General features: G+C 43.0%; 47 protein-coding genes, 2 tRNA genes, 3 rRNA genes and 1 pseudogene. 45 read left to right on the top strand and 8 right to left on the bottom strand.

The features are described 5' to 3' along the window. Nucleotides 1-1,664 precede the first annotated feature (1,664 nt). Complete coding sequence (locus tag AO382_RS10740; protein ID WP_196759119.1) at nt 1,665-1,832, top strand: hypothetical protein; 168 nt, start codon at nt 1,665-1,667, stop codon at nt 1,830-1,832. Between the two features lie 98 nt (nt 1,833-1,930). Further along, nucleotides 1,931-2,400 (top strand): annotated as a pseudogene (locus AO382_RS11505) (transposase). A 60-nt stretch (nt 2,401-2,460) separates the two neighbouring features. On the opposite strand, the gene rnr reads toward AO382_RS11505, so the two are convergent. Beyond that, entirely contained in the window at nt 2,461-4,761 is a 2,301-nt protein-coding gene (gene rnr / locus AO382_RS09695; RefSeq protein ID WP_064620672.1) for a ribonuclease R, read from the bottom strand. Between the two features lie 101 nt (nt 4,762-4,862). On the opposite strand from rnr, the gene rimI reads away from it, so the two are divergent. Beyond that, nucleotides 4,863-5,363, top strand: coding sequence for a ribosomal protein S18-alanine N-acetyltransferase (rimI, locus tag AO382_RS09690; RefSeq protein WP_227513678.1), 501 nt, complete (start codon nt 4,863-4,865; stop codon nt 5,361-5,363). 89 nt (nt 5,364-5,452) lie between these two features. On the opposite strand, the gene infC is transcribed toward rimI, so the two are convergent. Together infC and thrS are read right to left on the bottom strand one after the other, a co-directional pair. Continuing rightward, nucleotides 5,453-5,950 carry a translation initiation factor IF-3 gene (infC, locus tag AO382_RS09685; RefSeq protein WP_181878889.1) on the bottom strand — a complete coding sequence of 166 codons (498 nt, stop codon included), beginning with the start codon at nt 5,948-5,950 and terminating at the stop codon, nt 5,453-5,455. Between the two features lie 629 nt (nt 5,951-6,579). After that, a complete protein-coding gene (thrS, locus tag AO382_RS09680; protein ID WP_064620666.1) occupies nt 6,580-8,514 on the bottom strand; it encodes a threonine--tRNA ligase in 1,935 nt (644 codons plus the stop codon). Nucleotides 8,515-9,105: 591 nt separating this feature from the next. Here thrS and AO382_RS09675 point away from each other — a divergent pair. The 10 genes from AO382_RS09675 (at nt 9,106) to AO382_RS09630 (ending at nt 22,098) form a co-directional block, all read left to right on the top strand. Next, nucleotides 9,106-9,774, top strand: a complete 669-nt coding sequence (locus tag AO382_RS09675) for a hypothetical protein (protein ID WP_064620663.1) — start codon at nt 9,106-9,108, stop codon at nt 9,772-9,774. 250 nt (nt 9,775-10,024) lie between these two features. Then, a complete protein-coding gene (locus AO382_RS09670) occupies nt 10,025-11,440 on the top strand; it encodes an Eco57I restriction-modification methylase domain-containing protein (RefSeq protein WP_258865242.1) in 1,416 nt (471 codons plus the stop codon). Between the two features lie 41 nt (nt 11,441-11,481). Beyond that, entirely contained in the window at nt 11,482-13,971 is a 2,490-nt protein-coding gene (locus tag AO382_RS09665) for a DEAD/DEAH box helicase (RefSeq protein WP_064620657.1), read from the top strand. Between the two features lie 134 nt (nt 13,972-14,105). Then, nucleotides 14,106-15,122: a threonine aldolase family protein gene (locus AO382_RS09660; protein WP_064620654.1), complete on the top strand. Its 1,017-nt coding sequence runs from the start codon at nt 14,106-14,108 to the stop codon at nt 15,120-15,122. 646 nt (nt 15,123-15,768) lie between these two features. Next, nucleotides 15,769-17,297: ribosomal RNA gene (locus AO382_RS09655) — 16S ribosomal RNA — on the top strand. Between the two features lie 61 nt (nt 17,298-17,358). Then, nucleotides 17,359-17,435, top strand: a tRNA-Ile gene (locus tag AO382_RS09650). A gap of 4 nt (nt 17,436-17,439) precedes the next feature. Then, nucleotides 17,440-17,515: transfer RNA gene (locus tag AO382_RS09645), tRNA-Ala, on the top strand. A 245-nt stretch (nt 17,516-17,760) separates the two neighbouring features. Beyond that, nucleotides 17,761-20,618: ribosomal RNA gene (locus tag AO382_RS09640) — 23S ribosomal RNA — on the top strand. A gap of 112 nt (nt 20,619-20,730) precedes the next feature. Continuing rightward, nucleotides 20,731-20,844 (top strand): 5S ribosomal RNA (rrf, locus tag AO382_RS09635). Together the 16S, 23S and 5S rRNA genes with 2 tRNA genes alongside form the textbook arrangement of a ribosomal RNA operon. 186 nt (nt 20,845-21,030) lie before the next feature. Continuing rightward, the gene (locus AO382_RS09630) at nt 21,031-22,098 is read left to right on the top strand and encodes a hypothetical protein (RefSeq protein ID WP_064620651.1); all 1,068 of its coding nucleotides are present in this window, start codon (nt 21,031-21,033) and stop codon (nt 22,096-22,098) included. A gap of 75 nt (nt 22,099-22,173) precedes the next feature. On the opposite strand, the gene AO382_RS09625 is transcribed toward AO382_RS09630, so the two are convergent. Next, the gene (locus tag AO382_RS09625; protein WP_064620648.1) at nt 22,174-22,440 is read right to left on the bottom strand and encodes a DUF1289 domain-containing protein; all 267 of its coding nucleotides are present in this window, start codon (nt 22,438-22,440) and stop codon (nt 22,174-22,176) included. 149 nt (nt 22,441-22,589) lie between these two features. Between AO382_RS09625 and AO382_RS09620 the strand changes: the two genes are divergently transcribed. Beyond that, on the top strand, nt 22,590-23,198 hold the full coding sequence (locus AO382_RS09620; RefSeq protein WP_064620645.1) for a YqiA/YcfP family alpha/beta fold hydrolase: 609 nt from the start codon (nt 22,590-22,592) through the stop codon (nt 23,196-23,198). 197 nt (nt 23,199-23,395) lie between these two features. Then, nucleotides 23,396-25,285, top strand: a complete 1,890-nt coding sequence (parE, locus tag AO382_RS09615; protein WP_064620642.1) for a DNA topoisomerase IV subunit B — start codon at nt 23,396-23,398, stop codon at nt 25,283-25,285. A gap of 29 nt (nt 25,286-25,314) precedes the next feature. Here the strand turns inward: parE and AO382_RS09610 are convergent, their stop codons facing one another. Genes AO382_RS09610 through hisB form a run of 3 tightly spaced genes read right to left on the bottom strand, consistent with a single transcriptional unit; the run spans nt 25,315 to nt 26,926 of the window. Then, a complete protein-coding gene (locus AO382_RS09610; RefSeq protein ID WP_064620639.1) occupies nt 25,315-25,680 on the bottom strand; it encodes a hypothetical protein in 366 nt (121 codons plus the stop codon). A gap of 19 nt (nt 25,681-25,699) precedes the next feature. Next, nucleotides 25,700-26,326, bottom strand: a complete 627-nt coding sequence (gene hisH / locus AO382_RS09605) for an imidazole glycerol phosphate synthase subunit HisH (protein ID WP_064620636.1) — start codon at nt 26,324-26,326, stop codon at nt 25,700-25,702. Nucleotides 26,327-26,335: 9 nt separating this feature from the next. Continuing rightward, the gene (gene hisB, locus AO382_RS09600; RefSeq protein WP_049235602.1) at nt 26,336-26,926 is read right to left on the bottom strand and encodes an imidazoleglycerol-phosphate dehydratase HisB; all 591 of its coding nucleotides are present in this window, start codon (nt 26,924-26,926) and stop codon (nt 26,336-26,338) included. 230 nt (nt 26,927-27,156) lie between these two features. Here hisB and def point away from each other — a divergent pair, with 230 nt between their 5' ends. From def to AO382_RS09545, 11 genes are all read left to right on the top strand, one after another. Further along, the gene (def, locus tag AO382_RS09595; RefSeq protein ID WP_064610833.1) at nt 27,157-27,678 is read left to right on the top strand and encodes a peptide deformylase; all 522 of its coding nucleotides are present in this window, start codon (nt 27,157-27,159) and stop codon (nt 27,676-27,678) included. 89 nt (nt 27,679-27,767) lie between these two features. Beyond that, complete coding sequence (gene recN / locus AO382_RS09590; protein ID WP_064620633.1) at nt 27,768-29,501, top strand: DNA repair protein RecN; 1,734 nt, start codon at nt 27,768-27,770, stop codon at nt 29,499-29,501. After that, nucleotides 29,498-30,055 (top strand): YqgE/AlgH family protein, encoded by a 558-nt coding sequence (locus AO382_RS09585; protein WP_064620631.1) that lies wholly within the window; start codon nt 29,498-29,500, stop codon nt 30,053-30,055. Before recN ends, AO382_RS09585 begins: the two co-directional genes overlap by 4 nt. Beyond that, nucleotides 30,055-30,531 carry a Holliday junction resolvase RuvX gene (ruvX, locus tag AO382_RS09580; RefSeq protein ID WP_064607780.1) on the top strand — a complete coding sequence of 159 codons (477 nt, stop codon included), beginning with the start codon at nt 30,055-30,057 and terminating at the stop codon, nt 30,529-30,531. Before AO382_RS09585 ends, ruvX begins: the two co-directional genes overlap by 1 nt. A 17-nt stretch (nt 30,532-30,548) precedes the next feature. Then, nucleotides 30,549-31,004 carry a hypothetical protein gene (locus AO382_RS09575; protein WP_064620628.1) on the top strand — a complete coding sequence of 152 codons (456 nt, stop codon included), beginning with the start codon at nt 30,549-30,551 and terminating at the stop codon, nt 31,002-31,004. A 117-nt stretch (nt 31,005-31,121) separates the two neighbouring features. Then, the gene (gene tusA / locus AO382_RS09570) at nt 31,122-31,361 is read left to right on the top strand and encodes a sulfurtransferase TusA (RefSeq protein WP_064607776.1); all 240 of its coding nucleotides are present in this window, start codon (nt 31,122-31,124) and stop codon (nt 31,359-31,361) included. Between the two features lie 18 nt (nt 31,362-31,379). Beyond that, nucleotides 31,380-32,303 carry a site-specific tyrosine recombinase XerD gene (xerD, locus tag AO382_RS09565; protein WP_064620625.1) on the top strand — a complete coding sequence of 308 codons (924 nt, stop codon included), beginning with the start codon at nt 31,380-31,382 and terminating at the stop codon, nt 32,301-32,303. A 167-nt stretch (nt 32,304-32,470) separates the two neighbouring features. After that, the gene (fabF, locus tag AO382_RS09560; protein WP_064620622.1) at nt 32,471-33,799 is read left to right on the top strand and encodes a beta-ketoacyl-ACP synthase II; all 1,329 of its coding nucleotides are present in this window, start codon (nt 32,471-32,473) and stop codon (nt 33,797-33,799) included. Nucleotides 33,800-33,949: 150 nt separating this feature from the next. Continuing rightward, a complete protein-coding gene (locus tag AO382_RS09555) occupies nt 33,950-35,182 on the top strand; it encodes a CynX/NimT family MFS transporter (RefSeq protein WP_064620619.1) in 1,233 nt (410 codons plus the stop codon). Between the two features lie 56 nt (nt 35,183-35,238). Continuing rightward, the gene (locus tag AO382_RS09550) at nt 35,239-35,688 is read left to right on the top strand and encodes an NfeD family protein (RefSeq protein WP_064620616.1); all 450 of its coding nucleotides are present in this window, start codon (nt 35,239-35,241) and stop codon (nt 35,686-35,688) included. Nucleotides 35,689-35,758: 70 nt separating this feature from the next. Further along, nucleotides 35,759-36,616 (top strand): SPFH domain-containing protein, encoded by an 858-nt coding sequence (locus AO382_RS09545; protein ID WP_064603062.1) that lies wholly within the window; start codon nt 35,759-35,761, stop codon nt 36,614-36,616. Nucleotides 36,617-36,684: 68 nt separating this feature from the next. Here AO382_RS09545 and AO382_RS09540 read toward each other — a convergent pair whose 3' ends face one another. After that, nucleotides 36,685-38,103 (bottom strand): phosphomannomutase/phosphoglucomutase, encoded by a 1,419-nt coding sequence (locus AO382_RS09540; protein ID WP_064620613.1) that lies wholly within the window; start codon nt 38,101-38,103, stop codon nt 36,685-36,687. Between the two features lie 256 nt (nt 38,104-38,359). Between AO382_RS09540 and AO382_RS09535 the strand changes: the two genes are divergently transcribed. The 19 genes from AO382_RS09535 to AO382_RS09450 all read left to right on the top strand — a co-directional run bounded on the left by AO382_RS09535 (nt 38,360) and on the right by AO382_RS09450 (nt 57,633). Beyond that, nucleotides 38,360-40,360 carry a site-specific DNA-methyltransferase gene (locus tag AO382_RS09535; RefSeq protein ID WP_064620609.1) on the top strand — a complete coding sequence of 667 codons (2,001 nt, stop codon included), beginning with the start codon at nt 38,360-38,362 and terminating at the stop codon, nt 40,358-40,360. A gap of 1 nt (nt 40,361) precedes the next feature. Beyond that, nucleotides 40,362-43,271: a type III restriction-modification system endonuclease gene (locus tag AO382_RS09530; protein WP_064620606.1), complete on the top strand. Its 2,910-nt coding sequence runs from the start codon at nt 40,362-40,364 to the stop codon at nt 43,269-43,271. A 192-nt stretch (nt 43,272-43,463) separates the two neighbouring features. Further along, nucleotides 43,464-44,393 carry a cysteine synthase A gene (gene cysK, locus AO382_RS09525; protein ID WP_064620603.1) on the top strand — a complete coding sequence of 310 codons (930 nt, stop codon included), beginning with the start codon at nt 43,464-43,466 and terminating at the stop codon, nt 44,391-44,393. Between the two features lie 70 nt (nt 44,394-44,463). Continuing rightward, entirely contained in the window at nt 44,464-45,303 is an 840-nt protein-coding gene (gene mazG / locus AO382_RS09520; protein WP_064620596.1) for a nucleoside triphosphate pyrophosphohydrolase, read from the top strand. Next, nucleotides 45,293-45,631 (top strand): ComEA family DNA-binding protein, encoded by a 339-nt coding sequence (locus AO382_RS09515; RefSeq protein ID WP_064602727.1) that lies wholly within the window; start codon nt 45,293-45,295, stop codon nt 45,629-45,631. Before mazG ends, AO382_RS09515 begins: the two co-directional genes overlap by 11 nt. Nucleotides 45,632-45,833: 202 nt before the next feature. Then, nucleotides 45,834-47,645 carry a polynucleotide adenylyltransferase PcnB gene (pcnB, locus tag AO382_RS09510; protein ID WP_064620593.1) on the top strand — a complete coding sequence of 604 codons (1,812 nt, stop codon included), beginning with the start codon at nt 45,834-45,836 and terminating at the stop codon, nt 47,643-47,645. Beyond that, nucleotides 47,642-48,136, top strand: a complete 495-nt coding sequence (gene folK, locus AO382_RS09505; protein ID WP_064620590.1) for a 2-amino-4-hydroxy-6-hydroxymethyldihydropteridine diphosphokinase — start codon at nt 47,642-47,644, stop codon at nt 48,134-48,136. Before pcnB ends, folK begins: the two co-directional genes overlap by 4 nt. 74 nt (nt 48,137-48,210) lie before the next feature. Further along, the gene (locus AO382_RS11340) at nt 48,211-48,345 is read left to right on the top strand and encodes a hypothetical protein (RefSeq protein ID WP_258865262.1); all 135 of its coding nucleotides are present in this window, start codon (nt 48,211-48,213) and stop codon (nt 48,343-48,345) included. Between the two features lie 6 nt (nt 48,346-48,351). Continuing rightward, on the top strand, nt 48,352-49,182 hold the full coding sequence (panB, locus tag AO382_RS09500; protein ID WP_064620587.1) for a 3-methyl-2-oxobutanoate hydroxymethyltransferase: 831 nt from the start codon (nt 48,352-48,354) through the stop codon (nt 49,180-49,182). Nucleotides 49,183-49,277: 95 nt separating this feature from the next. Continuing rightward, nucleotides 49,278-50,138: a pantoate--beta-alanine ligase gene (gene panC, locus AO382_RS09495; protein ID WP_064620584.1), complete on the top strand. Its 861-nt coding sequence runs from the start codon at nt 49,278-49,280 to the stop codon at nt 50,136-50,138. Between the two features lie 28 nt (nt 50,139-50,166). Continuing rightward, nucleotides 50,167-51,072, top strand: a complete 906-nt coding sequence (gene rapZ / locus AO382_RS09490; protein ID WP_064620581.1) for an RNase adapter RapZ — start codon at nt 50,167-50,169, stop codon at nt 51,070-51,072. 16 nt (nt 51,073-51,088) lie between these two features. After that, nucleotides 51,089-51,592, top strand: a complete 504-nt coding sequence (gene yjgA / locus AO382_RS09485) for a ribosome biogenesis factor YjgA (RefSeq protein WP_049235623.1) — start codon at nt 51,089-51,091, stop codon at nt 51,590-51,592. Nucleotides 51,593-51,846: 254 nt separating this feature from the next. Further along, nucleotides 51,847-52,737, top strand: a complete 891-nt coding sequence (locus AO382_RS09480; protein WP_064620578.1) for a JmjC domain-containing protein — start codon at nt 51,847-51,849, stop codon at nt 52,735-52,737. 27 nt (nt 52,738-52,764) lie between these two features. Continuing rightward, nucleotides 52,765-53,052 carry a hypothetical protein gene (locus AO382_RS09475; RefSeq protein WP_064611606.1) on the top strand — a complete coding sequence of 96 codons (288 nt, stop codon included), beginning with the start codon at nt 52,765-52,767 and terminating at the stop codon, nt 53,050-53,052. Between the two features lie 144 nt (nt 53,053-53,196). Beyond that, nucleotides 53,197-53,460, top strand: coding sequence for a hypothetical protein (locus AO382_RS09470; protein WP_181878879.1), 264 nt, complete (start codon nt 53,197-53,199; stop codon nt 53,458-53,460). Between the two features lie 27 nt (nt 53,461-53,487). Next, nucleotides 53,488-53,802: a hypothetical protein gene (locus tag AO382_RS09465; protein ID WP_064620573.1), complete on the top strand. Its 315-nt coding sequence runs from the start codon at nt 53,488-53,490 to the stop codon at nt 53,800-53,802. A 314-nt stretch (nt 53,803-54,116) separates the two neighbouring features. After that, on the top strand, nt 54,117-54,419 hold the full coding sequence (locus tag AO382_RS09460; RefSeq protein ID WP_064620571.1) for a hypothetical protein: 303 nt from the start codon (nt 54,117-54,119) through the stop codon (nt 54,417-54,419). A 1,239-nt stretch (nt 54,420-55,658) separates the two neighbouring features. Continuing rightward, entirely contained in the window at nt 55,659-55,964 is a 306-nt protein-coding gene (locus tag AO382_RS09455; RefSeq protein ID WP_064620568.1) for a hypothetical protein, read from the top strand. A gap of 583 nt (nt 55,965-56,547) precedes the next feature. Beyond that, nucleotides 56,548-57,633 carry an RNA-guided endonuclease InsQ/TnpB family protein gene (locus tag AO382_RS09450; protein WP_064620565.1) on the top strand — a complete coding sequence of 362 codons (1,086 nt, stop codon included), beginning with the start codon at nt 56,548-56,550 and terminating at the stop codon, nt 57,631-57,633. Nucleotides 57,634-57,671 lie beyond the last annotated feature (38 nt).

The raw sequence follows: 57,671 nt of genomic DNA, 5'->3' as shown, positions 1-57,671 counted from the left end.
CTGCCAATCTTTTTGACCTGAACAACACTCACGCCTTTAATCTGCCAAAGCAAATGGATTTGACCACGACCGTTGGGCTTAACATATTGCATAATGAATATTCAAAAAATCGCTTCCCAGATGAGCTTGGGCTATTTTATACCAATGATTTATTATGTGGCGGCGGTTATGATGCCTGTGGTGGTCGTTTTCAGGGGACAAGCAGCACACTGCCAAAAAAATCGGTGATTGTACAGCCCTCAGGCAAACAGCGTTTTCATTCTATTTATTTGGACACATCATTACAAAAAGACAAATATCAGTTAGATTATAGCGTTAATGCCAGTCAGTATCGTTTTAGTGGTGAGCATGCCAGTTATTATAGCAGCGAAAAAGAGTTTAAAGATAAGTTTGGTGAAGATTCGCAAATTTATAAACAGCACTGCTCACCAAGTTGTGATGTGTATGAGCCTTTGGTAACCACTTCTGGTAAAAAACACGCCGTCAACCATTCTGTTACTTTAAGTGCCAAATATGACACAGGTTTTATGCCTTTTGTCAGCTTTGCACGCACGCACAGAATGCCCAACATTCAAGAAATGTTCTTTTCTCAAATTGGTGATGTTGGTGTCAATACCGCATTAAAACCAGAACAAGCCAATACATATCAGTTGGGTTTTAATGTTTTTAAGCGCAATCTATTGACAGACAACGATACTTTGGGGCTAAAAGTATTGGGTTATGAAAGCCGTATCAACAATTACATTCATAATGTTTATGGCAAATGGTATGACACAAAAAATCCACCCAGTTGGGTGACCAGTGGTGCATTAAAAGGCAATACCATACAACATCGCAACTGGCAAATGCCTGTGCATAAACAGGGCTTAGAGCTTGAAATAAACTATGATGCTGGGCGTTATTTTACCAATTTGTCTTATGCCAGACAAAAGACCGACCAGCCAACCAATTATAGTGATGCCAGCGAGTCCCCACTAAATAGCTCAAAAGAAGACCAATTAACCCAAGGCTATGGGCTAAGCAAAGTGTCAATGTTGCCCAAAGATTATGGTCGTTTTGAGTTTGGTGTGCGTGCATTTGACAACAAACTCACCATGGGCAGTGCGGTGCGTTATTATGGACAAAGCCCACGAGCGACCATTGAACCCAGATACATTGATGGCACGCATGGCGGTAATAAATCGCACTCAGATGATAAAGGCGCCCATGTCATCAAACAAATTGAGATGCTAAAAAGACAACCTTTGGTGCATGATTTTTATGTTGCTTATGAGCCGATAAAAGATTTGGTGATGCGTCTTGATGTGCAAAATGCGTTTGATAAACTGTATATTGACCCCTTAGATGCCAACAATGATGCCGCCACTCAGCGTTATTATCATTCATATTATAATGATGCAGACGAAAGCGCACCTTGTGAGGCGGGGCAGTTGTGTAAGCCTGATGCAAAATACGGCGGTACTACTCGCTCGGTATTGACCAATTTTGCCAAAGGGCGTTCTTTATTATTTTCAATGACTTATAAGTGGTAGTTGTTTGATTGATGAGTAAGCTTAAACAATTGGTGTTAATTGCTTTTGTGTGATACCTTATGAACTCAATTTGTATGGCTGACATGCAAATTGAGTTCATTTTTTATTGTTATGGCAAAAGTTAGGTATTGTATGAAATTTATCGTCAAATTATTTCCTGAAATTATCATGAAAAGCGACTCAGTTCGCAGGCGTTTTGTCAAAATCTTATCTCATAATATCAAGGCGGTATTATGTCATGTTGATGAGCAAGTTTTAGTGATTCGGCATTGGGATTTTATCGAGGTTAGGGCATGTTGAACATTGAGAAAGAAAATTTTGCCAAAAAAATAGCGAGATAGTACACTTTAAGCTCTGAACCAAAAAGAGAACTACTCGCTATGACTAAGCCCAGACTCATGCTAAATGATAAGCAATGGAAAAGACTTAAACCCATTCTACTTGAAATTGGATTGTATGACAAACCCAACTTACGAAAGACTGTAGAAGGTGTATTGTATCGAATGCGAGTAGGCTTACCATGGCGAGACCCACCCAAATATTTTTAGAAACACAAAATGGCAAAAGACTTGGTAGATAAAGTTGATTTAAGCAATGTTGTCATGCTAAGTGCTGATAAAGGCTATGATTCACAGGATTTTCGTGCGTATGTTGAAAAAAAACGTATGCAAACATTCCATGAAAATCAAATAGTAAGCAATCCAATGACCATATGGACTGGTATTTATATAAGTTTCGGCATTTAGTCGAAAACGCTTTTTGCAAAATTAAAGATTATCGAGCGATTGCCACACGCTTTGATAAGCTAAAAAGAAACTTTGAAAATAATGTGGCTCTAGCCTTTGCTTATCAATGGCTTAAGATATGAATGTTCAACAGACTCTAGCGCAAATGCTCAGCACACAAGCTTTGAATAATTCTTATAAAGTTACTTTGACTTTTGGCGAGACTTTTTGGGCTTGCTATTTTTGTCTGATTTGTCATTGGTAGGCTTAGGGGGCACCGTTTGATTGTCGCCATTTTTATCAATGCGATTTAGGTGCTCAACCAAGCGAAAATCAATTTGTAGCAAATCCATATTAACGCCTGCAACCTGAATGATCAGCCCATCACCCAGCCCAAATCTTGAGCCTCGTTCACCGATAAGCTTTTGTTCGCGCTCATCATAAGCAAAGTACTCATTGCCCAGCTGCGAGATGTGGATTAAGCCTTCGATAAACAAGTCATTTAGCGTGACAAATAAGCCAAAATTAGTTACCGTCGTCACCGTTGCGCCAAATTCATCGCCGATGTGGCGCTGCATGTAGTGGCATTTTAGCCAAGTTTCGACATCGCGAGATGCTTCTTCGGCACGGCGTTCGGTCATGCTGGTTTGTTCGCCAGCGTCGTCTAAGGTTTTATAAATCGTCGCTTCAGGTTTTTGATTTGTGACTTTGTCTTTGATGGCGCGGTGCAGCATCAAGTCTGGATAACGGCGGATTGGACTGGTGAAATGGCTGTATTCATCATACGCTAAGCCAAAATGCCCAATATTATCAGGACTATAATTTGCTTGCATCATCGAGCGCAGTAGCATACTGTGGATACTGATGGCATCAGGACGATCGGCGGTTGCTTTGATGATGCGCTGATAGTCTTCGTGCGTTGGTGCTTCACTAGGGAAGCTTAGCCCAAAGCTTTTAACATATTCATGTAGCCGTGCTGATTTTTCATCATTAGGCTTATCATGATTGCGATACAAAACGGGTAATTCATGCTTGAGTGCCAGATTAGCGGCGCAAGTATTGGCAAGTAGCATCATCTCCTCGATGAGCTTATGTGCATCGCCTCGGGTGCGTGCCACGATGTCGATGATGTCGCCATCTTTGCCAAATTTAATATAAGTCTCCGCCGTCTCAAATGCCATCGCCCCGCGATCTTCACGGCGCGCATCAAGCACGCCATAAAGCTGGTGCAGCGTGTCAATGGATTTGAGCACCGCACCATTGCGCACCAGCTCATCTGGCAGGGTTTCATTGGTTGGGTCATTAAAATACGCATTAACTTGATTATAAGTCAATCGAGCTTGTGAGTGCATGGCGGCAGGATAGAATTCATAGCCAGTCACCTTGCCTGCGCGTGACAGCTTAATATCCGCTACCATGCATAAGCGGTCTACCTTGGGATTGAGTGAACAAAGCCCATTTGATAGCGCTTCGGGCAGCATCGGAATCACGCAGTGCGGAAAATATACCGAAGTACCGCGCTCATAGGCATCTTGATCCAATGGCGACCCAGGAGTGACATAGTGGCTGACATCAGCAATGGCGACAATGACACGATAGTTACCGCCGGCGCGTTTTTCGGCATAGACAGCGTCATCAAAATCGCGAGAGTCTTCACCATCAATGGTTACCAATGGCAGATGGCGCAGATCCACGCGATGATCAAAGTCTTTTTGGGTGGGTTCATCAAAACTTGCGGCTTGCTTTAAGGCGGCAGGGCTAAACTCATGTGGAATGGCATAATTATACAGCGTCGTCTCAATGATCAGTTCGCGGTCATTCAGACTGGTCAAAAGTTCGGTAATTTTACCTGTGGCAAACTCCTGATAGGTAGGCAGATCAATCAAAGATACTTTGACATCATCGCCAACGCCTGCATTCATCTCTTCGACATTCTCGGTGGTGACGGTGATGGGCTGATGCGCGTTAGCACCTGATAATTGCACAAAATAACCTTCATCATCCGAGCTTAATTTACCGATAAACTCAAGCTGACTACGCTCAAGCACTTGAGTAATGCGAGCCTCAGCCTTTCCGCGGTATTCCGTTGCGACCGCTTCAACAGTATCGCCATCAAACACAAGGCGCATCTGCTTTTCATGTAAGAATAAATCTGGCATATCATCAAGCACCACGAAGCCGAAACCTTTGGGATTGCAAGACACTTTGCCTGTTAATAGGGTTGGCAGCGGCGCGACGCTAAAATGAATGCCATCGATACGCTCAAGCTGCCCATCGCGCAGCATGGCTTTGAGACGATTGGTGAGAGCAAAAAATCGATCTTCGTCATCCAAAAATCCAAAGTGCATGGCAAGCGACTCTTGGGTGGCAGGATTGCCTTGATTGGTGATATCCGCTACCGTCTGCAAGATCAGCAGGCGAGAGGGGATGGGGTTTTGATACTTTGATGCTTCGATTTCAGCTTTGGGGTCATTCCATTTGGTTTTTTTTGTTTTGCTGGTCATAGTTACTTACCTGATTTGCTTTTGTATAAAGTTGGTTTATTGTATCATAAAGCCTGAATTTATGTGTGCTGTCTGTGAATTGGAGAATAGGCGTGAGTCTTATGGTCAAAAAAAAATCAGCAATCTGCGACAGGGATTTTGAGCTTATTTGTCAAAAAATCGCAGAGCTTGAGCGATCTGTCATGCCAGATGATCCATGGAGTGCGACGGCGATCCAAGAAGTGTTGAGCCAATTTGGCGCAGGGTTATTGATAAACATAGAAGGTGAGCCTAATGCAGATCTTGGCTCGGCGGTCATTAAAGGATATTGTATCTATCAAATCATCTTTGAAGACAGTGAGCTGCATCGCATTGGCACGCACCCCAATTTTCGTCGGCAGGGCATCGCCAGGCAGCTGCTTGATGAGCTGATTTATCAAGTCAGACAGGCTCATTGTCAGCAGCTATTATTAGAAGTGCGCGCTGATAACACCGCTGCCATTAAGCTCTATCATCAAGTAGGCCTTGAGCCATTTGGGGTGCGCAAAAACTATTATACCAGCGGTGAGACTATCTGTGATGCCCTTATCATGCGTCTGGTGCTCAATAATGCAAAAGACTAAAGCCTGCATGGCTGATTACAGATAATAACGATCGGAATACATCAGCATCCCGATCGTTTGAGCATCAATTTTTCTATGTGATACTAAGCTTACTTTTTCTTGCCTGGACCAAGCAGCATACCCATTTGTCGACCCTCGACTTTGGGAGCTTGCTCAACGCTGGCAATCTCAGCAGTGTCAGTGATAATGCGCTCAAGTTGCGCTTTTCCGATTTCTTGGTGTGCCATTTCGCGACCACGGAAGCGAATACTGACTTTTACCTTGTCTTTATCTTCCAAAAACTCAACAATCTTGCGCAATTTGACCTGATAATCTGCTTCTTCAGTACCAGGGCGCAGTTTGATTTCACGAACTTGAGTTTGTTTTTGGTTCTTTTTGGCTTCTTTGGCTTTTTGTTTTTGTTCGTACAAATAGCGCTTATAGTCCATAATTTTACAGACAGGGGGCTTGGCATCGGCAACAATTTCTACCAGATCCAAATTTTCATCGGCAGCAGCTTTTAGGGCTGTTTGGATATCTACCACGCCCATTTGCTCGCCGTCTTCTTTGACCAAGCGAACTTCTTTTGCGCGGATTTCTTCATTAATATTTAAACGGTTTGACGGTTTAATGGTCTTGCTCCAATTTAATTAATTTTATGTTGATAACTTATTGTAAGCTTTAAATTGCCAGATTTTTGACATTTAAGTGCTTATTATTAAATATTTGATAAATTGCTGTCAAATATTTTTATTTATTCTTATTGAATTGATGCAATAAAGAATATTACCTGGTTCAATATGGATAAATATATTTGATTATAAGATATTGAGCAATCATTAGCAACTTAAATAGTTATAATAAACCCATCCAAGATATCTATTATTATAATGTCTAAAGGCTCTCACCCATGGCTTGCCATTTTTATCAATTCTCCAATCATTAATGTATATTGGCGTACCATTCGGTAGTGAACCTAAAACTTTACCATAGGGCACAGAACGATATTTAAGAGGCGTGCCCGTTGGGTCTGCAACCAAACAGGTTTCTGCATAAGCTGGCATACTGAAAGCCAGAGCGACAATAGTCGCAAAAGCAATTTTTTTTCACATGCATATCCTTAAAATTTTGAAGAATATTTCGCATCAAGCTAATATCAAATCAAATGTTTAATGACGGGATATGAGATTGAACAGTTAAGCTTTGTTGGTCTTCACTGTTCAATCTTGGTTAAGGTTCATTTGTCATTAAGTTTTGCCACATAGCGACCTTTTTGTGCGATGGCATCGTTGATTAAAGTGATGAACTCATCAACAGGCATAGAGCCAAGATTGTTGCCTTCGCGAGTGCGCACATTGACAGTGCCATTTTCCACTTCTTTATCACCCATTACCAGCATAAACGGAATGCGTTCAAGGGTGCGCTCACGAATTTTAAAGCCAATTTTCTCGTTGCGCAGATCACTGATGGCGCGCAGGCCAGCGTCTTTAAGCTTGGCGACTACCGCTTGACAGGCGTCAGCTTGTTTGTCGGTGATATTCATGACAACCGCTTGGGTAGGGGCAAGCCAAGGCGGGAAAAAGCCAGCATAGTTTTCGATCAAGATGCCAATAAAACGCTCAAAACTGCCCAAAATCGCACGATGAAGCATCACAGGGCGCTCTCGGTCGCCTTGCTCATTGATAAATTCAGCGCCCAATCGCTCCGGCAAGTTAAAGTCTAGCTGCAATGTGCCACATTGCCACTGACGACCTAGGCTATCTTTTAGGGTGAATTCAATTTTAGGACCGTAAAATGCGCCTTCGCCTTCTTGTAGCTCCCAAGATAATCCAGCATTATCCAAAGCATCTGCCAGATCTTTTTCTGCCAAATCCCACAAGGCATCATCACCCACACGCTTTTCAGGGCGTGTTGATAATTTCATCAAAATATGATCAAAACCAAAGTCTTGATACACTTTTAAAGTCAGCGCGATAAAATCTTGTGCTTCTTGTTTGATTTGTTCGTTAGTGCAAAAAATATGAGCATCATCTTGAGTGAGTTGGCGCACGCGCATGATGCCATGTAGCGAGCCTGATGGCTCATTACGATGACAAGAACCAAATTCTGCCAAGCGAATAGGCAGATCACGATAAGATTTCAGACCTTGATTAAATACTTGCACATGACACGGGCAGTTCATCGGCTTGATGGCGTAATCACGGCTTTCAGAGCTGGTTGTGAACATGTTTTCGGCATAATTTTCCCAATGCCCTGATTTTTCCCACAAGCTTCTATCAACAATTTGCGGCGTTTTGATTTCTAGATAGCCATTGTCTTGTTGGACTTTGCGCATATATTGTTCAAGAACTTGCCAAATTGTCCACCCATTTGGATGCCAAAACACCATGCCAGGCGCTTGTTCTTGCATATGAAATAGATTGAGCGCCTTACCGATTTTGCGGTGATCGCGTTTTTCAGCTTCTTCGATGCGCGCAATGTAGGCTTTTAGATCTTTTTTGTCTGCCCAAGCGGTGCCGTAGATGCGCTGAAGCTGCTCATTTTTAGCATCACCGCGCCAATAAGCGCCGCTCATCTTGGTCAGCTGAAACGCCTTTAAAAAACGCGTGTTAGGCACATGCGGACCACGGCACATATCGATGTATTCTTGATGATAATAAAGCCCCATTGCTTTTGCGTCAGGCATATCCTCAATCAAGCGCAGTTTATAGTCCTCACCGCGTGACTCAAACACCTTGATGACCTCATCTCGCGGCGTCATTTTTTTGATGACATCATAATCTTGGTCGATGAGTTTTTTCATGCGCGCTTCGATGGCTTGCATATCCTCAGGTGTGAATGGGCGTGGGCTATATATGTCATAATAAAAGCCATCTTCAATGACAGGTCCGATAACCATCTTAACCTCAGGATACAGCTGTTTGACAGCATGACCCAAAAGATGTGCACATGAATGGCGAATGATTTCAATACCTTCAGGATCTTTGGCGGTGATGATTTGGACGGTTGCATCGGTAGTGATGGGGTCGCTGGCATCGATCAATTGACCATTAACGCGACCTGCGATGGTCGCTTTGGCAAGTCCAGGACCGATGTCTTGAGCGATTTGCATGACTGTTGTTTCGCCCTCGAATTGGCGAACGTTACCATCTGGTAATGTGATTGCAACCATAAAAAACTCCTAAAATTGGCGTTGGTAGTGATGTTTGCTACTTTCAAACATATATCCGCTACCGTAAAAAATAATCTTGTAATTGTATCAAACCCCCTTAAAATAATCAAAAAGTTATTGATATAAATATACAGGGCAACAACAACTTATTGTAGTTTGCAAGCTCTGGTTTATTATTTATTTTACTATCCATTTATCCATTTGATTATTCAAGTAGTTGATTGTTTAACCAATCGGTTTATGTGTTACAACACTGTTTTACCATCAAGTAATATTAGTTAATTTGCAACATTAATCAAAAAAACTTGCTAAATTTCTCTTTTGGTGCTAAATTTTTTAAAATTATTTCATATTAAATATTTGATAGATATGCATTAAAAATGTTTACAATTTTTAAATCTGTCCTTATAATTTTTAGCGTCAAGCGTCAAGCGTCAAGCGTCAAGCGTCAAGCGTCAAGCGTCAAGCGTGGCGTTGGCTAATTTCGTCTCAATTTTCTCATAAAAACCTATCCATTTTAAGTCTGCCCAGTCTCTTGGGCGGGCTTTTTGTTGTCCAAAAATTCTTAAGCTTCCTAGCAGGCGGTACACAATGACCGATACCGCCAACACTCAATCTCAAACCAAATCCAAAAAGCGTGTCGCCGATCATGGCGAGGTCTTTATTACCCATGAACGAGAAGTCCGTGCCATGCTTGATTTGGTCAAAATCCAAACCGAGCAAATCACCAGCACTTTTTTAGAGCCTGCCTGTGGCACAGGTAATTTTTTGGCAGAAATTTTAAGGCGAAAACTTACGACCGCCCTAAGACTCTCCCAAATCAACAAAAGCCAAAAATCCCCCAAATATGCCCAAATTCATTATGAAAAACACGCCATTTGTGCCATATCATCAATTTATGGCATTGAGCTTTTGGCGGATAATTGTGATGAGTGCCGTCGCCGATTGCTGGATTTATTCCTAGACCATTACCAAAGCCATTTTAAACAAACAGACCCTGCTGTTATTGACACGGCAAAGTTTTTATTATCAAAAAATATCGTGGGTGGCAATGCGTTAACACTCACAGATTTCAATCATCGCCCCATCATATTTAGCGAATGGAAGCTCATCAGCGAAACGCTTATCCAAAGGCGTGATTATGTCTATGAAAACTTAGTAGAAAAAACCAACAACCAATTGACCGATAATCAAGGATTTATTCCCAAACACATTCAAGATTATCCGCCCATTCATTATCTAAAATTAAGCGAGCAATAACATGGACAGTGTCAACTTTCAAATAGACAGCAACATCACAAAAGACCTAGATGCCATTCAACAAGGTCAATTATCGCTATTTGAATTGGGCTATAACCCCGATGTATTGGACTGTTTATCCAGTCTGTCTAATGATGAGGTTTTCACATCGCCAAAACTTGCCAATCAAATGCTGGATTTATTGCCGTCTGAGATTTGGTCAAATCCAAAGGCGACATTCTTAGACCCTGTGTGTAAATCAGGGGTATTTTTGCGTGAAATTGTCAAACGCTTGGATAAAGGATTGACCAATCACATCGCTGACAAACAAACTCGCATTAACCACATTTTAAAAAATCAAGTTTTTGGCATTGCCATTACTGGGTTAACCGCCCTGTTATCAAGGCGTAGCGTGTATTGTGCCAAAGAAGCCAATTCACAGCTGTCTATCTGTACAGGCTTTGATGATGATATGGGGAATATCATTTTTGGGCAGGTAGAGCATGACTTTCAAGATGGCAAATGCACACAGTGCGGTGCAAGCGAAGCGGTATTCGGTAAGCGTAATGGACTAGAAAACCACGCCTATGCGTTTATCCATACCAATAAATCCAATCAATACAAAGAGTTAGAAACAATGAAATTTGATGTGATTATTGGCAATCCGCCGTATCAGTTAAATGACGGTGGTGGTATTGGTAGTAGTGCAATTCCCTTATATCATAAATTTATTGAACAAGCCAAAAAACTCAATCCCCAATTTTTAATTATGATTACCCCAAGCCGTTGGTTTACTGGTGGCAAAGGGCTTGATGCGTTTAGGGACAGCATGTTAAATGACAGACGCATCAAAGAAATTCATGACTTCCCTAATTCAAAAGACTGCTTTCCAAATCAAGAAATCAAAGGCGGTGTGAATTATTTTTTATGGGAAAAAAGACATGATGGTGATTGTGAGGTTTTTACTTATGATGACGGTCATTGTGTTTCTCAATTAAAAAGACCATTAAAAGAAAAAGGGATTGATGTTTTTATTCGTTACAATCAAGCCATTTCAATTTTAAGAAAAGTAAAAGATTTCTCTGAAAATTCATTTAGTGAATTAGTTAGTTCAAGAAACCCATTTCGTCTGGCAAGTCGCTTCACAGGTCATCATGAACCATATAAAAATAGAACCGATAATGTTAAATTGTATAGTTTAAATAATATTTCATATATCAAACTTGAAGACATTACACATAATAAGCAACTTATTTTAAGAAATAAAATTTTAGTACCAAAAGCATTTGGAACTGGTGAGAGCCAAACGGACTTAATTAAACCAATTTTTGCAGGGTTAAATAGTGCTTGTACTGAAACATATTTAGTTATTGGAACTTTTAAAAATGAAGAAATTTGTAGTAATGTCATTAGTTATATCAACACTAAATTTTTTCATTTTATGATTACATTGGTTAAAAACACTCAGAATACCACAAAATCAACTTATGCGTTAGTTCCAATGCAAGATTTTAGCCGCCCATGGACAGATGAACAACTTTATGCCAAATATAGCTTATCCAAAGATGAGATTAGCTTTATTGAAAGCATGATACGCCCAATGGATAGTGATGATGTGAAGCCTAAAAAGTCTCGTGGTAAAAAGACCGCACAATCACAGTTGGATTTGGGAGATGGTGATGAGTAACTGCCCAATGTCAATCATCATTAACCCATAGGAGTAAACAAATGACCAACCCAACCTTTAACCCAATCCACACCCCAAAGATTTATGTTTATTCAGACAGCCGTTTTCCTAATCAATTAAAAATCGGCTACACCACCCAAGAGACTGTGGGTGAGCGAATGAAACAGCATTATCCAACCGTGACACCAAGCCAGAGCTGGCAAGTGGAATTTGAGACATCGGCGATAAAAAATGACGGCAGTTATTTTAAAGATTTTGCCGTGCATAAAATGCTAGAACAAATGGGCATAAAACGCATCGCAGGCGAATGGTTTGAATGCGACCTTGATACGGTCAAAAATGCCATTTTAAACATCAAACAAGCCAAAACTTTTGAACGCCAAAAAACAAAAGATTTTGCCATGCGTCCAGAGCAATTAGACGCTGTTAATAAAACCGCTCGTTATTTTAATACGATTAAACAAGATAAAAACAATCATCGCACACCGCATTTTTTATGGAATGCCAAAATGCGATTTGGTAAAACTTTTGCCACTTATCAGCTCGCCAAAAAAATGAATTGGCAAAGAGTGCTGATTTTAACCTTTAAACCTGCGGTAAAAAATGCTTGGCAAGAAGATTTGACCACGCACAGTGATTTTGATGGTTGGCAATTTATTAGCCGTGATGGTGAATTAACATTAGAAAATTATGATAAAAATAGACCAATGGTGTATTTTGCCTCTTTTCAAGATGTTTTGGGCAGAGATAAATTTGGCAATATCAAAGCTAAAAACCAAGACATTCACGCAATGAATTGGGATTGTGTGGTATTTGATGAATATCATTTTGGGGCGTGGCGTGATAGTGCCAAATCGCTTTTTGCCAAAGATGATGACTTGATAGAAACGCAAAATGACTATCAAGACATGGAAATACAGATAGAAAATTTTGATGAAAATGAATTGCCAATCACCGCTGACCATTATTTGTATTTGTCAGGCACGCCATTTCGGGCGATTGCATCAGGTGAATTCATTGAAGAGCAGATTTTTAATTGGACTTATGGCGATGAACAAAAAGAAAAATTAAATTGGGACAATAGCCCACACAAACAACAATGGGGCGATAATCCGTATTTGTCATTGCCCCAAATGATGCTCTTGACTTATCAATTACCCGAGCATATTCGCACGATTGCCACAGGGGGTGAATTTAATGAATTTGATTTGGGTGAATTTTTTAAAGCAGACGGCAGCGGCGATACGGCTAAGTTTAAACACCAAAGCTATGTGCAAAAATGGCTGGATTTAATTCGTGATAGTCTTGATGACATGATTGTCAGCAATTTAAAACAAGGCAATGCCAAACCGCCCATGCCATTTAGTGATGATAATTTATTAAACAGTTTATTGCACACACTTTGGTTTTTGCCAAGTGTTGCCAGTTGTTATACCATGGCAAATTTATTAAAAGCCCCCAATAATAAATTTTATCATGACTACACAATCATTGTGGCGGCAGGCAATCAGGCAGGCATGGGCGATAAGGCGTTAGCCCCTGTCAATGATGCCATTGGCAATAATCCTTTGAGTACAAAAACCATCACCCTATCTTGCGGTAAGCTGATGACGGGCGTTAGCGTGCCTGCATGGACGGGGGTTTTTATACTCAGAAATTGTGCCAGCCCTGAGACTTATTTTCAGGCAGGATTTCGGGTGCAAACGCCTTGGACAGTGCAAGGCGATGATGGGATAACTGTGATTAAAAATCAATGTTATATTTTTGACTTTGCCCCCAATCGTGCCTTACGCCAAATCGCTGATTATGCCCATCAACTAAACCCAAAAGAGGGCAATCCAGAGAGTAAAGTCGCCGAATTCATTGCCTTTTTGCCGGTGCTTGCCTATGACGGCAGTGCCATGCAACAGGTAGATGCCAAATTATTGTTGGACATGGCGATGAGCAGCACGACCGCCACGCTGTTGGCAAGACGCTGGCAAAGTGCGTTATTGGTGAATGTTGATGACCTCACCTTAAAAAATCTGATGAGCAATCAAGAAGCCATGGACGCTTTGAGGAAAATTGAAGAGTTTAGAAGCCTAAATGATGATATTGAAGTGGTCATTAATCGCTCGGAAAAAATTAAAGGCTTAAAAGAAAAAGCCAAAGACAATGACGGCGAACTATCAAAAGAGGATAAAAAAATATTAAGCGATGAAGAAAAGGAACAAAAATCCCGGCGAAAACAAATTCAAGATAAACTGATTAAATTTGCCACACGCATTCCGATTTTTATGTATTTATCAGATTATCGAGAACACAGTTTAAAAGATGTGATTACGGTGCTTGAACCTGAGCTGTTTACCCGAGTAACAGGGCTTACGCAGGCGGACTTTTCTTTGCTTGTGTCATTGAATGTGTTTGACGAAGCGGTGATGAATGATGCGGTGTATAAGTTTAAACGCTATGAAGATGCCAGTCTTGAATATGCAGGGATTGATAAAAAAGATGAGTACATTGGGTTGTATAATACTGTAATTACAAGGTAAGATCGCTTTATCACCCTATAAAATTAAAAAAAATTTTATTTCGATTGCTTTCAATTTTATCTTAAGTTATTGAAATTTTTTGGTCTACTCCTGCTTGAATGATATAATGCCATCTTTATCGATGGGTATTAAATATGAAACATTTTGCTTCTGATAATTATGCTGGCGTACACCCAACCATCATGCAGGCGCTGATCGATGCCAACCAAGGGCACGAGATGGCTTATGGGGCAGATAGTATCACAGCGCGCCTTGATGATTTGATCCGCCGTGAATTTGGTGAGCAGGCGGTAGGATATCCTGTATTTAATGGTACTGGTGCCAATGTCTTGGGGCTACAAAGTCTTATGCCGCGCTATGGGTCGGTCATTTGTGCAGAGACTGCGCACATCAACCAAGATGAAAGCAACGCACCGCAAGCTGTGGGCGGCTACAAACTTTGGACAGTACGAAGCGATGATGGCAAATTGACGCCTGAGATGATCGCGCCTTACGCTCAAGGTTTTGGTAATGAACATCGTGCTCAGCCTTTGGTGCTGTATATCAGCCAAGTGACTGAATGCGGCACATGCTATACTGTTGATGAGTTGGCGGCGCTTGCAGAGTTTGTGCATGCGCGTGGCATGAAGCTGTTTGTGGATGGCGCGCGCTTGGCAAATGCCGCCAGTTATTTGGATGTCAGCTTTTATGAGATGATCACTAAAACTGGCGTGGATATGGTGGCATTTGGTGGCACCAAAAATGGCTTGATGTTTGGTGAATGCCTTATTGATGTCAAAGGCGTGATGTCAAATGAAATGAAATTTTTGCGCAAAATGAGCATGCAAACCGCCTCAAAGATGCGCTTTATCTCAGCACAGCTGATTGCTTTATTTCAAGATGAGCTCTACAGATCGCTTGCCAATCATAGCAACCAGATGGCAAAGTATTTGTCAGATGAGCTATTAAAGCTTGATGGTGTCTCCTTGGTTTATCCTGTAGAGTCTAACGGTGTATTTATCAAAATGAAACAAGATCATATCGCCAAAGCCAGAACTCAAAGTAATTTTTATGATTGGCATGACGACTCGGTGCGACTGATGTGCAGTTTTGATACCACAAAAGCGGATATCGATGCCTTGATAGGCGCAATAAAAAATGACAGCCATTGAAAACGGCTTAGTTAATGACGCTTATGTTCAGCCAAATAGTCTAGGTTTGGACTTATTTGGCTGATTTTTATAAATGGCAGTTGGGATATAATAAATAAAAACCCCCAACAAAATCAATCACTTACCAACTTTCTACCATCAATCCTAAAAAACTGCTTTACAAGTCATAATATCATGCCTATAATACGCACCACTTAAGCAGTACAGCACAGTAAAAAACATTGCTAAATCAATCACTTAGTATTTAGTATACCGTTTACTGAAGCACCAAAAACTTAAAAAAATAAATTTTAAATTTTTGAAAAAAAGTGCTTGACTTAATAAAATTTTGGCGTATAATACGCCACTCATTGAGCAACTGGACGACAGTGTTCAAAACTATTTAAAATCCAAACTAAAGAACAACTTGTGTGGATTTTTGTCAATACAAGATACTTAAATAAATTATCATTCATTGATACTTATTACTTATCTTAATTACTTATCTTAAGTAAGGCAAAAATACTCAAAGTTAATTCATTTACACGATGAGCAGATATTTTAAAAATATCAATTATTGCTAGTAAGTACATAATGTACACGATGAATGAGCCAAAATTAAAGTCCAATAAAAAAGCTTGTCTTTTTCATTGGCAAATAAAAGATTAAACTGAAGAGTTTGATCATGGCTCAGATTGAACGCTGGCGGCAGGCTTAACACATGCAAGTCGAACGAAGTTAGGAAGCTTGCTTCTGATACTTAGTGGCGGACGGGTGAGTAATGCTTAGGAATCTGCCTAGTAGTGGGGGATAACTTGGGGAAACTCAAGCTAATACCGCATACGACCTACGGGTGAAAGGGGGCGCAAGCTCTCGCTATTAGATGAGCCTAAGTCGGATTAGCTAGTTGGTGGGGTAAAGGCCTACCAAGGCGACGATCTGTAGCTGGTCTGAGAGGATGATCAGCCACACTGGGACTGAGACACGGCCCAGACTCCTACGGGAGGCAGCAGTGGGGAATATTGGACAATGGGCGAAAGCCTGATCCAGCCATGCCGCGTGTGTGAAGAAGGCCTTTTGGTTGTAAAGCACTTTAAGTGGGGAGGAAAAGCTTATGGTTAATACCCATAAGCCCTGACGTTACCCACAGAATAAGCACCGGCTAACTCTGTGCCAGCAGCCGCGGTAATACAGAGGGTGCAAGCGTTAATCGGAATTACTGGGCGTAAAGCGCGCGTAGGTGGTCATTTAAGTCAGATGTGAAAGCCCCGGGCTTAACCTGGGAACTGCATCTGATACTGGATGACTAGAGTAGGTGAGAGGGGAGTAGAATTCCAGGTGTAGCGGTGAAATGCGTAGAGATCTGGAGGAATACCGATGGCGAAGGCAGCTCCCTGGCATCATACTGACACTGAGGTGCGAAAGCGTGGGTAGCAAACAGGATTAGATACCCTGGTAGTCCACGCCGTAAACGATGTCTACCAGTCGTTGGGTCTTTTAAAGACTTAGTGACGCAGTTAACGCAATAAGTAGACCGCCTGGGGAGTACGGCCGCAAGGTTAAAACTCAAATGAATTGACGGGGGCCCGCACAAGCGGTGGAGCATGTGGTTTAATTCGATGCAACGCGAAGAACCTTACCTGGTCTTGACATAGTGAGAATCTTGCAGAGATGCGAGAGTGCCTTTGGGAATTCACATACAGGTGCTGCATGGCTGTCGTCAGCTCGTGTCGTGAGATGTTGGGTTAAGTCCCGCAACGAGCGCAACCCTTTTCCTTAGTTACCAGCGACTCGGTCGGGAACTCTAAGGATACTGCCAGTGACAAACTGGAGGAAGGCGGGGACGACGTCAAGTCATCATGGCCCTTACGACCAGGGCTACACACGTGCTACAATGGTAGGTACAAAGGGTTGCTACACAGCGATGTGATGCCAATCTCAAAAAGCCTATCGTAGTCCGGATTGGAGTCTGCAACTCGACTCCATGAAGTCGGAATCGCTAGTAATCGCAGATCAGAATGCTGCGGTGAATACGTTCCCGGGCCTTGTACACACCGCCCGTCACACCATGGGAGTTGATCTCACCAGAAGTGGTTAGCCTAACGCAAGAGGGCGATCACCACGGTGGGGTCGATGACTGGGGTGAAGTCGTAACAAGGTAGCCGTAGGGGAACCTGCGGCTGGATCACCTCCTTAACGAAGTTATCTGATTGGCAAGAATTCACAACAAGTTGTTCTTTGGTAAGATGTTTAAAACGGGTCTATAGCTCAGTTGGTTAGAGCACCGTGTTGATAACGCGGGGGTCATAAGTTCAAGTCTTATTAGACCCACCATTTTGGGGCCATAGCTCAGTTGGTAGAGCGCCTGCCTTGCACGCAGGAGGTCAGGAGTTCGACTCTCCTTGGCTCCACCAATAAACATCAAAGCATACATAAGCAATTTAAATAAGATTTCTTATTTATGCTTTCATTTTATAAACTGACGAAGTTTATAACATTATTTAACAACATAGTATGAGTCTGGGTTAATTATTATCCAACGTAATAATTAACCATGGTGATTGTACCCAATACAATCACCTAAAGTAAAGAGAACTGAATCAAGCGTAAACATAGGTGAATCGTTACACATTACCCATAAGACCCCTTGGGGTTGTATGGTCAAGTAATGAAGTGCACATGGTGGATGCCTTGGCAGTCAGAGGCGATGAAAGACGTGATAGCCTGCGATAAGCGTCGGTGAGGTGGCAATATCCTGTGACCCGGCGATTTCTGAATGGGGAAACCCAACCAACACAAGTTGGTTATTACACAGTTTACTGTGTAAGGCAAACCGGGAGAAGTGAAACATCTCAGTACCCCGAGGAAAAGACATCAAATGAGATTCCGTAAGTAGCGGCGAGCGAACACGGAGGAGCCGATCAATTTTACAGTAGCAAAATGGCGTGGGAAAGCCAACCATAGTAGGTGATAGTCCTGTATGCGAAACTGTTTAAGCGACATATTAAGTAGGGCGGAACACGAGAAATTCTGTCTGAAGATGGGGGGACCATCCTCCAAGGCTAAATACTCCTGACTGACCGATAGTGAACCAGTACCGTGAGGGAAAGGCGAAAAGAACCCCTGTTAGGGGAGTGAAATAGAACCTGAAACCGTGTGCATACAAGCAGTCGGAGCGGACTTGTTCCGTGACGGCGTACCTTTTGTATAATGGGTCAGCGACTTATATTCTGTAGCAAGGTTAACCGAATAGGGGAGCCGTAGGGAAACCGAGTCTTAATAGGGCGAATGAGTTGCAGGGTATAGACCCGAAACCGAGTGATCTATCCATGAGCAGGTTGAAAGTGCCGTAACAGGCACCGGAGGACCGAACCCACTGTCGTTGAAAAGCCAGGGGATGACTTGTGGATAGGGGTGAAAGGCTAATCAAACTCGGTGATAGCTGGTTCTCCCCGAAAGCTATTTAGGTAGCGCCTCGGACGAACACCATTGGGGGTAGAGCACTGTTTCGGCTAGGGGGTCACACCGACTTACCAAACCGATGCAAACTCCGAATACCGATGAGTGATATCCGGGAGACAGACGGCGGGTGCTAACGTCCGTCGTCAAGAGGGAAACAACCCAGACCGCCAGCTAAGGCCCCAAATTCCTAGTTAAGTGGGAAACGATGTGGGAAGGCACAGACAGCTAGGAGGTTGGCTTAGAAGCAGCCACCCTTTAAAGAAAGCGTAATAGCTCACTAGTCGAGTCGGCCTGCGCGGAAGATGTAACGGGGCTCAAACTAGGAGCCGAAGCTGCGGATTTAATTGTTTCAATTAAGTGGTAGGGGAGCGTTGTGTAAGCCTGTGAAGGTGCACTGTAAGGTGTGCTGGAGGTATCACAAGAGCGAATGCTGACGTGAGTAACGACAAAACGGGTGAAAAGCCCGTTCGCCGGAAGACCAAGGGTTCCAGTCCAACGTTAATCGGGGCTGGGTGAGTCGACCCCTAAGGCGAGGCCGAAAGGCGTAGTCGATGGGAAATCGGTTAATATTCCGATACTTGTTTATGATGCGATGGAGGGACGGAGAAGGTTATGCCAGCCTGGCGATGGTTGTCCAGGTGGAAGGATGTAGTTAGACTGAGTAGGCAAATCCGCTCGGTTATTAATGAGATCTGATAGCAAGCTGATTTATCAGCGAAGTGGCAAATACCATGCTTCCAGGAAAAGCTTCTAAGCATAGTCATAAATGAATCGTACCCGAAACCGACACAGGTGGTCAGGTAGAGAATACCAAGGCGCTTGAGAGAACTCTGCTGAAGGAACTAGGCAAAATGGTACCGTAACTTCGGGAGAAGGTACGCTGCCGATGGTGATAAGACTTGCTCTTTGAGCTGTTGGCAGTCGCAGATACCAGGCTGCTGCAACTGTTTATTAAAAACACAGCACTCTGCAAACACGAAAGTGGACGTATAGGGTGTGATGCCTGCCCGGTGCTGGAAGGTTAATTGATGGGGTTAGCGTATGCGAAGCTCTTGATCGAAGCCCCAGTAAACGGCGGCCGTAACTATAACGGTCCTAAGGTAGCGAAATTCCTTGTCGGGTAAGTTCCGACCTGCACGAATGGCATAATGATGGCAGCGCTGTCTCCAGCAGAGACTCAGTGAAATCGAAATCGCAGTGAAGATGCTGTGTACCCGCGGCTAGACGGAAAGACCCCGTGAACCTTTACTACAGCTTTACATTGAACTTTGACCTAACTTGTGTAGGATAGGTGGGAGGCTTTGAAGCAGATACGCCAGTATTTGTGGAGCCAACCTTGAAATACCACCCTGGTTATGTTGGGGTTCTAACTTGAGATTAACAGATCTAAGGACAATGTATGGTGGGTAGTTTGACTGGGGCGGTCTCCTCCTAAAGAGTAACGGAGGAGTACGAAGGTGCGCTCAGAACGGTCGGAAATCGTTCAAAGAGTATAAAGGCAAAAGCGCGCTTAACTGCGAGACCCACAAGTCGAGCAGGTACGAAAGTAGGTCTTAGTGATCCGGTGGTTCTGTATGGAAGGGCCATCGCTCAACGGATAAAAGGTACTCTGGGGATAACAGGCTGATACCGCCCAAGAGTTCATATCGACGGCGGTGTTTGGCACCTCGATGTCGGCTCATCTCATCCTGGGGCTGAAGCAGGTCCCAAGGGTATGGCTGTTCGCCATTTAAAGAGGTACGCGAGCTGGGTTTAGAACGTCGTGAGACAGTTCGGTCCCTATCTACCGTGGGCGTTGGAAATTTGAGAGGATCTGCTCCTAGTACGAGAGGACCAGAGTGGACGAACCTCTGGTGTTCCGGTTGTTTCGCCAGAAGCATTGCCGGGTAGCTACGTTCGGATGGGATAACCGCTGAAAGCATCTAAGCGGGAAGCCCACCTCAAGATGAGATTTCCCTAAAGAGCCGTTGTAGACGACGACGTTGATAGGTTGGGTGTGGAAGTGTAGTGATACATGTAGCTAACCAATACTAATTGCTCGTTTGGCTTGACCATACAACACCCAAGTGGTTTTACCCACTGACTGTGTTGATTGGTAATATGTAAGATGAACCTTAATCTTGATTTAGTAACAAACAGACTCATACCGCGTTGTTAATCCTTTTACGCTGACGACAATAGCAAGATGGAACCACCTGATCCCTTCCCGAACTCAGAAGTGAAACGTCTTAGCGCCGATGGTAGTGTGGTTCGCCCATGTGAGAGTAGGTCATCGTCAGCACCTTATTTTAAACCCCTCTTTGCAGAAGCAAAGGGGGGTTTTGTTTGGGGGGTGAGTATTATTACTTGACAGTTACTAAAGTCTTGTTGCATATTACAAAAACTTTTTTTATAATATCTTTTCAAAATTTTATTTTGTACTATCATATCGTATTATTTACTATATTAGGATTATAGAGAGCTATTTATGAGAATTCATACCACAGTTGCCAGACGCCCTTCATGGCGTGGCATTTTTGCGGGACTTTTGATGGGTCTTGTTGTATCTATGATAATGCTGGCTTTGGCCTTAGTGCTAAGCTCTTTTTTATCACTAGATTTGCGTGGCGCAGGCATTGCTGCGGGTATTTATGCCGCAGTAACCGCTTTAATCAGTGCTTTTGTTGCAGGGTTTTTTGCCGTCAAAGCATCAGCACCAGAGGCGTTATTTGGTGATGGTACTGACATTTTACCAAAAGACGCTGCTTTAACAGGTATGCTAACCGCAGCAGCCATCGTTGTCATCAGCTCTGTATTTGCTTTTAATAGCGTAACTGGCATTGTAAGAACTGCTGGCAACGCTGTTGGCACAACCGCAGGTGCTATCGGAGGGGCTGCCAGTGCCGTTACATCAACAGTGGCAACAGTAGCTGGTGCTGGTGCTACCGCAGCAGCTGGCTCATCTGATGCCACAGGTGGCGATATCACTGCTAAGGCACAAGAGCTGTACCAAAAAGCCACAGGTAATATCAGCCGTGAAGACATCGAAGCTTGGGTTGCTAAAAATAACGAAACTTTTGATGAAGCACAAATCAGCGCAACAGTGAATGTACTTGAAGACATGCTTAACAAAACCAAAGCTGACCTTAATGGCATGGATTTTACCAATCTTGACACATGGAAAAATATTGATGAGTACGCCAAGCAGCGTGCCGACGAGGTACAAGCCATTGTTACAGGTGATGAACTTATTGCCAGACTACAAGCAGAGGGTTTAACCCAAGAGCAAGCATTAGAGGTGCGTGAAGAAACTGCCACCGCTTATCATGAATATCGTGCCAAAACTGAGCAAGCAATTGCTGAGACTAAGATGAATATTGAGCAAACTCTACAAAGTGCAGAAGATACTGCTCGTAAAGCTGCCCTATACTCTGGTCTGTTTTGGTTGATTAGCACGCTACTGACTTTTGTGGCAAGCATCATGGGTGCAAAAACTGCCGCAGCAAATTACCGCCTAGCAGCCCCTATAATCTCTCGTGAACGTGATTATCATTAATTTGATTTGATGTGTTAAATTTAAAATCTGCCACAAAGTTGGCAGATTTTTTGTTGGTATAAATTTTAATAAGGTTTACATATGTGTCAGCTGTATCAAAGTTAACTGTGTCAATGATTCGGTATCGTCGGTAGCTTGTCGCTTCTTCAGGCGATGATCACCCAGCCTTTGATGGCGTTTGGCAAGCAAAACCAAAATTTTGTGCTTGTCACTGTCGCTAAGACGATACCAATTTTGCCGCTCGCTGCGTTTACGCAGGCAGCCGATACAATATCCCTTTTTATTCATCTGACACACCCCAATACAGGGATTGTCAATACTAAACAGTTCAGCTTGTGACATGATTGGCGTGGAATTAAGTTATCCCAAAATGAGCATGGCAAATATGGCAAGATTTGATACTATAATGGCATCTTAACACTTGCGTTATTTTGTAATATAAACAGTATTTCATCAATTTGCAATAATTCAAAGATCACTGAAGGAAAATTATGAAGTTGATTTATCTACATGGACTAGATAGCGACAGTAATGCAATAAAGGCGCAAATCACGCAAGCCCATTGCCAAGCCAATCATCCAGATATCGAAGTGATTCGACCCAATCTTAATCGTGCGCCTGATGAAGTGGTCACGCTTTTACAATCGCTCATCACGGATGCTCAAAATACCGTCCTAATCGGCTCATCACTAGGGGGATATTTTGCCAATCTACTGTCTGATGTGAAGGGTGTGCCTGCGGTGCTACTCAATCCTAGTATTCGACCCGATATCAGTTTTCGCCGATTCTTGGATCAAAACTTCCACGGATATGTGTTATCTGATGAGACGGTGATTTATACAACAACGGGTGGTTGGCAGATCACGTATGGCGATTTGGCGTGGTTTGAGCGGAATCGGCTTGTTGCCAAAAACCCTGATCTGATCAAAGTGCTGCTTAAGATGGGGGATGAGCTTTTGGATGCGCAGGCAACTTATGATTTTTATGATCAAAAAGGCGTGCAAGTACTAGCGCAAGCAGGCGGCGATCATCGTATTAGTGATTATGAAGCGCAGGTGGCAACAGTGATTGACTGGGTCATCCAACTGCACCAAAGATAACTGATTGATACAAATTGGTCAAACTGATATTTATAAAATTTATGTATTTAAACTTAGTGGAACAAGATAAAGCATAAGACTTGACTTCTAAAATACAGCATCTTTGATATAAATCATCACAGTGAACAAAATTTAACACCATTTCCCAAAATCTTAGCTTTGGTGTACAATGGCTTATATTTTTATCCATAATATTTATGAGTACATATAATTCACAAAAATTAGAAGTTTTAGAAGGCTTAGAACCAGTTCGCCGCCGCCCAGGCATGTATACTGATACTATGCGTCCCAATCATCTTGCCCAAGAGGTCATCGATAACTCGGTCGATGAGGCATTGGCAGGATTTGCTCGTCATATCATCGTCACCCTGCATAAGGATGGTTCGCTGTCTGTTGAGGATGATGGGCGTGGGATGCCGACCGATATTCACCCTGAATTTAATCAATCAGGTGTTGAGCTGATTTTGACACGCCTACACGCTGGCGGCAAATTTAGCACCGAAAACTATCAAGTCTCTGGTGGTCTGCATGGCGTGGGTATCAGTGTGGTGAATGCACTGTCCACACGCGTTGAGGTGACGGTGTGGCGTGATGGGCTGATACATACGATGGCATTTGAACACGGTGAGCCTGTTACCGCTTTGATTGCTGATAAATCAGCTAATAAAAAAAAGCGTGGTACCAAAGTGCAATTTTGGGTGGATGAGCAGTATTTCGATACGCCAAAATTTTCAATTAAAACCCTTAAGCATAACTTAAAAGCCAAAGCAGTGCTTGCCGCAGGGTTGCACATTGATTTTATCAGTGAGATTGAGCCAAATGACAGTGAAAGTTGGCAGTTCACCGATGGTGTAGTGCAATACCTGACCGAGCAGCTGGATGGGTCTGCCACATTACCCAAAGAGCCATTTTATTTTAGCCAAGAGCCTACTTTGGGTGAGCGTGGTGGGGCGACTTTTGCGTTATCGTGGCTTGCAGAGGGCGGTACACCAATTACCGAAAGCTATGTCAATCTTATTCCGACTGCTCAAGGTGGCACGCATGTCAATGGCTTGCGCACGGGCGTGCTTGAGGCGCTGCGTGAATTTTGTGACATTCACAATTTGTTGCCGCGTCAAGTGAAGCTGTCTGGTGAGGATGTGTGGGATGGCGTCAACTACATTTTGTCGCTAAAATTTGTTGAGCCGCAGTTTAGCGGACAGACCAAAGAGCGCCTATCAAGCCGCGAAGCTGCGCCACTGGTTCAGACCTTGGCTAAAGATGCGTTTAGTCTTTGGCTAAATCAGCATCCAGATCATGCCAAAGCCATTGCTGAGCTTGCCATTTCCAAAGCTACCAAACGCCTAGCAACCGCGCAAAAAGTCGCGCGTAAAAAAGTCACGCAAGGACCTGCACTGCCAGGTAAGCTGTGGGATTGCCGCGGGGGGCTAAAAGAAGGCTCAGAGCTATTTTTGGTGGAGGGTCAGTCGGCAGGCGGCTCAGCAAAGCAAGCGCGTGACAATTCATTTCAGGCGATTTTACCTTTGCGCGGTAAAATTTTAAATGCTTGGGAGGTGTCATCGGACACTGTATTGTCCAGCCAAGAAATTCACGACATCGCTATCGCGATCGGCGTAGATCCTGCATCAGATGATCTATCCGAGCTTCGCTATGATAAAATCTGTATCTTGGCGGATGCCGATTCGGATGGTCTGCACATCGCGACGCTGATTTGTGCGCTGTTTGTGAAGCATTTCCCTGCGCTGATCGAGGCAGGTCATCTGTATGTGGCGGTGCCGCCTTTGTATCGCATTGATGCAGGCAAAGAAGTGTATTATGCGCTGGATAATGAAGAGCTTGAACAAGTGCTTACAAGGCTTGGCAATAAAAAACCGCAAATTACACGCTTCAAAGGGCTGGGCGAGATGAATCCCAGTCAGCTGCGCGAGACGACCATGAATCCTGATACGCGTAAATTGGTTCGCTTGGATTTGGATGATGCGGCGAGCACAAACAGCATCATGGATATGCTGCTTGCCAAAAAACGCTCGGCAGACCGAAAGCATTGGCTAGAGACCAAAGGAGACTTGGCGGATATCTCAGTATAAGCCCATACATACCTAAAACTCTTCGGCGATCAAGGGCGAAGCAGCCGCCAAGCTTGCCCGGTGTTAATGAGCCTGGTCTTGCCATCAGCAGACAGGTAGCCGCCTTTGACCGCTTCTAGTACGATGCTTTGGGGTGAGTTGCCGATAAAGACTTCGGCAAATTGACGATCATCTGAAAGTAGCACATAAACCATCTCGCCATCGGCATTCATAAAGGCAATATGCGTCTCTATCGATGGCTGCACGCAGTGATGTGTTAAAAGTGACTGACGATAGCCATCCTTGGCGCATGGTGATGGGCTTTGACCGCTTAGATGCTTGGTGCTTTGACAAGCCATCAAAAAAGTAGCGGCGCACACCACTCCCAAAATCCCAAAAGTGCGTATATTTAGCATCTCTTAAACATCCAAATCATTAAGGCTGCCAGTTAATAAAGTTTGATAGCAGCTTTAGACCGGCTCGGTGGCTTTTTTCGGGATGAAATTGAGTGATGAATAAATTATCTTGAATGACGCTTGAGCAAAATTTCTGACCATAAGTGGTATGCGCCAAAATCAGCTGATTATTTGACGCAGGGTCACAATAGTAGCTGTGCGTGAAATAAAAATACTCATGATTGCAGCCTTGCCATAGCATATGATCGGTATCTGTATCAACACGATTCCAGCCAACATGCGGTATTTTGATTGGTTCATCATTTTGCATCCACGCATCATCAAATCTGCGCACCGTGCCAGGAATGATGCCCAAACAAGGCACATTACCTTCTTCTGAGACATCAAACATCGCTTGCATGCCCACACAAATCGCCATGACAGGTTTGGTGTTCAAAGCTTCTTTAACGGCGGTATCAATGCCGTGTTCAGCCATGTGTGCCATCGCATCACGCATCGCACCTACGCCTGGCAGTAGAATTTTATCTGCTTTTTGGATATCATCAGCTCGATCGGTGGTGATGACATCAGCACCTGCCACTTTGAGCGCATTAGCGACTGAATATAGATTACCAACGCCATAATCAAGTAACGCAACTTTCGTCATAACAACCCCTTAGAGCATGTCTTTGGTCGAAGGTAGCTGATCTTTGGCGCGGTCATCATACTCAACCGCCATCCGAAGCGCACGCGCCAAGGCTTTAAAGACACTTTCAATTTGGTGATGGCTGTTTTTGCCTTTGAGATTATCAATGTGTAAGGTGATGAAGGCATGATTGACCAGTCCATAAAAAAACTCAGAGAACAAATCAACATCCATTGAGCCTATGTGCGAGCGTGTGAATGGCACATCCATATGTAGACCAGGACGACCAGAGATGTCTACCACCACGCGAGATAAGCTTTCGTCAAGCGGTGCATAAAAATGCCCATAACGGCGAATGCCTTTTTTGTCGCCTAAGGCTTGTTTGAGTGCTTGACCGATTGCAATACCAACATCTTCAACACTATGATGATCATCGATGTGGGTATCGCCCACACATTTGACATCCAGATCAATGAGTCCGTGACGCTTGATCTGGTCAAGCATATGGTCAAGAAACGGCACACCTGTATCAAGCACGCCTTGACCACTGCCATCTAGATTGATGCTGACACTGATTTGGGTTTCGGCGGTATTTCTGGTGATGCTGGCGCTGCGAGTCATAATAATCCCTTGAAAATGAAAAGATGCAAACAAATCAACGCTCTATTCTTGCACAAAAGCCCATGCTTGCCAATAGTATTGGCTCAAAAAAGCGACTTTTACCGAATTTTAAGATAAATTTTTGCAAAAACTTTGAGGGATTGGGTGGTAGATTATCTTTTTGCCCCCATTTTCAAGTATAATAGTTTGATTAACATAATATTATATTTACCACTGAGATAAGAAAAATTATGGCACGATTACCAATTTTGACATATCCTGATCCCCGCCTACGCACCATTGCAGCGCCTGTGACGGTCTTTGATGACTCGCTTAAGACCTTGATTGAGGATATGTTTGAGACGATGTATGACGCACATGGCATTGGGCTTGCGGCGACGCAGGTTGATCGCCATCTGCAGCTGATTGTGATGGACTTAGCCAAAGAAGACGAAGCGCCAGCACCTCAGGTATTTATCAACCCTAAAGTGACGCCATTGGTAGAGGAGTTTTTACCTTATCAAGAAGGCTGTCTGTCGGTACCTGAGGTCTATGACACCGTCGAGCGACCTCGCCGTGTACGCATTGAGGCACTCGATAAGGATGGTCAGCCGTTTGAGATGGAGGCGGAAGGGCTGTTGGCGGTGTGTATTCAGCATGAGATGGATCACTTGAACGGTAAATTGTTTGTGGATTATTTATCTACACTCAAACAAAGCCGTGCTCGCGATAAAGTCAAAAAAGTACTCAAAGCGCGTGAGAAAACCAATTAACAGCGTACTGATGTTCAATGTGCGTTATGGCAGTGTGACGGCTTTGGCGGCTAACATAAGACAATTAAGATTTGCTAACTGGATGATTTATGCTCACTTCTTTGACTTTAGAAAATTTGGCACTCATTGAGCAAAAAGAAATCAGCTTTGATGCGCGGTTTAATGTCATCACAGGTGAGACAGGCGCGGGCAAATCGCTGATCTTGGATGCCTTGTCGCTATGCGCAGGCGAGCGTGCCGATAGCGGTATGGTGCGCCACGGCTGCGAAGAAGCCAGCGTGTTTGGGGAGTTTGATGTCACCAATAACGAACTCGTGGCGGCGTGGTTTGAGGAGCATGACAGAAGTCTTGATGATGATGTCCTGCTAATTCGCCGAAAAATCAGCGCACAAGGACGTTCAAAGTCTTGGATCAATGGCGCGCCTGCCAGCATCAGTGAGCTCAAAAACCTCGGTGCAATCTTAGTTAATATTCACTCGCAGCACGCAGGACTTGAGCTGCTCAAGCCTCAATTTGTCGTAGATTGGCTTGATCGCATTGGCGAGCTTGGTGATCTAAAATCAGCAACCAAGACCGCTTTTCATCACTACCAAACCCTGAAAAAACAAGCCGATGACGCACGCAGCCAGTCAGCCCAGCGAGCGGATCGGATGGCACTGTTATCAGCCAAGCTTGCCGACATTGAGCCGCTACTTTTGGTGAATTTTGAGGAGATTGAGGCAGAATACGACGAGCTGTCCAATCTTGAAACTCTCATGCGTGAAGCCCTAGAGGCGGCAGTGCAGCTTGATAATGATGACGATGTCCCATCGGTGCTAAGCCTGCTTGGGCGGGCGATGCGGATTTGTGATAATAATGCCCAAGCCAGCAAAACATTTGGAGAGTGCAGTCAGCTGCTTGCGCTCGCCCAAGAGCAGATCATAGATGCCGCCGCTAAGCTCACTGATTATGCAGAGCGCGAGCTGCCCGATGAGGCGCGCCTTGATGAGCTAAATGGCTTATTGAGCCTTGCGCATCGTTTATCAAGCAAATACCACACGCCCATCACCGAGCTGATCGCCGACGCGGCGGATTGGCAAGATGAGCTGGATATGCTAAGCAGCCTGCCTGATAATGACACCATGGATGCCAAGGTATTAGAGGCTTATCAAGCTTATCTTGCGGCAGCAGATAAGCTTGATCAGGCACGCATCCAAATCGCCCCTGATGTCTGTGAGCGCCTTGAGGCACGGCTTTTGCCTTTGGCGCTGCCAAATGCGCGCTGCGAGTTTGCCTTTAATGAAAAATCTGCTGAACACTACACCGCCCAAGGTAAATACGACATTGCGCTACTATTTAGCGCCAATGTGGGCATGCCTCTTCAGCCCTTACATAAAGTGGCATCAGGCGGTGAGTTGTCGCGTATGGCGCTGGTCATGCAGGTGATGGCGGCAGGCGACGGCGCAGGCGCGCACCCAACGCTTGTGTTTGATGAGGTGGATGTGGGTATCAGCGGTGGGACAGCCCAAGTGGTTGGTGAGCTTTTGCGCACGCTGGGTAAGCACCAGCAGTTACTTGCCATCACCCACCAAGCCCAAGTCGCTGCTGCTGCACATCGTCATATCTTGGTGCACAAAGAGCACGGCGAACACACTAAAAGCCAGATGCAAGTCATCACCGATGAGGCACAAATTGATGAGTTGGCGCGAATGTCAGGCGGCGTGAACATCACCGAGGCGACGCGCGCTCATGTCAAAAGCCTCTTGGCAGACATTCGCCATGCCGATGAGCTGACCGCCAATGTCTCTGTCGATGAGATGGCTCAAAGAGGCAAGGATACATGACAAATCCCCAAAAACTGATCCATCATTTTTTGATCCCAAGTCCGCAGATGACCGATGAAAGATTTATGGATGCTGTCATTTATATCTGTCGCCACACCAAAGAAGGCGCGTGGGGATTTATCATTAATCAGCCCCTGCCAAATAGCGTGGGCGGTCTTTTGACCGAGCTTGAGGTGCCAGTCACCGCAAGCGCCATGCAGGTACCTGCCATGAATGGCGGACCTGTGCGTCCTGAGGCAGGGTTTATTTTGCACACAGGGCAGCCAGTTTATAAATCCTCTTTTGCCATCTCTGAAAATGTCTGCTTGACGACCAGTAAGGACATCTTAGAGCAGCTGTCTTATGACGGCTTGAAGCACTATTTATTATGCATGGGCTATTGTAATTGGGGCAAAGGTCAGCTGGATGCTGAGATGGTGTTTGGTGATTGGTATGCTTGCCCAGCGGACTTGCCAACTTTATTTTCAACGCCATTTGAAGACAGGCTTCAGGCTTGTTATGATAAGATTGGGATTAATCTGAATAAGTTCATTACAACAACTGGATATGCCTAATGACAAGCGAAACCTTGACACTTGCTTTAGATTATGGAGTCAAAAAAATGGGCATGGCATTGGGCAATAGCATCACCCATAACGCACGCCCCTTTGATATTTTGGCGATGAATAATGGGCAGCCTGATTGGGATAATCTGCTTGGCATCATTGAGCATTGGGGCATTGATAGGGTGCTGGTGGGACTGCCGCTGAACATGGATGGCAGCGAGTCGATGCTCACCAAGCGTGCTCATAAATTTGCACGGCGGTTGGCACATCGGCTGGGCGAGCGTCGTCAGGCGGTTTCGGTATTTATTTATGATGAGCGGCTTAGCTCAAAAGAAGCCAAGATGATTGCACTTGAGAACGGCTGGATTGCGTCATCATCTGAACCGATCGACGATATTGCCGCATGCCTTTTGCTTGACAGCTATTATCATGCGCCTAACCATGCCATCTATGTCAGTGAGCGCAAAGACTCTCACAAAGACTGATTTTATCAGGAAAAGCTATGCAGCACCATACTTTGATTGCTCATCAATTTGACCAAGCCATACGCCAAGCAACCTTAAGTGTCCGTTTTGGCTTTGGGGCGATTGTATGCTTTTGTATTTTTGGAACTTTGGCAAGCCTACCCATGTTCAAAGATAGCATATGGATTTATTATGCCTTTCATTATTTGCCGTACGCACTCATCGCCATGACGATGCCCATCAGCCTGTATCACGGCTTTTTATTGGTGCGTTATCGGGTGATGGATGGCTCAATTTTAGCGGTCATTTTGGCAACAGGGATGGCACTGCTTGGATTTACGGTCGTGTGGGGTTTTAGCATTGGCATGGATACAGTATTTTTTATGGCACTATTTTTGGCGATGATTGCTTGGTTTGGGATGCCGTTTTTGTTTCGGGTTAATCTCAAAAAATTCGCCAGTTTTTTGGAAGAAAAATCTTCAAAAGCACCTTAAATAGCTCATTTAAACTGTCTCAATCCAAAGACTGACCATGCAGATCATAGCTTTGCTAACTGTAGCTTTAGGTCAATCAGTTAAATTTTATCCAAAAACCAGAGTAACAAGACAACCATGACCACGATTAACCACACATTAGATACCAAAGGGCTGATTTGCCCCGAACCTGTCATGCTACTTCATAAGACCATTCGCCAAGCGCTTGGCGGTGAGCATATTGAGATTTTGGCAACCGATCCTGCCACGATGCGTGATATTCCCAACTTTTGTCGTCATTTGGGGCATACGCTGGTCAATCAAGAAACACTTGATGATGGCAGTTATCGCTACTTGGTTCAAAAAAAGCACACATAAAGACAGCGGGTTTAAGCTATGGCAAAATCTACCATACCTCGAGCCGATAGTGCGGTGATCTATGACGATGACCCAGAGTATCTGAGCGAATTTCGTGCAGCAATGCTGGCGCGTGGGTTGTCGACAGCCACCAGAAACGCGTATAGCCAAGATGTACGCTTGTGTATTCGTTTATCAGACACGCCAGTGAATCTATGGCAGTCATCAGATGTGCGTAATCACTTGATGTGTCTAAAAGATGCCAATAAATCCGAGCGGTCCATCGCACGCGCGTTGGCAAGCCTGTGCCAGTTTTTTCTATGGCAAATTGAGTCAGGCTATCGAGAGGATAACCCTTGTGAATCCATCAAAACGCCCAAGCTTGGCAAAGCGTTACCCAAAACGCTCTCTGAGCAAGAAGTTAGCTCACTGCTAGATGCACCAGACATCTCAAGCGTGCGAGGTCTTAGAGATAAAGCCATGCTTGAGGTTTTGTATGCGTGTGGCTTGCGTGTCAGTGAGCTGACGAGCTTGTCGCTTGAGCAGCTTAATCTGAACGCAGGTTGGCTGTCGGTTACAGGTAAGGGCAATAAAATGCGTCTGATTCCTTTGGGAGAATATGCACTGTCTGCACTCAATGAGTATTTGGCTGTGCGGGGCAGTTTGCTGATTGGTAAAAAAGACTGTCAAGCGGTATTTTTGACCGAACAAGGCGGTTACATGACACGGCATAATTTTTGGCATTTGATTAAAAAATATGCCTTAATGGCTGGTATTAATACCGCCATTTCGCCCCATACATTGCGTCATGCCTTTGCAACACATTTGGTTAATCATGGTGCTGATTTACGCAGTGTACAATTATTGCTTGGGCATAGTGATTTATCCACCACGCAGATTTATACGCATGTGGCGACCACAAGGCTACAAAATCTCCATGCCAAGCATCACCCCAGAGGGTGATTTTTATTTGAGCACTTTTTATATCAAATCATCATTGATGTTTACTGTTTAAATTGAAATTGCTTGAGATGTCTTAATCTTAATAAAAATACAACTGTAAACTGTAAATTCATGATAAATCATGTTAAGATAAAACTAAGCAAACTTAATTAAAATTTGGATACATCATGACACAGTCAGCAAAAAACAAGTCTGCCAAACCTGCTTATCATGAAAAAAGCGATGCAGCACGCATTGTCATTACAGGCATGGGAGCTTTAACGCCCATTGGAAATAGTTTAGATACAATTTGGCAAAACCTCACCCAAGGTGTAAGTGGTATCACACGACTTGATGGATTTGAGGATAAATCGGTCGCAATTGATGGATTTCGTGCCCAGATCGCTGGATTGGTTAAGAATTTTGATGCCAAAGATTATTTAAATCCTAAAGAAGCCCGCCGTTTTGATACATTTGTACATTATGCCCAAGTCGCATCGGCGATGGCATTATATCATGCAGGGCTGATTGATGATATCAAAGGTGATAGCCTGCCCATCAATGTCGATGGCGAGCGTTTTGGTGTGGTCATGGGTTCAGGCATTGGTGGTATTCAAACTATTGAAACAAGTCGTGATACCCTAAAATCCTATGGTGCAAAAAAAGTATCACCGTTCATCATTCCAGGTGCCATCATCAATATGCCAGCTGGGCTGATTGCCATGCGTCATCATCTTAAGGGTGCAAATCTTGCAACAACAACCGCTTGCACCACCTCTACGCACGCCATTGGTTTGGGGGCAAGACTGATCGCTTATGGCGACTGTGATGCGGTATTGGTTGGTGGCAGCGAAAAAGCCTCAACGCCACTTGGGCTATCAGGCTTTGGGGCGATGCATGCACTCTCAACACGAAATGATGAGCCAACACGCGCCAGCCGACCTTTTGACAAAGACCGTGATGGTTTTGTTTTGGGTGATGGTGCAGGTGCATTAGTGCTTGAAAGCTTAGCACATGCCAAAGCTCGTGGTGCGACCATTTTAGCAGAATTGGTCGGATTTGGGATGAGTGATGATGCCAATCACATCACCAGCCCATCGATTGGCGGGGAAGGTGCGGCTCGTGCCATGGCGGCAGCCTTGGCAGATGCAGGTATTGATACTTGTGAAGTGGGTTATATCAACGCTCATGGTACCAGCACACCCCAAGGTGATGTCGCTGAAAGCCAAGCCATCGAACGATTATTTGGTCAAGATATTTTGGTCAGCTCAACCAAATCTATGACAGGGCATTTGCTTGGGGCGGCAGGTGCAATTGAAGCAATTTTTACCATACTTGCACTCCAAAATCAGCTTCTACCACCCACCATCAATTTAGACAATCAAGACGAAGCATGTCGGCTAGATTATATTGCTCATACCGCTCGCCGTGTTGATGGGGTAGAATTTGCCTTGTCAAACAGCTTTGGCTTTGGTGGCACGAATGGTTCATTACTATTTCGCCGATGGCAAGCGTGATTGATTCTGCCTGTGCCATCACCCCAAGCAAATACGCTTGGGGGTTTTTATATTTTAGATAAAATCATAGATACAATGGCAAATATGTGTTAAGTTCACTATAATGACACAATTAATCATTGGCTCATCGTCAATTTATCTGGATAACCCATGCCAAATCATGCCACAACACAGACACCCAAAAGCAGCACATCTGCCAAAACCTCGTTATTGCTACTGATTATCGGGCTGATTTTTGCGGCGGCAAATATGCGTTCACCTTTGGTGATGATGGGTTCAATCGTGCCCATGCTGTCCGATGATTTTGGTCTATCGGCGGCACAGATTGGCTATCTTGGTGCGATGCCGATGCCGTTATTTGCATTTGGCTCATTGATGGCGGCGGTATTGGCAAGAAAATTTGGGCTTGAGCGGATGATGATTGGCATGACGCTTTTATTGGCGTTGGGGGTGGCAATACGCAACTGGTTTGGGGTGATGGAACTATATGTTGGCACGCTGATTTTGTCGTTTGCCATTGGGATGCTAAATGCCCTAACTGCACCTTTTATTAAGCAATACGCCCCTAATAACATTGCACTTGCTACAGGTGTGTTTAGTCTAAGTATGTCCACTTTGGCGGGCTTTGGTGCTTGGATGGTAGTACCATTTGCCAAAACATTTGGCTGGCAATTTGCGATGAGCAGTTGGGCAATCTTTGGTGTGATTGCCGCATGGATTTGGTGGTTGATTTATCGGCATAATCGTATGGTTAATCCTAAACTTATGCCAACCTTATCCTCTATCAAGTCAACCGTCCATCTAGAAAAACCCATCAATCTTTGGCGTCAAAAAGCCGCTTGGCAAATGGCGGTTTTACTTGGGCTTCAGTCGTTTTTATTTTATAGCTTGGCAAGTTTTTTACCATCAATTGGTATGGCATTTGGGGCAACGCTAGATGAAGCGATACGATTGCCTTTCGTGTTTCAGGTCATGGCACCACTTGCGATTTTATGGCTCACTTGGCTTTCACGGCGTGGCACATCGTTTCAGATCATTTCTGTGGCAGGTTGTTTGATGAATGCTTTGGGTATATCTGGGCTGTTAATGATGCCATCTTTGATGCTGCTTTGGTCGGCTTTGATGGGCTTTGGGTGTGCTTTGGTATTTACCTTAAGCTTGATGATGTTCTCGCTTCGTACGACCAGCACCGAAACCGCACGTGATTTATCCAGTATGGTGCAAGCGGTGGGCTATAGCATTGCGATGTTTGGTCCTTTGATGATTGGTAAGCTGTATCAATGGCAAGGTGATTGGCAATTGCCGTTAATGGTATTGGTGGTTTTGATGATAATTAATATCCCATTTGGGCTATGGGCAGCTAATGAAACCAAAATTGGCTGATAGGCAAGATGGATTGTTAAACGAATAGATGCGATTTGGTAGGGATAGGATAGAATATGGGATTACAACCTTGGCATTGGGCGGTGATTGGCATGCTGTTAATGATGGGTGAGTTATTTATACCCAGCTTTGCGATGCTTTGGTTTGGAGTGGCGGCTTTGGTGACTGCGTTGCTGCTTTGGGTAGTGCCGATGGGTTTGTTGAGCCAAGTGGTGATTTGGCTAGGCTTGTCGATTGTGGCGTGCATTTTGTGGTTTAGGCTGATTCAGCCACGCATCAAAACACGCACCAAGGCAGGGCTTGGCGGCTCGGTGATTGTTGGTGAGATTGGCATGATTGTATCGCCCGTACTGACAAATGGCTTGGGTGTGGTTAGATTTTCTGTACCCAAAGTAGGTGCTGCTGAATGGGCATGTCGTACGCTTGATGGTCGCCCTATCGAGGTGGGTACACGAGTGATTGTCACCGCTGTGATGGGCAATGAGCTGATTGTCATGCCAAAATAACGCCAAAATTTATTTTTTATACATAATAACTTTTATACATAATAATTTATACATAATAACAAGGAAAGCTATGGAATTTACCGTCATTATTTTGGTACTCATTGCCTTGGTGGTATTCACCATTTATAAAGGTGTAAAAATGGTGTCGCAAGGCGAAAAATGGATCATTCAGCGTTTGGGTAAATATCACCAAACACTTGAGCCAGGTCTGAATTTTATTATTCCTTATGTGGATAATGTGGCTTATAAAGTCACCACCAAAGACATCGTACTTGATATCCCAAGCCAAGAAGTCATCACACGCGATAATGTAGTTATCATCGCCAATGCAGTGGCATACATCAATATCGTGCAGCCTGAGCAGGCAGTCTATGGCATCGAAAATTATGAACATGGCATTCGTAATTTGGTACAAACATCCTTACGCTCCATCATCGGTGAGATGGATTTGGATGCTGCCTTATCCAGCCGTGACCAAATTAAAGCACAGCTAAAACATGCCATCAGTGATGACATTTCTGATTGGGGAATTACCCTAAAAACTGTGGAAATCCAAGACATCAAGCCATCAGCGACCATGCAGTTGGCGATGGAGGAGCAAGCGGCCGCCGAGCGTCAACGCCGTGCCACCGTCACCCGTGCCGATGGGCAAAAACAAGCCGCCATCTTAGAAGCAGATGGTCGCCTAGAAGCCTCTCGCCGTGATGCTGAGGCTCAAGTTGTCTTAGCGCGTGGTTCCGAAGAATCGATTCGTCTGATTTCTCAGGCAATGGATGGTAAAGATATGCCCGTGGTGTATCTTTTGGGCGAGCAATACATCAAAGCGATGAACGAGATGGCAAAGTCAAATAATGCCAAAATGGTGGTGCTGCCTGCTGATATTTTAAATACGGTCAAGGGTTTGGTGGGTGATAAATTCAAAGTCTAAGGCAAGCCAAATCCGATCATTAAAATAGCCACTAAAATATCAGTGGCTATTGTTATAGATAAGATAAATCAATGGTCGGTGGCGATTGCCCCTTGTTTTTGGAGATGGTCGATGATTTCTTTGGTTTTTTGAGTTAACAGTGTGGCATCACCGCATGCCTCGACATTTAGGCGGATGAGTGGTTCGGTATTGCTTGAACGCAAATTAAACCGCCAATTACCAAAATCCAAGCTCAGTCCATCTAAGGTATTTTTTTTGGGATTAAGATGGGCGTATTTTTGTTCTAAACCTTGGCTGATGGTGGCAGCATCAGTTTTACCCAGCCTAAAATTACGCTCACCTGAACTTGGGAAATCTTGAATATAATCATCAACAAGCTCTGCCAAAGACTTGCCTGTGACTGACAGAAGTTCAATGACCAATAGCCAAGGAATCATGCCACTATCACAATAAAAAAAGTCTTTAAAATAATGGTGTGCCGACATTTCACCGCCATAGATGGCTTGTGTTTCACGCATGACTTGCTTGATGAATGAATGCCCAGATTTACTAAGAGCGGGCGTGCCTTGCATCTTTTTGATGATATTTTGCGTGTTATAAATGACGCGTGGATCATAAACGATGGTCTGCTTGGGATATTTTTGTAAAAATGCCGCTGCCAGCATACCAACCACATAACTGCCATCAATGAATCGTCCGTTTTCATCAAACAAAAAACAACGGTCAAAATCCCCATCAAATGCCACGCCAAAGTCCGCTTTATGTGCGATGACGGCATCACGGGTAGCGGCTTGGTTGGCAACAATCATGGGATTTGGGATACCGTTAGGAAATGAACCATCTGGGGTGTGATGTATTTTAAGCAGCTCAATCGGTGAACCTGCTAAGCGTGCTTCAAGGGCATCAATGACAGGACCTGCTGAGCCGTTACCACTGTTGATGACGATTTTTTTTGGAGTAAACTGAGCGGTATCCACAAAGCTCATCAGTTTATCAATATAAGCGGTTTTGTCAGTATTTTGGGTGATGCTGCCTTTTTTACTTTGAATAAAATTACCGCTTTCAGCCAATACACGCACTTCGGCTAGTCCCGTATCGGCACTGATGGGGCGTGAGTTTTCACGCACCATTTTTAAGCCATTATAATTGATGGGATTGTGGCTTGCAGTTACCTCAATCCCACCGATGGCTTGATAATGACTGGTCGCAAAATATACCTCTTCGGTGCCTGTCATACCAAGGTCAATCACATCCACGCCAGCGTCTGTTATGCCTTCGATGGCGGCAAGTTTCAGGCTATGGCTTGATGGTCTAATATCTGAGCCGATGACGATGGTAGGGCGTTTGGTGGTGTTGTTAGTTTTTAAGATCTGAGCAAAAGCTCGAGCAATGCGATAGCTGATATGCTCATCAAGCGTCACACCCAGCTCACCTCGGACATCATACGCCTTAAAGCAAGAAATGGTGATGGGAGAAAATGTCTGCATAGGATATTCTTCAATCAAATAAAACTGATTTTAGCAAAAATATCAATAAAAGGCGAATATCACCAACTTAATTTTAATTCAAAGATAAAAACTGCTAGAATAGAAAATTTATGCAATGGCTTGACATCCAAATTTAAGGAAAATACCATGATTCGCAACGCAACGCAACGCAACGCAACGCAACGCAACGCAACGCAACGCAACGCAACGCAACGGCTAATTTTACGCTAATTAATACGGATATGGGGGTGGTACTATGACACTCCTGACCGAGCATTTATTTGCCGATACTGGCGAAAACTCATCGATCGCTCTACTCAAACAGCACTTTCCCCAGTGCTCTGACAAAGACGGCTTGTTTTTGCCTGATAAACTGGCAGAACAGCTACAAACAGCCAATGTGCCTGTCAGTCGTGAATATTATACGATGAATTGGCTGGGTAAATCCTACGCACGCTACCTGTGCGACTGTCCGCCCATCACATTGCTCGGTGAAGACTCCGCTCACAATACGCAATCTCAAAACCAACATAGCCAAAACCTACTCATTAAAGGCGATAATTTAGAAGTCTTAAAGCACCTAAAAAACGCCTATGCCAATCAAGTCAAAATGATATACATCGACCCGCCTTATAATACAGGCTCGGACGGCTTTGTGTATCAAGACGACCGTAAATTCACCCCTGATGAGCTTGCCAAACTTGCCGATATGAGCACGGATGAAGCCCGTCGGGTGCTAGACTTTACCGCCAAAAAATCCAATTCCCACAGTGCGTGGCTGACCTTTATGTATCCACGCCTGTATATCGCCCGTGAGCTACTCAAAGAAGACGGTGTGATTTTTATCAGCATTGATGATAATGAACAAGCACAGCTGAAACTCTTATGTGATGAAGTGTTTGGGGAGGAGAATTTTGTTGGTTGTATTATTATTGACGGCACACCTAAAAATGACCCCTATATTGTCTCAACATCGCATGAATATGTTTTGGCATACGCCAAAATTTTTGATAAAGCAAAGAGTTGGGAATATGGAATTACTAACCCTTTGTATGAGAAAATTATAGAAATACACAAACAAAATGCTGGCAATTATCAAAAAATAGAAGCTGAACTAAAAAACTTTTATCAGAAGAATAAGCTGATGAAAGATAATCTCTCAAATTATAAATTTGCTGACAACAAAGGTGTTTATAGAACTGGACCTATTGATGATCCACAAAATAGTGGTGCACAAGATTTACGCTTAAATCCTAAAACTGGCAGTTATTGCAAAACCCCAAATAGGGGGTGGAGTTGCACTCTAGATACTTGGAATGAGTGGCTTGAACAGGGATTAATTGAATTTCCTGATAATAATGATGTGTCGCCAAGCAAAAAAACTTATATAACTGAAGATAGATTAGATTTATTAAGATCTTATATAAAAATACAAACAAGAAAATCTACAACCCATTTAAAAGGCTTATTTGGCACGGAAATAACACCTTTTGCTAATCCTAAACCTTTAGATTTATTGAAAAATTTTATCGCAAATACCAATGATAAAAATGCAATTTATTTAGATTTTTTTGCAGGTTCTGGAAGTTTTGCAGAAGCTATTTTTAAGCAAAATATTGCAGACAATGGAGCAAGGAAATTTATTCTAGTACAAATTGATGAAATTATTGAAGTCAAAGGGACAGGAAAAGCTAGGAAAATTGCAGAAGCTGCTTTTAATTTTGTAAAAGTAGAAATGAAAAAAGCTATTCCAACTATTTTCGACATTACTAAAGCCCGTATTGAGAAAGCTGCCCAAAAAATCAAATCCGAAAACCCCGATTATCAAGGCGATTTGGGTTTTAAGATCTTTGAAACCATGCCTGATTTTCGTGCAACCGATGACGAGATTAGCCCACAGCTTGAATTCCCCGAAATGCTTCACGCTAATCTTGAGCCCAAACAATATGAAACTTTGCTGACCACTTGGTGCGTTTATGATGGCAATGCCCTGACCCAAAGTGTACAAAGCGTGGAATTAGGGGGTTATAGTGCCAATTTGTGCGGCACGACTTTGTATGTAGTTTACCCTGATTTTGACAGTGTGGCGATTAAAGCCTTGTTGGATAAATTAGATCATGATGCTGATTTTATCATTGAGCGGATTGTGTTGTTTGGAGAGATGGTTGAAAGCGCCAAGCAGCGTGAGTTAAAGCAGGCATTGGATACCTATAACAACAAAAAGAATGTACATTTGTCGCTATTGGTGAGGTATTAAGATGAAAACAGGGTTTCATTACGAAAAGCATTTACCTCACCAACAACAGGCGATAAGCTCAATATTAAGTGTTTTTCATCACGCCAATAAACAAGATAACGATAAGGGCGAAAATCCAACTTTGACATTGTCAGACAAGCAATACCAAGACAATATCCGCCAAATTCAGTCGCAAAATCAGATTGATAAAACGCCTGATTTTTCTAATATCTTAGATATTTCTATGGAAACAGGCACGGGTAAGACCTACACCTACACCCAAACGATGTACGAAATGCACCGTCAGCTTGGGGTATATAAATTTGTGATTGTGGTGCCGACTTTATCGATTAAGGCAGGCACAGAGCAGTTTTTAAAGTCAGATGCGCTCAAAAACCATTTTCGCCTAGACTTTGATAACGCCTATGGGCAAACCCAAATCGAGCTGTATGTCGTACAAAGCCAAAAAACCAAAAAAGGCAAACGAAATAACCCCATGCCGTCTGAAATCATACGCTTTGTGCAGGCGGATAATGCCCATAAAATCCATGTTTTACTCTTAAATATGGGCATGGTAAACAGCAAAACGATGAAAGGTGAGGATAGTGGCAATGATGACAGCGTGCTGCTGAAAGATAAGTTTAGCAAGCCTTTTGAAGCCATTGCGTCTACTCGCCCGATATTGATTATTGACGAGCCTCACCGCTTTGATGACAGTAATAAAACTTGGCAGAGCTTAATGAGTTTTTCGCCACAATACATCTTGCGATATGGGGCGACATTTAATGATAGATTTAAAAATCTGATTTATCATCTATCTGCCATTGATGCGTTTAATCAAGATTTGGTGAAAGGCGTTACTGCCCATATTCAGACCATTGATGGCGATAAACAGGGAAAAGTCAGCTTTATAGATAGCGATGGTACAACCGCTATTTTTGAATTTGATAAGCAGAAATTTCACCTTAACAAGGGCGAGAATTTGCATAAAATCCACGCCCACATTAGCGATTTATATTTGGATAATCTTAATAAAACTAAGGTTGTGCTAAGTAATGGTGTGGAATTAAAAAAAGGCGATTCTATCAATCCATTTTCTTATTCGGACAATGTGATGGACATGATGATGCGTCATGCCATACGCTCGCATTTTGACAATGAACGAACACTCTTAAATCGAGCGGATAAAATCAAGCCCTTAACGCTGTTTTTTATTGATGACATCAAAGGTTATCGTGATGGTGATAAGATAGCGGGTAGCTTAAAAAATCGTTTTGAACATATGCTAAAAGGCGAAGCTCAAAAGGCATTGGAAACAGCAGAAGCAGGAACGGCGTTTTATCACTCTTTGCAGACGGTGCTAAACGATGTATCGGCGACGCATGGTGGCTATTTTTCTAAAGATAACAGCACGGACGATGAAAAAATCGCCCAAGAAGTAAGCGAAATTTTGCACGATAAGGAAAGTTTGCTTTCGCTGAATAATCCACGCCGTTTTATTTTCTCCAAATGGACCTTGCGTGAAGGGTGGGATAACCCCAATGTGTTTGGCATTTGTAAATTGCGTTCTAGTGGCTCTGAAACCAGTAAGCTGCAAGAAGTGGGGCGTGGACTGCGTTTGCCTGTCAATGAATATATGAGCCGTGTCAAAGATGGTGATTTTAAGCTGAATTATTTTGTGGACAGCTCTGAAAGCGATTTTGTCGCTAAGTTAAAAGCAGAAATCAACCAATCAAGCGAGCATGAAGTGGGTTATGAGACATTCAACGATGAAGTTTTTGACAAAATCAAATCCGCCTACCCTGATGTTAAAAAACGCCTGTTGATGAATGAGTTGTATGAGCTTGGAGCGATTGATGATGACGATAATTTTACAAGCGATGGTTTTGAGCGATTAAAACGCCAATTCCCCAAAGCCTTTACGGTGGCGACGCTTAAAAACGGCAAAATCAGCGACAATAAAGATCAATCTAAAACCAAAGCCGCCGTGCGTGTCGGTAAATACGATGAATTAAAAACCTTATGGGAAGCCATTAATCAAAAAGCAGTTTTGCAGTATCAGATGGATGAAGATGATACCTTGGTATTATTTAAGGCTTTTTTACAGGATAATCAACAGCGTTTTACCGCCACAGGCATCAGTATTCAAACGCAAAAGATGATTAAAACGGCGGACAATCGGATAGATTTTCAAACCCAAACCAGTCTAGAAAATGAGCTGTTTGAGCCGATTGTTACGATGGGCTATCGAGAGTTTTTGACCAAGCTTGCCCAAAAAGCCTACATAAAAATCAGCACTTTGCATCAAGCCTTTTTTGAGCTAAAAGATACGCTTGATATTCGAAACTTTATGAATGATGACACGATAAGATTTATGTTATCTGGCTTTAACGATTATTTGCTGGCACATTCGTTAAGCAAGTTTGAAGTCGGTTATCAAAAAATCAGCAGTCAAGTTCACCCAACTAAGCTCACCGATAAACAAGGCAAGGCGTTATCAGAAATCGACATCAGTCAAGATTGGGGCATGCTCAGCGAAAGCGAAACACCGCTTGATAGCTTTTTGTTTGATAAAGTGTTTTTTGATAGCGAAATTGAACATCAAAATGTCACAGACGACGAGATTAAAGAAGTGGTGGTATTCACCAAAATCCCCAAAAAAGCCATTAAAATCCCTGTGGCAGGCGGTGGAACTTATTCGCCTGATTTTGCCTATATCGTCAAGACCAGTGGGGGTGAGCGTTTGAATTTGGTGGTGGAAAGTAAAGGCGTGGCAGGCGAGAGTCATTTGCGCCAAACTGAACAGCAAAAAATCAGGCACGCCGAGCGATGGTTCAAAACATTGAATCAGTGTCAGGGTATTGAGGTGAAATTTGTCACACAATTTGAAAGTGAAAGCATTAAAAAAATCGTAGAGCAGGCACTGTATTAGAGCGGTTAATTTTGATTGACAATGATGGGGATGAATGGCTAAAATTCCAAAACAGCATAAGCACCCTTTGATTTTGATTAACAATTATGTATACTGGCTGTGTATAATATCACTCATATTTCTATATACATACATCAGCCAACAGTTAAAAGGCGGCTGACTTTATATCAAAATCAATACGAGGAATGTCCTATGGCTATCGTCAACAGTATTACTGATTTGATTGGGAATACCCCACTTGTCGAACTCAATCGTCTCACCGAAGGCTTATCTGCTCGTGTGGTGGTCAAGCTTGAGTATGCCAATCCAGCCAGTTCGGTCAAAGATCGCATTGCCCTTGCGATGATTGACGATGCCGAAAAATCAGGGCTTTTGACCAAAGATACCACCATCGTTGAGGCGACCAGTGGCAACACAGGCATTGGGCTTGCCATGGTGGCAGCGGCACGAGGTTACCGCTTGGTGATTACCATGCCTGAAAGCATGAGCCTTGAGCGTCGGGCATTGCTTCGTGCGTATGGTGCCAAGCTTGTGCTGACGCCAGCGGCTGAGGGCATGGGTGGGGCGATTGCCAAAGCCAATGAGCTTGCTGCCCAAGACGGCTATTTTATGCCACGCCAATTTGATAATTTAGCCAATCCACAAATCCACCGTGATACCACCGCCGAAGAGATTTGGGCGGATACAGATGGTCAAGTGGATATTTTTGTCTCAGGCGTGGGTACAGGCGGTACAGTGACAGGTGTCGGTGAGGCACTCAAAGCCAAAAAAGAAGGCGTTCAAATTGTTGCAGTTGAGCCACTGGCTTCACCTGTCTTATCAGGCGGTGAAAAAGGCCCGCACCCAATCCAAGGCATTGGTGCAGGATTTATCCCATCAGTACTCAATACAGATATCTATGATGAGGTCATCAAAGTCGCCAATGAAGATGCCTTTAGTGTGGCACGAGATATGGCAGCCAAAGAAGGCTTGCTTGTTGGTATCTCATCAGGTGCGGCAGTTTCGGCGGCACTTGAATTGGCAGCACGAGAAGAAAACGCAGGTAAGCTTATCGTCGTCATCATACCATCATCAGGTGAGCGTTATTTGTCAACGGCATTATTTGCTGATTTGGCACAATGAGTATCTTTTAAATTGACCAAAATCTCCTTGTTGTTATAATAACAATAAGGAGATTTTTATTGGAGAGCTTATGACGCCAACCGACAATTTTGATGATTTGCTTGCATTGATGGCACGCCTTCGCACCGATTGCCCTTGGGATGCCAAGCAAACCAACGCCAGTTTACAAAAATATGCCATCGAAGAGGTTTATGAGCTGATTGAAGCCATTCAGACCGACGATGGCTCGGCATTTGCTACCGAGCAGCTCAAAAGCGAGTTGGGCGATGTGCTATTGCAGGTGATTTTTCATACGCATTTATATCAAGAGGCGGGGCGTTTTGATATGTCGGCTGTGATTTTGGCATTACAAGATAAGCTGATCCGTCGCCATCCGCATGTTTTTGAGCAAGAAAATTTACAAACCGATGCTGATGTCAAACGCCGATGGGATGAGATTAAAGCCCAAGAAAAAGCACATTTGGCGGCTTTGGGTCAGCCCATACGCCTGTTATCTGATGTCAAGGCAGGTAGTGCACTCATGCAATCTCAGCATTTACAAGACAAAGCGGCAAGCGTTGGCTTTGACTGGTCAAATCTGCAAGGCGTACTTGATAAACTCAATGAAGAATTGGGCGAGCTTTATGAGTTATTGCCTTTGGGTGATTTTAATTATAAAACAGATAAGCTAAGCGGTAATCAAAAACAAAAATTATCTGATGAGCTGGGCGATGTGCTGTTTGTGTTGACCAATTTGGCACGCCATTTGGATATTGATAGCGAGATGGCACTTCAAGGCACTGTCGGCAAATTTCGTCGCCGTTTTGCATATGTTGAGCGGTCGCTGATGGAACGGGGTAAATCGTTTGAGAACAGTGATTTGACCGAAATGGATCGTTATTGGGAGATGGCAAAGGCAAATGAAACTTAACACTTTATCAGCCATCGCCTTATTATTTGGCGGTCTTTTGTATGCAGGCTTTGGATATGCCAACGAAGCCAAACAGTGCTATGCTGATGCAAATAGTGCCTATCAAGCACTGATAAGTACCCAAAAATCCAAACCTCTAAATATCAATACCGCAAGCCAAGCTGACTTTGTAAGCTTGGTGGGTGTGGGGCATAAGACCGCCCAAGCCATCGTGGATTATCGGCACGAGCATGGCAAATTTGACTCAGTTCAATCACTGATGAATGTCAAAGGTATTGGACCTGCCATTTTAAATAAGAACCGTCACCGCCTAAGTGTGGCAAATTAATCTTGAGCGATCACTACTCATTAATCAAGCATTCATAGATTTTTTAACCTAAATTATCAAAAATATCCAAAACTGTACTGATAACCTTCAAGCTTTAGTGAAAATATTGGTTTTTTATTCGCTTTTTTGTTAGATAAGCGTTAAAATAAAAGGTTTAATTATGATGAGTTTTGGGCAATGTCCCAGTAATCAAGGAGCAGGCATGGGCAAAGTGCCTAAAAAGCCAAAACAAACCAAAAAGAGTATCCGTACCACACATTCAGCCAAATCGCTGCGACTACAAAGAGGCAGTTTGCCGCACAGTATTGTCGAGGTCATCGGCACACTACAAAAAGCAGGATTTGATGCTTATATTGTTGGCGGTGGTGTTAGAGACAGCTTACTTGGTTTGGCGCCTAAGGATTTTGATGCGGTGACCGATGCAAGACCGCATGAGATTAAAGCAATTTTTGGGGGTCGTTGCCGTATCATTGGGCGGCGTTTTCAGTTGGCGCATGTGTATTCAGGTCGTGAGATGATTGAGGTGGCGACTTTTCGTGCGCCGCCCAAAGACGATACACACACCACCGATGACGGTATGATCACCCGTGATAATGTTTGGGGCGACATTGAGCAAGATTTTGCACGCCGAGATTTTAGCATTAATGCGTTGTATTATCAGCCCATCAAAGCCGAGGTACTGGATTTTTGTGGTGCGCTCAAAGACATCAAAAGTCGTACGCTTCGCTTACTTGGCGATGCTAGAGTGCGCATCGAAGAAGACCCCGTGCGTCTGCTTCGTGCATTGCGCTTTAAGGCGAAGCTTGACTTTGATTTTGATGACTCGTTGGCTGAACAATTCAATCAAGAAAATTGGGCGTTGCTTGAGCAGGTTTCGGCGCATCGCTTGTATGACGAAACCCAAAAAATGTTCAGCGGCGGGTATTTGACGCCGCTGTTGCCGCTGCTCTTTGACTATGGCGCGATGCCAAGTTTGATGAATTATGCACCCAATGAGCCGACGCCTTTGATGATGGCGGTCGCCCAAAACACCGATCGGCGTATCGCAGCAGACAAAAGCGTCAATCCAGCATTTTTTTATGCAGCGATGCTTTGGGAAAATTATCTGTATCAATTGGCAAAATATAAAAAGCGCGGCTTGCCGTTTCATGAAGCGCAGATTAAGGCGGCCGAAAAAACCATCGACGCCCAGCGTATCAAAACCGCGATTCCTAAGTTTGCCGAACAATTCATTACAGATATTTGGCTACTTCAGCCTAAGCTTGTCAATCCAAGGGTGCGTGACATCGCCAATTTGGAGCGTTTGCCAAAGTTTCGTGCCGCATTTGATTTTTTGGTACTTAGAGAAGGTTATGATACCCATCTATTGTCTGAGCCGACCCAAAATATGGGCGTTTGGTGGCAGGCCTATCAGGACGCCAGTGCTGTTGATAAAGCGATGATGATTGAGGAATTTGGTACACAAGCAGGCACGCCAAAACGTCGCCGTGATCGTAATGCCAAAAAAGATGCCAAGACTCGTGAGCTTGAGCAGCTCAAAGAGTTGTCTTTGCGTGGTGACGATGAGCTAATCAAAACACGCCCTGAGCCCTTGTTTGTGGTGGCAGGTGCAGAAGATTTAACCAAAAAACCCAAAGCACGAGCCAAATTGCCAAAGCCTAGCATGCCTACGCCTGTCTTTGAGCCGGTGAATTTTACTGAGGCAGATTTTGAAAAACTGCTTGCCAATGATGAGCCGTATATTCCAGCATCTCGCCACCGTAAGCGTAAACCATCGTCGACTTTGTCCATCAAAGAGCGTGAGCAGGGTGTGAGTGAAGACCAGGCAGCCCCTCAAGCACCAAAGCCTGCACGGCGCCGTACACGGAAGACTAAGGCGGTTGTTACTGAGAATACGCCCGCCGATCATGCTGACAAATCAGCTTCAAAAACGGATGCAGGCAGCAGCGAGACCAAGCCGAAGCGGACGCGCAGCCGCAAATCCAATGCCAAACCAAAGGAAGATAGCATATGATTGACTGCTATATTGGACTTGGGGCTAATATCAGCAATCCACTGGGCACGCCCATTGAGCATATTGAGCGGGCGGTGGCAGCCTTCAAAGCTTCATCGGCATTTTATGAAGTGCGCACCTCGTCGCTGTATCGCTCAGCGGCTTTTGGTGTAACCGATCAGCCAGATTTTTATAATGCGGTGCTGTCAGCCAAAACCACACTGTCGCCCATTGCTTTACTTGATTTTTGTCAGTCTTTGGAAAACGATGCTGGTCGCATCCGCAAGCGTCATTGGGGTGAGCGATCTTTGGATGTGGATGTGCTGCTGTATGGCGATGAAATTATCAATACCGATCGCCTGACCGTCCCGCATCCAGGCTTGTTTGAGCGAAACTTTGTGCTTGTGCCGCTATTGGAGCTTGAAGATGTTCATATCCAAGGTACACCAATCAGCCAAAGCCCTGTTGCGCATGACATGACAGGGCTTGAATTGTTGGATCGGTGGGCATGATAACGTCAAGCGATCGGATTTAAGCTTGTCGTTATGGGTAGAAAAATTGCTTAGTGCACCCATAAAGATTGGGCTTGACAACTTTTCATTGCTCATATCAGCTGCTGACGATTTGGCGACATATCACAGGTCTTATGAAGCGGTCAAAAGCCGCTGATAAATTTATTAACAAGCGTCATGTGATCATCAATGACGCACAATCACAGTGAAAACAGATGACTTATTTAGCCGACAAGCCAAAAGTACCCATTACTTTGTCCACTTTAAATAAATACAAGGCAACTGGTGAAAAATTCAGCTGCTTGACTTGTTATGATGCCAGTTTTGCTGCTTCGATGCAGGCGGCAGGGGTGGATAGTATTTTGGTGGGCGATAGCCTAGGTATGGTTGTTCAAGGTCAAGCCTCGACATTGCCAGTGACGGTGGCAGATATGGTATATCACACTGCGAATGTTGCGCGCACTAACACGCATGCGCTGATCATGACGGATTTGCCATTTATGAGCTATGCCACTTTGGATGATGCCATCGCCAGTGCCAAGGCGGTCATGCAAGCTGGCGCTCATATGGTGAAAATTGAAGGTGGTCGCAATCTGACTCAGATTGTCTCAACACTTGCGGATAATGGCGTTCCCGCTTGTGTGCACTTGGGCTTAACGCCCCAATCGGTGAATGTCTTTGGTGGCTATAAAGTTCAGGGTAAAACCGACGAAGCCGCCAATCGGCTGATCGAAGACTGCCATGCTGTGACTGCGGCAGGGGCGGCGGTACTTTTGCTTGAATGCGTGCCAGCTGAGCTTGCCAAAACCATCACACAAAGCGTCGATGTGCCTGTCATCGGTATCGGCGCAGGCGTGGATACCGATGGTCAAGTGTTGGTCATGCATGACATACTGGGCGTTTATACCCGAAAACCTGCCAAATTTGTCAAGGATTTTTTGACAGACCCTAAAAATGCCAGCCGAAGCATTCAAGGGGCATTTGAATTATACCACGAAGAAGTCAAGCAAAAAGCATTTCCAACGCCTGCACACAGTTTTTTATAACGAGTTTGTCGGCGTTAAGACTGCTATTTCATTTACCAACTAAATAACCAAAGCCTTTTAGTGGCATATTTGCATCAATCATACCAAGGTTTGCCATGAACATTTTTCATAACATCTTACAATTGCGCACGGCGCTTGATGAATATCGCAAAAACGATCAAAAAATTGCCTTGGTGCCCACCATGGGCAATTTACATGATGGGCACTTATCGCTTGTTAATATTGCTAAGCAGCACGCCGACATTGTGGTTGTGAGTATTTTTGTCAATCCGACCCAATTTGGGGTAGGCGAGGACTTCGACAGTTACCCACGCACGCTTGAGGCAGATGTGGATAAATTATCAGGCGCTGCTGATTTGGTATTTGCGCCGAGTGTCGAGGAGATGTATCCCGCTTATCCGCCCAATGTGCAGGTGCTCTCAGGCGAGATCACCAAGATGCTGTGCGGTCAGACACGCCCTACGCATTTTGACGGTGTGGGCTTGGTGGTGAGTAAGCTGTTTAATATCGTCAAGCCGCAGATTGCCGTGTTTGGTAAAAAAGACTATCAGCAGCTTGCCATCATCAGACAGCTGAATGATGAGCTAAACTTTGGCGTAGAAATTATCGGTGCACCAATTGTGCGAGCGCAAGATGGATTGGCGTTGTCATCACGCAATCAGTACCTAACCGATAGCGAGCGTGCCACAGCGCCTGTGCTGCAGCAGACTCTGCAAGCTGTTGCTAAGACGCTTCAGACCGCTGATTTGATGGATTATGATGCGCTGATTGATGTTGCCAAATCTAAGCTTACCCAAGCCGGTTTTGTGGTGGATTATTTAGAAATCTATAATCAAAAACTACAAAAAGTCAGCTGTGGTGATCAGGCACTGGTTTTATTGGCGGCGGCGTGGCTTGGTAAAGCGCGGCTTTTGGATAATTTGGAAGTCGTTTTAAATAACCCAGTTTCGGTCTGAACACTCAGTTTGGCGGATAGGTGATCTCATGCAACCACAGATACCCAGCTGTATTATCATTGTCTCAGGGCGTTCAGGCTCGGGTAAGACCTCGATCCTAAATGTGCTTGAAGATTTTGGTTATTATGTCATTGATAACCTGCCTTTATCGCTGCTTGCCGATGCGGTAGATTGTCTGACCGCCGAAAACAGCGTCGCCAAGATTGCGCTTGGCGTCGATGCACGTGTACCAGCAGCGGATTTATCTGACTTTCCTGATGTGTATGAACGCTTAGTACAAACATACGGCGAGCAGGTCGTCAAAGTGCTGTATGCCATCGCCTCAGAGGAGGTGCTCGTGGCGCGCTTTGGGGCGACACGCCGCGTACATCCGTTGATCACGATGGGCGTGGTGGGTAATTTGCCCAAAGCCATTCATAGCGAAATTGCGCTGCTTGAACCCATTGCAAGGCTTGCTGATATCAAGCTAGACACCAGTCTGCTCAATACACATGAGCTCAAAGAGCGGGTGCGTGATTATCTGGGCTTAGAGGTGGAGCTGACCATCACTTTATTGTCATTTGGCTTTAAATACGGCACCCCCAAAGATTCTGATTATGTGTTTGATGTGCGTATTTTGCCCAATCCACATTGGCACCCCAATCTTCGTGAGCAGTCGGGCGAAGATAAGGAAGTTCGGGCATTTTTTGCCAAATATCCAGAAGTGGACGAGATGGCAACGGACATTGCCAATTTTTTACAAAAATGGCTACTCCATTTCATCCACAATAACCGCCACAGCGTCACCATCGCCATCGGCTGTACAGGCGGTAAGCATCGCTCGGTTTATATCGTCAGAGCGGTAGAATCAAAGCTTAAAAACAGTTTACCAAAATCGCTCAAAGTCACTGCCAAGCATCGCGAAAGACGATTTTGGATTGAAGATAGCGTTTAATAGTTAAGAGAATATCATGATTGATTGGTCAAAAATGGACATGCGAGTTTCTCGTACCGAAATCAAAAAATCCCACGAGCGCTTGCAGGCTTTGGCGGTGCCACTTGCCAATTTATCCAAAAAGCAACAAAAATCTTTGCCAGTCAGCGAGTATTTTTTGGACGAGCTGTCTCAATTGGCGAGTATCAGCTCCGGCGGCGCCAAAAATCGCCAAATCAAGCGCGTGGGCAAATTGATCGTCGAAGAAGATCGCCATGCGCTGACGCAGGCTTTGTTTGAGTGTCAATTTACGCCCGAACAAATTGCCAAAATTGAAACGTGGTACGCCCGCCTAAAGCTGTCTGATGAAAGTACCATTAAGCAGTTTGTGAAGCAATTTAACGCCAGCGAATTTAACAGCATCTATCAGCTGCTGCTTTGGATTGAATATGCCAAGCACTTACAAGACGATGAGCTTTTGGCTGAAAGCTTGGCAGATTTTGAAAGCTATGTCAAAGAAGTCGCGATTTTATCAACGTGATATATTCAGTGTCGCTTTGATCATAAATTAAGATTAATTAAAATTTAGCCATGTTTTTATTCAATTTGGCTGTGAATGCGCCGAATATGTTAAATAAAGATTGATCGAATGGCGTTTAATTTTTAACCAGTCGCAGTCTAGATGCATGCTGTCATCACTGGACATGCCAGGCATGAGTTTTTCACTTTAAATGGCGCCAATAACGGTGACTGTCACTGGAGTTTGCCTTTATTAAATCTGCCATTTATCATCATATGAAGCATGGCGCAACCATTGTTTATAATCGCATTAACAATGAACCTTTTGTAGACGGTTTGGCAAAACAAATTTCCCATTTTGTACAAGCACCAACCGTTGTAAGTGGCTACTTGGTGTTTGGTAGTGATGCTTCTTTTAAAAGCCATTGGGATACTCGCGATGTGTTTGCAGTGCAACTGATGGGCAAAAAACACTGGGCGTTATACAAACCCAATTTTGAAAGCCCGTTATATATGCAACAGTCCAAAGATGTGGATGTACCAGAGCCAACCATACCTGATATGGAGATTGTATTGGAAGCTGGTGATGTGCTATATATCCCACGTGGGTGGTGGCACAATCCTGTTCCAATGGGTTGTGAGACATTCCATTTGGCGATAGAAACATTTGCCCCAACAGGCTATGACTATATGCAGTGGCTAGTCAAGCAAACACCAAACATCCTACCCTTAAGATACAATTTGTCTGACTGGGAAAGTGATAAAGATAATATTATACAAGCTTGCAATGAATTGTCTGCCATCATGACAGACCCTGTGGTTTATGATAAATTCATGCAAGAACATATGGCGAACTATCGCAGCGACAGTGCTTTTAATATGCAGTTGTTTGGTAATGCCGATGCCGATGCAGATGACATTCCTGATGATGCATTGATTGTATCTAACATTGTAGATGGCAGAACACTTGAAAAAGGCTATGTCATTGCCAATGGCTTAAAGATTAATATCAATGACGATAGTCAATATTTACTTAAGAAAATTATACAATATGAGCCAATTAGTTTGTGCAATCTTTTGCAGGTAACCGATGGCAGCATATCCAATGATGTTAGGTTGGTAATAGCCAAAATGGCACAATTGGATATTATTGAGTTAATACTTTAATTTATTACTGTCAATAGGAGTAACTTTATGTTTGAATTAAGCATTGAACAAATTAAGATGGTCTCTGGTGGTGCAACAGATCAGTCTGGGAATAATTATGGGGATAGTTCTAACGATAAAAACGATAAAAATGACCCTTGTAGTTGGAAAAATTTTGGAAAAAGTGTAGTAGGTGGAGCGATTACTGGTGCGATAGGAGGGGCTGCATCTGAAGCAATAGCTGCAGGAGTTGGAGCATCATTAGGAGCGGGCGTTGGCGCAGTTGGCGGATCAATCGGTGGTGGAGCTTACCATCTTGCAACTTGTTGGTGGTAATATGACTAAAGCAAAAGATAGTTTATTAAGATTTATTCATATGTTTTTAATGTGGATAGGTGTTAATTTTATCATTTTTCAATCTTTGAGCTATTGGAAAACACTATTTGGTGCATTTATATTCTCTGTGATTTATACTGCTATTTGGCAATTAATATTCGCAAAAAAACAACATTGATTGTATCTAACATTGTAGATGGTAGAACACTTGAAAAAGGCTATGTCATTGCCAATGGCTTAAAGATCAATATCAATGACGATAGTCAATATTTACTTAAGAAAATTATGCAATATGAGCCAATTAGTTTGTGCAATCTTTTGCAGGTAACCGATAACAGTATATCCAATGATGTTAGGTTGGCAATAGCCAAAATGGCACAATTGGATATTATTGAGTTAATACTTTAATTTATTACTGTCAATAGGAGTAACTTTATGTTTGAATTAAGTATTGAACAAATCAAGATGGTCTCTGGTGGTGCAACAGATCAGTCTGGGAATAATTATGGGGATAGTGGTAGCAATAAAACAAATAGCAACTTTTCTTGGGGTCAGGGTATAGGAGGGGCAGTTGGAACTATTGCTGGAGCTTATACTGGACCAGCTGCACCTTGGGCGTCTCCAGCTTTGGGTTTGGCAGGGTCTTATGTGGGGCATAAAATAGTAAATATTGACTATCATCAGTTAGGTGAAAATTATAAAAATTCTGTAGATAGGCAGTTGCAAAATGGGCTATTTCATAATGACTAATCATTTAATATTTTGGTATAAAAAACCATAGCTGTGGTCATAATTTTTTAATTCAGGAAATGCTATGAATTTCAGAAATTATTCTTTTAAAAATATTTTTATATCAGCTATTATTTCTTGTATTTGTATGTATGTGATTTATTGTATATTTTTGCAAAATATAAGCATACCTATATTCATTAATTTTTTTGCACAGTATTTATTGTTTTGCATCTTGATTTTATCTTTAAATAAAATTAGTTATTTTAAAAAATAAAGTAAATTAATATTATTAATTTAATACTTAATTTACCTTTGTTAATAGGAGTAACTTTATGTTTGAATTAAGCATTGAACAAATCAAGATGGTATCTGGTGGTGCGGCAGACCAGTCTGGGAATAATTATGGGGATAGCGGTAATCAGTCTTTGGGATTACCAAAAACAGATTTATCAAAACCGCCTGGTTGGGGCGCTCTAATAGGAGGTATTGCTGGACAAAGGCTTGCTGGAAAAAAAGGTATGGAATTTGGTACAGTTATTGGACATTCTGTAGAAAATTTTGACCGGGAATGGTATCGTAAATATAGAAAAATTGCTGAATCTTACGAATTAAAGTATTCTGGAGGACTGCCTTAAATGAAAAAATTATTAAAAAATATTGTTGGTGATTGCGGATGGGTTTCATTCACAGTAGGCTTCTTGATATATATGTTTATTAAATATTTATTTGATTTATCAAATGCAAGTTCATGGTTATTGTTTATATTTATAATGATTATTTTTTCTAATATATCAAAAAAAATGATTAAGACTAAATTGCAATCTCGCTAATTTTTTTAGAATATTTTAAATTAAGCATAAATCAAGAAATTAAAATCGGCAGCTATCACGCGGATTAATATTATAGACAAAAAGATGACAATTATTACTTTAGAAATGTCAGATTTAAATTCTTTTATTTTATCTGTATTGATAACAGAATATGGTAATGGTTGTGGCTCCGCGATAGCAAAACCCGAAATTTTAAGTTATTGATTTTATTTAAACTTATCAAAAAATTGTTGGGTATCATTCTTCCGCCCAACTTACAAAAATTCATTTTTTGATAAAAAACCAATGAGTTAAATAAAGTTGAGAATGAGATATATCATACTAAACATAAGGTGATTGTTTAATAGACTCAAGTCATTAATTAATAATAGTGAGAATTTGATATGATACTTTTTTTGCGTATCATCGTTATTTTATGCTTACTTGGTGTATACAACTTAGTATATAATAAATATTATGATTTTCTAAGTAACTACGCAATGATTGCTATTATGGTATTGCCTATTGCCATATTTTTTACCCTAACCTTACTTGATAAAATATACGCTAGTATCAAAAAATCCACTAAGTGATATTTTGAAATTGTATTTGTAACAATCCAAAGTATTATTCTTTATAATAGTGCGAGGATTATAAAATACACGATAAAGTGATGACTGTATTTAGAATCTTAACCATTCTATTATTTTGTGTATTATCAAAAGTAGTTTATCAAAATTACAATGACAGAATTCCTGATAATGCTATTTTAGGGATGGTTGCATACATGCTTGTATTATGTCTTATTATAGCACTCTCTAATTTTTGGATTGGCAAGGTTTATGATGAATTTACTCATAAATCATAATACCTATCATGTCTAGTCTATTCCGCCCAAAAAATAGATTGGGCAGGTAAGGTTGTGATAGTAACGCCGATTAGCTTAGCATATCCATATTTATTAATTTTTTTGCACAGTATTTAAAACAATAAAAGAACTCAATATTATTAATTGATATTATTGAGTTAATACTTTAATTTATTACCGTCAATAGGAGTAACTTTATGTTTGAATTAAGCATTGAACAAATCAAGATGGTATCTGGTGGTGCGGCAGACCAGTCTGGGAATAATTATGGGGATAGTTCAAAAAGCACCACCCCATCATATCCAGTTGCCACTACAGCTCTTACTACATTAGGTGGTTTGGTTGGTGGTCGTGTATGTGGCGAAGGATGTATGATTGTTGGTAGTACAGCTGGAGGTTACCTAGGGCACAGAATTGATAATATGGATTGGAATGAGCTGGGTGAAAATTATAAAAATAATATTGATCAGCAAATCAAACGTGGCATCATTCCTCCAGGCTGATTGTTATCTAACAAATAAAAAAGTGGTAAATTAATGAATCAAGAAATTTTTCATGCATTATTTTTCTCTGTGGTATGTTTAATTATGGGTTTTATTCTTATGCATTTACAGATATCAATATATGCTTATTTGATTATTGTGGGTATTTTTTCATATTTTAGTAAACGTATATCCAATTTTATATTTAATTTTTTTAACAAAAAATATAGAAACTAGGGATTATCATCAAATAGGTGAAGACTACAAGAAGGATTTTTTACACTCCATCGTTATTTTATGCTTATTTAGTATATACAACTTAGTATATAATAAATATTATGATTTTCTAAGTAACTACGCAATGATTGCTATTATGGTATTGCCTATTGCCTATTGCCATATTTTTTACCCTAACCTTACTTGATAAAATATACGCTAGTATCAAAAAATCCACTAAGTGATATTTTGAAATTGTATTTGTAACAATCCAAAGTATTATTCTTTATCCATCACCGCCGTAAACCTGCGACTTTAGGCGGTGGAATTATGCCCTATATCATTTGACTAAACTTTAAAATATAAAAATCCAATGATGCCCAAACCCATGAAAACACTCAAGCTACGCATCAAAGATAAGCACGCCACACAGCTTAACCGCCTAAGCGGTTCGGTCAATTTCGTGTGGAACTATGTCAATGACTTGGGTTACAAGTACCTACAAAAAACTGGTAAATTCTTTAGTGCTTACGACCTAAACGAATATACCAAAGGTAGCGGTGAGTTATTGGGGTTGCACTCGCAAACCATCCAAGCCATCAATGAAACCCACGCCAAAAGCCGAAAGCAATTTAAAAAAGCAAAATTAAACTGGCGAACCAACCGACCCAATGCCAAACACAAGAGCCTAGGCTGGATACCCTTTAAAAAAGCTGCAATCAAACATATTGCCACCCACCAAACTGGTAAAAAGGGCTTAAAATCCACCTTGCAACTATCCCTAGCCAAAGGACAAAAACTAATCCTTGACCTATGGGATAGCTACAACCTATCACTATATCAAATCAACACCTGCCAAATCGTCCAAGATAGCCGTAACCGCTGGTATGCGTGTATCACCGTCAAAGACTATCCTAAAACACAATGTGGAGCAGGTAGTGTTGGCATTGCCTTAGGTTTAAAAGACAGTGGTTTAAAAGACAGTGCCACCACCTCAAACGGTGATAAACTACAAATCAAACAAACACTCAAATACGCCAAAGACTTAGCCATTGCCCAAAGAGCCAAAAACAAACAACGTGTCAAAGCAATTCATGCCAAAATTAAAAACACAAGGTTAGACTTAATCCATAAATTCACCACAGGACTGATCAAGCAAAATGCACTGATTGTTGTTGGTGATGTTAAATCCAATCAATTTAACAGCAAAAAAGGCAAACTGGCTAAAAGCGTCTATGATGCTGGTTGGTTTGAATTAAAGCGACAACTGGACTATAAATGCAAGTATGCAGGTTGCCGTTTAGAAATCGTAAATGAACGATACACTACCCAAACTTGCTCATGTTGCCGTCAAATTGACAACAGCAGTCCGAAAGGTAGAGCAGGTTTGGCAATAAGAGAATGGACTTGTGCAAAGTGTAGTACATGGCATGATAGAGATATTAATGCCGCTAAGAACATTCTTGCGGCCTAGCTTGACCGTCTGGGAGCAGGAATCCCCGAACGATAGGG

Origin of the sequence: Moraxella catarrhalis (genome assembly GCF_001656295.1) — a bacterium.
Lineage (GTDB): Bacteria > Pseudomonadota > Gammaproteobacteria > Pseudomonadales > Moraxellaceae > Moraxella > Moraxella veridica.
This window is presented reverse-complemented; position numbering and strand designations above follow the sequence as displayed.

Coding starts and splice junctions, on each gene's coding strand:
- AO382_RS09480 (WP_064620578.1), top strand. CDS start 51,847: ATGAAGCATGGCGCAACCATTGTTTATAATCGCATTAACAATGAACCT.
- panB (WP_064620587.1), top strand. CDS start 48,352: ATGACTTATTTAGCCGACAAGCCAAAAGTACCCATTACTTTGTCCACT.
- fabF (WP_064620622.1), top strand. CDS start 32,471: ATGACACAGTCAGCAAAAAACAAGTCTGCCAAACCTGCTTATCATGAA.
- AO382_RS09630 (WP_064620651.1), top strand. CDS start 21,031: ATGAGAATTCATACCACAGTTGCCAGACGCCCTTCATGGCGTGGCATT.
- AO382_RS09460 (WP_064620571.1), top strand. CDS start 54,117: ATGTTTGAATTAAGCATTGAACAAATCAAGATGGTATCTGGTGGTGCG.
- cysK (WP_064620603.1), top strand. CDS start 43,464: ATGGCTATCGTCAACAGTATTACTGATTTGATTGGGAATACCCCACTT.
- yjgA (WP_049235623.1), top strand. CDS start 51,089: ATGATTGATTGGTCAAAAATGGACATGCGAGTTTCTCGTACCGAAATC.
- thrS (WP_064620666.1), bottom strand. CDS start 8,514: ATGGTTGCAATCACATTACCAGATGGTAACGTTCGCCAATTCGAGGGC.
- AO382_RS09585 (WP_064620631.1), top strand. CDS start 29,498: ATGACAAATCCCCAAAAACTGATCCATCATTTTTTGATCCCAAGTCCG.
- hisH (WP_064620636.1), bottom strand. CDS start 26,326: ATGACGAAAGTTGCGTTACTTGATTATGGCGTTGGTAATCTATATTCA.
- AO382_RS09475 (WP_064611606.1), top strand. CDS start 52,765: ATGTTTGAATTAAGCATTGAACAAATTAAGATGGTCTCTGGTGGTGCA.
- AO382_RS10740 (WP_196759119.1), top strand. CDS start 1,665: ATGAAATTTATCGTCAAATTATTTCCTGAAATTATCATGAAAAGCGAC.
- mazG (WP_064620596.1), top strand. CDS start 44,464: ATGACGCCAACCGACAATTTTGATGATTTGCTTGCATTGATGGCACGC.
- AO382_RS09455 (WP_064620568.1), top strand. CDS start 55,659: ATGTTTGAATTAAGCATTGAACAAATCAAGATGGTATCTGGTGGTGCG.
- AO382_RS09535 (WP_064620609.1), top strand. CDS start 38,360: ATGACACTCCTGACCGAGCATTTATTTGCCGATACTGGCGAAAACTCA.
- rapZ (WP_064620581.1), top strand. CDS start 50,167: ATGCAACCACAGATACCCAGCTGTATTATCATTGTCTCAGGGCGTTCA.
- AO382_RS09620 (WP_064620645.1), top strand. CDS start 22,590: ATGAAGTTGATTTATCTACATGGACTAGATAGCGACAGTAATGCAATA.
- pcnB (WP_064620593.1), top strand. CDS start 45,834: ATGGGCAAAGTGCCTAAAAAGCCAAAACAAACCAAAAAGAGTATCCGT.
- AO382_RS09625 (WP_064620648.1), bottom strand. CDS start 22,440: ATGTCACAAGCTGAACTGTTTAGTATTGACAATCCCTGTATTGGGGTG.
- rimI (WP_227513678.1), top strand. CDS start 4,863: ATGGTCAAAAAAAAATCAGCAATCTGCGACAGGGATTTTGAGCTTATT.
- tusA (WP_064607776.1), top strand. CDS start 31,122: ATGACCACGATTAACCACACATTAGATACCAAAGGGCTGATTTGCCCC.
- def (WP_064610833.1), top strand. CDS start 27,157: ATGGCACGATTACCAATTTTGACATATCCTGATCCCCGCCTACGCACC.
- hisB (WP_049235602.1), bottom strand. CDS start 26,926: ATGACTCGCAGCGCCAGCATCACCAGAAATACCGCCGAAACCCAAATC.
- recN (WP_064620633.1), top strand. CDS start 27,768: ATGCTCACTTCTTTGACTTTAGAAAATTTGGCACTCATTGAGCAAAAA.
- AO382_RS09545 (WP_064603062.1), top strand. CDS start 35,759: ATGGAATTTACCGTCATTATTTTGGTACTCATTGCCTTGGTGGTATTC.
- rnr (WP_064620672.1), bottom strand. CDS start 4,761: ATGACCAGCAAAACAAAAAAAACCAAATGGAATGACCCCAAAGCTGAA.
- AO382_RS09450 (WP_064620565.1), top strand. CDS start 56,548: ATGAAAACACTCAAGCTACGCATCAAAGATAAGCACGCCACACAGCTT.
- AO382_RS09540 (WP_064620613.1), bottom strand. CDS start 38,103: ATGCAGACATTTTCTCCCATCACCATTTCTTGCTTTAAGGCGTATGAT.
- AO382_RS09610 (WP_064620639.1), bottom strand. CDS start 25,680: ATGCTAAATATACGCACTTTTGGGATTTTGGGAGTGGTGTGCGCCGCT.
- folK (WP_064620590.1), top strand. CDS start 47,642: ATGATTGACTGCTATATTGGACTTGGGGCTAATATCAGCAATCCACTG.
- AO382_RS09675 (WP_064620663.1), top strand. CDS start 9,106: ATGACCGATACCGCCAACACTCAATCTCAAACCAAATCCAAAAAGCGT.
- AO382_RS09550 (WP_064620616.1), top strand. CDS start 35,239: ATGGGATTACAACCTTGGCATTGGGCGGTGATTGGCATGCTGTTAATG.
- AO382_RS09665 (WP_064620657.1), top strand. CDS start 11,482: ATGACCAACCCAACCTTTAACCCAATCCACACCCCAAAGATTTATGTT.
- AO382_RS09515 (WP_064602727.1), top strand. CDS start 45,293: ATGAAACTTAACACTTTATCAGCCATCGCCTTATTATTTGGCGGTCTT.
- xerD (WP_064620625.1), top strand. CDS start 31,380: ATGGCAAAATCTACCATACCTCGAGCCGATAGTGCGGTGATCTATGAC.
- AO382_RS09660 (WP_064620654.1), top strand. CDS start 14,106: ATGAAACATTTTGCTTCTGATAATTATGCTGGCGTACACCCAACCATC.
- AO382_RS09465 (WP_064620573.1), top strand. CDS start 53,488: ATGTTTGAATTAAGTATTGAACAAATCAAGATGGTCTCTGGTGGTGCA.
- parE (WP_064620642.1), top strand. CDS start 23,396: ATGAGTACATATAATTCACAAAAATTAGAAGTTTTAGAAGGCTTAGAA.
- panC (WP_064620584.1), top strand. CDS start 49,278: ATGAACATTTTTCATAACATCTTACAATTGCGCACGGCGCTTGATGAA.
- AO382_RS09575 (WP_064620628.1), top strand. CDS start 30,549: ATGCAGCACCATACTTTGATTGCTCATCAATTTGACCAAGCCATACGC.
- AO382_RS09555 (WP_064620619.1), top strand. CDS start 33,950: ATGCCAAATCATGCCACAACACAGACACCCAAAAGCAGCACATCTGCC.
- AO382_RS09530 (WP_064620606.1), top strand. CDS start 40,362: ATGAAAACAGGGTTTCATTACGAAAAGCATTTACCTCACCAACAACAG.
- ruvX (WP_064607780.1), top strand. CDS start 30,055: ATGACAAGCGAAACCTTGACACTTGCTTTAGATTATGGAGTCAAAAAA.